Raw genomic sequence first — 57,671 nt, 5'->3', positions numbered from 1 at the left:
GGGAGTCCACTTCCTGGCGGTGGCTATGTAACAACCTATAACGATATTAGCGAATATATTCATATTCAACGCCAATTAGAAGAAGCCAAAGTAGACCTAGAATCAAGGGTTGAAGAACGAACTGCCGAATTAAACACAGCAAAATTAGAAGCGGAGATGGCAAATACTAGTAAGACTAAATTCTTAGCCGCCGCTGGCCATGATTTAATGCAGCCATTTAATGCAGCCTCACTCTTTGCATCAATGTTGCACCAAAGGTTAAAAAATGTTGAAGACAGAGAACTTACTCAGGGCTTAGTGAATGCTCTGGAAAATGCTGACCAGTTACTCTCCATGCTGCTCGATATGACAAAATTAGAATCAGGCTTATTTAAGCCCAACCTTCACGCTTTTAGTTTGAATCCCTTACTCAAAAATCTAGTTAACGAATACGCCGTGGTTGCCAAGCAAAAAGAGCTGAGCATTGACTATGTCGAGACTTCTGTTTGGGTTCACAGCGATCGCCGTTTATTGAATCGAATCGTGCAAAACTTAATTAGTAACGCAGTCAGATACACAGAGTCTGGACGCATTTTAGTCGGTGTTCGTAGAAGAAAAAATGAAAGAGTTGAAATTTGTGTATTGGATACAGGGAGAGGTATCAATGATGAACAGAAAGCGCTGATATTTGATGAATTTAAGCAGCTCGACAATAAAGGCAACAATGAAGGTATTGGGCTTGGTTTAACTATTGTCGAGAAAATGAGTCAACTTTTGAATCATGATGTTAGAGTTCAGTCGATTGTTAACCTAGGCACGCAATTTTCTATTAGCCTTCAGCGCAGCCAGCCTGGGACTGCACCAAAAGTTGAGAAAGACGAGAGTGCTAATAATCAAACATTCATGCAAGACAAAACAATTCTCTTAATTGAGAATGAAGCCTTAATTGCTAGCGCAATGACAACTTTATTGGCAAATTGGGGGGCAGAAGTGCATTTAGCCCAGGACGCCATCTCTGCGCAAAAGTACCAAGCACTTACAACGGTTGACTACATTATCGCAGATTACCATTTAAATAATGGTGACAATGGTATCGATGTTTGTAAAAGCATTATTGAATACCGAAAAAACCATGCATTGAATAAGCCTATTTTATTACTCAGTACGGCAGACCGAAGTCAGTCAATTCGAGAGCAAGCTGATGTTTGTGACATGATTTATTTACCAAAACCATTAAAACCCGTTGCATTAAAACGACTGTTACAAAAAACTAAAACTTAAGATTACTTACCAGTGTTAAATTTTAGGGTATGATCGAGTCGTCAAAAGTACAGAATCGAGTCGTATTGTGTGTCCCTCACCGCAAAAATTTGAGCACGAAAAAAGTGCGAGCCCATTAGATACTGGGTTCGCACTTTTGGAAAATGAACAAGAAAATAGCCACCTTTATAATTCACTTAAACGTGTTTGTTTTTTAGGTGCCGTGATTCATATCCTTTTTATCTTCTTTTTCCTCAGCATTGGCTCAATTTATTTGTCGGTTTTGAACGTTCTAAGTGTACTAACTTGGTTAGTTGCTATGTACGAAAATCAAAGAGGTCGCTACGTTTTAGCGACGTTAATAGGTAGTGTCGAAGTTATTGTTCACGCCATTGTAGTAACGCTATTCCTTGGTTTAGATATGGGCTTTCAATATTTTCTTTGGCCAGTAGCCGCGTTGATTATTGTAAGTAATTTGTTTCCACCGCTTAAATCGAGAATCATTGGTTTCACGATCATATTGAAGTTTGCCGCCTTAAATATATTAGCAGCTGATATCACATATCAATACGCCTTTCCGACGCTGACGCCATTTGTCCTATTTGCTAATATTAGTTGGGCAGCACTTGCGTTCGTCATTGTTCTAATGAGCGCTCAGACAAACAGCAGTCAAAGTGAAAGGAAACTTTACGAACTCACAAACCAAGACCCTCTAACCGGAGCGGTAAATCGTCAGTTTGTTTATGAATGGATGAAACAAACCTATAGCGAACGTCGTAATTTGAAGTCTTTAGATTACACTCTAGTACTTACCGACATCGATAACTTTAAAAACATAAATGAATTAATTGGTCATCAAGCTGCGGATAGTGTCATTACATCGGTCGCCGATTACTTGCATTCAGCCGTTAGAGAATCGGATATTGTCGCACGCTGGGGCGGAGAGCAATTTTTAATTATATTAATGAATATTGAACCGGACGATGCACAAATTCTAATTGAGAAAATACGCAAAAACGTCCGTTATCAAATTAAGGCTGACGGTTTAAATGATTATATAACCACACTGAGCTTTGGCGTGGCTAAAGCTAAAGAAAGTGAGCAATTCGAAGAAACTATAAAACGTGCTGATATCAGTATGTATAAAGCTAAAAAACTGGGCAAAGACCGCACTATCATAGCTGATTAATACAACTTACACGCCAAGTACATCTGAACTGAAGGCTAAAACCGCAGTTTCATAGAATCTTTTACTGGCTCGCGACTTCTTGCATGCTCGCAGAGCCGCCTAGTTAAACGGGTACTACAAACTACCGCCTTTATCCTTTTCAATTGCCGCGTCTAATTTATTCAGCAATTCGGCTCTCACTTTCATTTTTGTATTGTAGTGAGCTTTCATATCGAGTTTCGTTAATGTTTGAGCAATAAAATTAACTGTTGCTGAAAAGTCATCTTGCTCAACCACCTTATCTAAAAAGCCCATTGCAACTGCATCTTGTGGTGACACCATTTCAGCTAACACAACGCTGCGGTTCAGAAATACCGGCGCAAGACGCCCCCTAGCTAATTCAACACCTGCATCGTGCATACTCATGCCAATGGCAACTTCATTTAGGCCTATTTTAAAATCACCCTCTACGCCAATTCTATAATCAGCACTTAGAAGTAAGAAAGCGCCTTTTGCAACAGCATGGCCTGTACACGCAACAACAACTGGATACGGAAAAGAGAGCAAGCGCCGAGATAAGCGAGAACCGCGCTCTACAAGCTGCATTGCCGCACTCATACTTTCCTTCATTATTTTTAAGTCATAGCCTGCCGATAGCATGCCGGGCGTACCCGTTATTACAACGACAGCCTGCTCTTGCTCGGCTTGGTCTAATGCTTCGTTCATTTCGTCAATGACTTGATGTGAAACTGCATTCACTTTGCCATTTTGAATCGTAATGGTAGCAACCTTATTTTCAACTTGAATAGTCACAAGTTCAGTCACATTTATCTCCCAATGGTTAATTCCAACTTGATTATGTATATATCTATGCGTTGCCGAGCCTGCCGAATGCATTGCTAAGCTTTCCGGCACTATTGTAAACACAAAGTATTGAAATGTCTGTAAACGCCTTAATCCAAGGACATAAGTTGTTTAAATATAACGCCGGCTTGTGTTCGGTTGTTAACGTTTAACTTCCGTAAACAAGCTGAAGCGTGCTGTTTGACTGTACTTTCCGAAATGTCTAACTCGTAGGCAATTTGCTTATTTAGCAAGCCGTCAGCCATCATCTTAAGCACTTTTAACTGATGTGGTGTTAATTGTTCAATACGTTGCAGTGCGTCATTAGCATCGGAAGAAGCATGTTCGCTAAGATGAGTAAGATTTTCAGGAAGCCACTCATTACCATTTAACACTTGTGAAACCGCATCATTAATCGATTCAAGGGATGTTGATTTTGGGATGAATGCACTAGCACCTAACTGCAAAGCTTTTACGATGAGAGAAGGATTTTCTTCTGCTGAAACTACCACAATGAGAATGTTTGGAAATTCCGCGCGAATTTGACTCAAACCTGTCAATCCAGAGTTGCCCGGCATTTTTAAATCGAGAAAAACTAAGTCAATATCGTTATGTAAATTAAGCTGCTCAATGGTTGAATGAAAATCGGCAGATTCTAGTAGGCCATCTCCTAGTGCGTCACTTAAGGCTTGTTTTAGCGCATTCCGAAATAAAGGATGATCATCCGCAATTAAGGCTTTGATTTTGTCCATATTGAGATTGATGCCTTGTACATTATGTCGTGATGAATATTAGTGTTTTGTGCAAGAATTACTAGTTATTTGTGATTATATTGTTGAGTTAATAATGTGACTAAAGTGTTGGCCTTTAAACGAAAAAAGGGGCCGAAGCCCCTAAGAGACACATGAAACTTAGAATCTATAACCAACTGTTAGGTGAACAGTTCTTGGGTCACCGTAGTAACCAATCAAGGTTAAATCACCACCTAAACCTGGTAAATAAGAACCATCATCTGCGATACCGACGAAGTCATAACCGCCGACTAGATATTCTTCATCCGTAAGGTTCTTGCCATGCAAGCTTGCATACCAATCGCCATCTTGGCTTTCCCAGTTAACGCTCACATTAACTAAACCATATGCATCTTGTTCAAGTAAATTACTTGTTTCAAACAACAAATAGTCTGATCTGTGATAATAACCCGCATTCAACACAAACGTTCCCATGTCTGAGTCAATCACATAATTTGCTGACATATTCATGGTTGATTTCGGTGTATTTGCCAAGCCGATTAACGGTGGAATTGAATTGTTTTTGTTAATTTTCTCGTCAATGTAACCATATGCTAGGTTAAATGTAAGATCATCAGTCGCTACGAAAGTGACTTCAGCCTCAACACCTTTCGCTGAAGTGGCTGCAACGTTTCTTAAGACTTGTTGTAAGTCAGTCGCGCTATTACCTTCACCAAAACCAACATACTGGCGGTCTTTGTGATCAAGCGAGAACAAAGTAACATTTGTTCTTAAGTTGTCTGTTAAATCAGCTTTCACACCTACTTCATAACTATCAACGATTTCAGGATTTACGCCCTCTTCGTTAATAGTTGCTCGCGGGTTAAATGTACCTGACTTGAAGCCTTGTGAGAAACTTGCAAACAACATCGTATTTTCATTCGCTTGATATTCAATACCTAAACGAGGAGTAAAACGACTCCAGTCTTGGCTTTTCGGAGCATCTAAAACGCCATCACCACTCAAATCGCTACCTAATACCGTTGGTACCAATTGACCGTCTGGTCTTGTATAACCTGGGATCCAACCAGAAGATGGGTAAACGTTTGCAAATACTAAACCATTATTTACGATGGCTGTTTTTTCTTCATCCGTATATCTACCACCGGCGGTCATTGACAACTCGTCAGTCATTTGGAAAGTTGCTTGTGCATAAACCGCCGTACTTTCAGAATTATTACAGCCTGTTACTTCACGAGTTAAACCAGGTGTACCGAAAGCCGCACGGCCAAGGAAGCCAAGAATCGCGTCAAAGTTTCCGCAAGACTCGCCATCATAGATATACAGACCACTGACAACATTAACGCTTTCACCAACATAGTTCATTTGAAGTTCGTGAGTGCTGTTTTCGTCTGAATATTCAGCAGGAACGTCGAATATATCCAAAGCAGTGTTATCAAAGTCAATATTCGTAGGTGAGTAACCTTCGCGATGAGACGCTATATATTTAAACTGGAACGCATCATTATAGTCATAGCGAACCATGAAGCTATAGCCTTCCAACTCAACTAAGTTACTAGTAGGTAAGCTAGTATATGAATCATATACGCTATCTGGCACTGGCGCGTTTGTTAGCAAGCTAGGTAATAAACGATAGCCGCCTTTCGCATTTGAGGTATCTTTGGTTTTGTCATAATTGAATTTAACAAACAAGTCGTCAGATGCTCTGAATTCTACATCGAATCTTGCTGCCCAAAGGTCTTTGTTATAGTTCTCACGATCTTGATTTGGCAATGCAGATTGTAAATACTCTCCAAAACCATCTCGGTTAAGATCAGCAAATCCAAAGCCAACATAAAGTTTGTCATCAATCACTGGCAGTTGACCTGTCAGCTTGATATCTCGCTGCGCATAGCTACCAACAGTTGCTTCAGCATTAAATTCAGTGCCGCCAGTCATTTCTTTGGTCACGTATTTAATAGCGCCACCAATCGTGTTCTTTCCATATAGCGTGCCTTGTGGACCACGCAATACTTCTATGCGCTCTACATCAATAAGATCTAGCACAGCACCTTGAGGACGAGCCATATAGACATCATCAATATAAATACCAACACCTGGCTCATAACCCCACAAAGGATCTTGTTGACCAACACCACGAATGAAAGCGGTTAGAGTTGAGTTTGTACCACGGCTAGTTTGTAGCGTCGTGTTAGGGGAAAACTGCTGAATTTCAGTAATAACCGAAATACCTTTTTCTCTTAATTCCGCAGCACCGATAGAAGTGACAGCGATTGGAACTTCTTGCAAGTTCTCAGTTGTCTTACGTGCCGTTACCTGAATTCTCTCAAGTTTACCTTCTTTAGCTTCTTGTGTTTCTTGTGCTTGGACTTGCGCCCCTACAGATAGAGCTGCGCCTACAGCAAGCGCACAAAGCGCGAGTTGAGGCTTTTTATTCATTATAGTTTTCATTGTGTCCCCTTAAGAATACTTGTCTTTGTTGATAGCATTTTTTATTGTAAAAATGGTTGCTAGCAAATGCGGTCTGTTATTAATTTATTATAAAAATGTTAAAAGGTAACTAGTACCATCGTACTATGGGCATTGCGCGACTAATGCAGCACACTTGCCAACAAGCCAAGCAATCTGCGGTCACAGATTATTCTCTCGGCAATTAGGAAAAAAATAATGATAAGTTTAATTGGCTTAGTAGGTGGTTTAGCTTTGCTTATATGGTTAACCATTCGTGGTATGAACCTATTCATCGCAGCGCCCGCGTGCGCTTTAGTTGTAGGGTTAACTAGTGGTTTGCCTGTATTTATAGGTGACAATAATTTTGTTTCCACATATATGTCTGGATTCACCAGTTTTATAGCTTCCTGGTTTTTTATGTTTTTGCTGGGCGCACTATTCGGCAAATTCATGGAAGATACCGGCGCAGCAGATGCGCTTTCAAAGTGGATTATTACTAAGTTAGGTTACAAGCAAGCTGTTTTCGCAGTGGTCGCGGCATGTGCCACCTTAACTTACGGTGGTGTCAGCGTATTCGTCGTAGCATTCTCAGTTTACCCTATGGCGTTAAGCTTATTTAAAGATGCTAATTTACCTCGACGCTTCATACCCGCTACGATGGCGTTTGGTTCCGTTACCTTCACAATGACTTCAGCGGGTTCGCCAGAAATCCAAAATTGGATCCCAATCAAATATTTGGGCACCTCTCCATTCGCAGCTTGGGAAGTGAGTTTAGTCGTTGCGATATTCATGGCTTCGTTTGGCTATTGGTGGCTAAAACGTATGGTTGGCAAGGCGGTTTCTGAAGGTGAAGTATTTGAGGCAAAACCTGAAGATCCAGAAATTAAACAGCGCGACTACCCTCACCCAATCACTGGATTCATTCCACTTTTGGTTGTGTTATTAACATCATTTTTCTTACATGAATCGCTAGCTCAGTTAGCGCTCATTGTTGCGCTAGGTGCTGGTGTGCTAACCCTAATGCTTATCAATTTTAAGTACTTTCAAAACCTATCAAAAGCAGTTAATCTTGGAACTGCAGGTGCCTTAATGGCCATTGGTAACACTGCTGCAGTGGTTGGTTTTGGGGCCATCGCAAAAACAACAACCGCATTTCAAGACACGGTTGAAATAATGACTCAAATACCAGGTAATGAGCTAATTGGTGCTGCTATCGCTGTGAGTGTAATTGCAGGCCTGACCGGCTCAGCATCTGGTGGGCAAGTTATCGCGTTGCCACTCGTTGGGCCTCACTATCTCGACCAGGGCGTAGATCCAGAAGAACTTCATAGAATTGTCGCAATCTCGTCAGGTGCTCTAGATTCATTACCGCACAATGGTTACGTTGTAACTACAATCCGTGCTATATGCCACGAAACACATCAACGAGCTTATGCACCAATGGCTGCTCTAACGGTTGTCGTCCCGCTAATAGGATTAGCAATGGCTATAGCCTTGTTCATGATTTTCTAGGATCCCAAAAATATGCAGATTGACATCCAAAGAACCATGCCTCTTGAAAGAGAGGCTAAAAAAACAGCACTAAAACTAACTCTTCTTTTGTTATTAACAATTGGATTATCGGCTTTTAATCCGCTAGTAAATGCGAGTGAAACTGAAATTGTCCAAGCTCCTTTGCTCACGAAGAAGAATGTCCATCAGATAAAAGATTTTAAAACATTCAATGGTAAGACAATTGAGGAAGTTAATTTGGGCTGGGAAAGTTACGGTCAATTAAATGCAGACAAATCGAATGCAATTTTAATAACTCACTACTTTACGGGCTCATCTCACGCTGCTGGAAAATATGCACCGTCAGATACAACAAGCGGTTACTGGGATAGCATCATTGGCCCAGGTAAAGCGATAGATACTAATAAGTATTTTGTTCTCAGCATGGATAGTCTAGCCAATCTGAGCGTGAAAGATCCTAAGGTCATTACAACAGGCCCTGCGAGTATCAATCCAGCGACTGGCAAAGCCTATGGTCTTACCTTCCCTGTTATAACGATGCGCGACATGGTAAATACCCAAAAGTCGCTCCTTGACGAGCTTGGTATTAAAAAACTGCATGCAGTCGCAGGGCCCTCGATGGGTTCAATGCAGGCAATTGAATGGGCTTCAGCTTACCCAGATAAAGTCGAGCGTTTGATATCAGTCATTGGAGCTTCATTCAGTGATGCATGGACAACTGCTGCACTTGAACAGTGGGTAATCCCAATCAAACTAGATAAAAATTGGAACAATGGCGAATATTACGGTAGCACACCGCCAACAGAAGGCTTAACGGCTGCTTTAATGTTTATTACGCAAATCGCGTTAACGCCAGAGTATTTCAATCAAGTAGGTAAAGGCTTAAACCACAGTCCTCTTGAATCAGCGCCCTTAATCGATATAAATGCACGGCACGCTATTAACGATTGGCTCTATCAACGCGCTAAAGGGCGAGCAGAAAATATGGATGCGAACAGCCTTTTATATTTGGTCAGAGCTTGCCAATTGTTTCTTGCTGGACAAAAAGAAAACTTGAGCTCAGGCTTAAAAAATATAACAGCAAAAACGCTATTTTTACCTGCCTCTGAAGATTTATTGCTGATGCCTTACCACGCTCGCAATACCCACAAGGCACTAAAGAATATGGATAAAAACACTGCAATAGCTGAAATTGATGGGCCTTTAGGACATTTAGAAGGTGTGCTCAGCATTGACAAATACAGCGACACTATTGCGGCATTTTTAGCGGAATAATTATAGGGCTAATATGAAATATTTAAGACACAAACAAGCTAGTATTCTATCCTTAACGGCACTTTTTATTGCATCTTGCAGTGGACCTAGCAGTCAAGCAGATACGAAAGCTAGTTTAAAAAGTGAACACGCAAACATCACTGTCTCGGGACTCTCCTCGGGTGCTTATATGGCGATGCAGTTTCACTTATCTCATTCGGACAAAGTGACTGGCTCTGGTCTAATTGCTGGAGGTCCATATTATTGTGCACAAGGTAGCATTGGAGCAGCGTTAGAAAACTGCGTAGCCAACCCAGATGCAAATATTGACTTAAAGACCATTGATGCGACGATTGCTCAATATCAACAAGAAAATAATCTTGCGTCTCCCGAGCATAATGAAAATGACAAAGTGTGGATGCTGCATGGCACTCTAGACACCAGAATTAATCGTGTAGTCGCAGACAAGTTAGCTGAGCAAGTCAAAACCATTTTTAAACCCAGTAACACTAAGTATGTTACTGACCAAGCTTTCTCGCATGTAATGCCTACCTTGAGCAGTGGCGCAGAATGCAGTGAATCCAATGCCCCTTTCATCGGCAATTGTCAATATGATGCGGCGGGTGAGCTACTAAACTTCATTAAACCATTGGAAAGTGCTAAATCAACAAAAAGCAATGAGACCTTAAGCCTTGACTTAGTCACATTCAATCAAGCTAATTATGCGGGCGAGCACGCTGAAACACTCGGTGAAGATGCCTTCCTGTTTGTTCCTGAAAGCTGTAAAACAGATGGCAATTGCGATGTTCATGTAAGCTTTCACGGTTGCAATCAAAATGCGGAAGCAATTGGCAATGAATACGCAAAAAATGCTGGGTTCAATGCTTGGGCTGACACAAATAACCTTGTAGTGTTATATCCTCAAACTAAGAAGTCAGCCTTTATGCCACTCAACCCACAAGCATGTTGGGATTGGTGGGGTTACACAGGAGCAGACTACGCAAATAAAAACGGCAAACAAATACAAGCAGTGATGAGCTTAGTAAACAATATTCCACATATTATTAAAAACGAAAGCTAGTACGGCCGGATTGGCAGTATGTAAATACACTAAGAAGAGCCGAATTAAGAAGAAGGAACAAGCATGAATAGTGAAGCCAAATCTTTAAATATATTCGTTACTGGCGGTGCAAGTGGTATTGGCTTTGGTATTGCTGAGTATTTAGCGAAGAAGGGCCACCATATAATCGTTGCTGACATCAATATAGAAGCTGCTAACCTTGCAGCTCAGTCACTCAATAACGCAGGGTTTTCAGCTCAGGCTGTTCAGGTTAATGTATGTGATGCTAAGCAAGTAGCAGCCTTGCCCGCAAAACTGAGCGCCACACCTGTTGACATATTAGTAAACAACGCAGGAATACAGCACGTTAGTAGGCTTGAAGATTTTCCAGCTGAAAAATGGCAGATGCTCATTAATGTGATGCTAGTCGGCCCAGCTCTGCTCACACAAGCTTTCCTACCCCATATGCGTGAGCAAAATTTTGGTCGTATTATTAACGTCGGCTCAATTCACTCCGTTATAGCTTCACCGTTTAAATCCGCTTATGTCGCAGCAAAACATGGCCTATTAGGTTTCGCTAAAACCATGGCTTTAGAGACCGGTGACGTTGATGTGACAATTAATACTCTCTGCCCTGCCTACGTTAAAACTCCTTTAGTTGAGCAGCAAATTGCAGCACAGGCGAAAGAGAACAACATGTCTGAAGAGGACGTAGTCAACAAAATAATGCTAGAACCGATGCCTAAAAAAGCCTTTATCGAAATTGAAGAGTTAGCACAAACGGCAGAGTTTTTGATTGGCAGTGTAGCGAAAAATATTACCGGACAAACATTAATTTTAGATGGTGGATGGACCGCTAGATAATCTAGTTTTCAAATTTGGCTTGCAACTCAGTCTCAATTGGGTAAAAGTTAAGTCACATTTGAATACTAAATTATCAGAGAACAATTAATGGGTTATTCAACCGTTGGCCTTATTGGTAAAACTGACCATGAAGGCAGCCGGGTAAGTCTCAACGCACTTGTTTCCGAATTAAAGCAGCGCAACTGTACTATTTTGGTAGAAGCACGCATAGGGGAAGAACTCGATGACCGTTCTCTCGAGGTATGCGATCTCGACACCATTGGCGAACGAGCTGAACTTGCCATTGTTGTTGGCGGTGATGGCTACATGCTAGGTGCTGCACGTATTCTAGCGAAATATGATACCGATGTTGTTGGTGTAAATAGGGGCAATCTTGGCTTTCTAACTGACATTAACCCTGAAGATATAAGTCGTCAATTAGCGCACATATTTAAGGGGAACGTGCAACGAGAAGGACGATTCCTATTAGAAGCAAGCGTATTTAGAAATGACGAACATCAACATACCAATGCAGCCGTAAATGAGATAGTTCTGCATCACGGTAAAGTTGCTCATATGATGGAATTTGAGCTATATATCGATAACCAATTTGTGTTCAGTCAGCGCTCTGATGGCTTAATTATAGCCACACCAACTGGATCGACAGCATACTCCTTATCTGGTGGCGGTCCGATCCTTATGCCGCAGTTAAATGCCCTAACCCTCGTTCCAATGTTTCCACATACGCTAACCAGCAGACCAATTGTGGTAGACGCTAATAGTGAAATCACACTAAAAGTATCTGGCGTTAATACAGACAACCTCCAAGTAAGCTGCGATAGCCACATCGTAATTTCTCTGAAACCTGGGGACGAAGTGCGTATTCGTAAGAATCCAGACAAACTCAATTTGGTTCATCCACCAGACTATAATTATTTCAATGTGCTTCGTACAAAGCTTAATTGGGGTAGCAAACTTTACTAATGCTAGCCCACATTGAAAAGCTACATACTTTAGCGAAAGCGGATGAGCGTCTCATAGTTGGTTTAATGAGCGGGACATCGCTTGATGGGCTTGATATTGCCTTATGCAAAGTGTCAGGCCATGGCAAAGAGACGAAGTTGGTATGTAAACAGTTCGCCACTAAGCAATACAGCAATGCTTTTAAAAAATCAGTTCAGCAAGTATTTGCTAAGCAAAATGTATCATTAGATGCGCTTTGTTTATTGAATGCGGAAATTGGCATCTTGCACGGCGAACTTGTTAATCAAGCCTTGAATGAATGGAATGTGCCTAAGCAAAACGTTGATTTGATCGCCAGTCATGGACAAACCATTTATCATCGGCCTTCATCGTTGCACAGAAATCAAAATCAGCTCAATAGTACTCTACAAATAGGTGACGGCGATCATATTGCTGCTATTACGGGCATACTCACCGTGAGCGATTTTCGACAAAAACATATCGCACATGGTGGTGAAGGTGCGCCTCTTGCAATGTATGGTGATTACTTGTTGCTTAGTAGTGCAGAGGAAGACCGCAGCTTAGTCAATATTGGAGGTATCGCAAATATTACCTACATACCTTCGAACTCTGTATTTCAAGATGTAATCTGCTCTGATATCGGGCCGGGCAACACTATTATGGATGCTCTGGCTAGCAGGCATACGTCTTTAAACTATGATAAGAACGCGAGCATAGCCAAACAAGGCAATGTGAATGAGAACCTCTTGTCGCGTTTATTAAGTCACGCTTTTTTAGACTTACCTTTACCAAAAACAACAGGGCCAGAAACTTTTCATATCGAGTGGTTTGAAAGTCAATTAAAAGACGCAAAATTACTATCAATGAGCGTCGCTGACCAGATGGCAACATTGAATGCATTCACAGCGAATGCAATTGCGAAAACAATCAATGCTTTACCATGTGAAACAAGCGTTTATATCAGTGGTGGCGGTGCTCACAACCCGCTTCTTGTGGATAATTTATATCAGCTTCTTTCACGTCCTATCCATTCTACTGATCAACTAGGTATGAACTTAGACGCTAAAGAAGCGATATTGTTTGCTGTCCTTGCAAACGAATGTGTCGCTGGCAATCAGATCGCATTTCAAAGTAATAAGCAAAACCAGCCGAATGTTAGTATGGGCAAAATCTCCTTTCCGAAATAAAATTAGTATTATCGTAAAAACTGATCTTTACACTGTTTGAAACACTGTATATATTACCAGTGTTAAAATAATTTGGTAATTCTACAATGCTTGCTCATATTTCAGTTAAAAATTTCGCTGTTGTTAAACAAATTGGCGTTGATGTTGCACACGGTCTAACTGTCATCACCGGTGAAACCGGCGCAGGAAAATCAATCGCTATAGATGCTTTGAGCCTATGTCTTGGTGATAGAGCCGATGCCGCATCTGTGCGCAAAGGAGCTGAAAAAGCGGAAGTTGTTGTCCACTTCGATATTTCTAAAGTCCCACTTGCGAAAGCATGGCTTGAAGACAACGAGCTACTTCAAGAAGATGCCCCTCATGAATGCTTCATCAGACGATTAGTAAGCAAGGAAGGACGTTCAAAAGCATTTATCAATGGCGTCGCAGTATCATTGAATCAACTTAAATCTCTTGGTCAATATTTAGTTAGCATCCACGGACAAAATGCTCACTACCAATTACTTAAGCCTGATAATCAGCGAAAGTTACTGGATAGCTTTGCGGGGCATAAAGAACAACTCACAAATGTGACTGTTGCTTATGAAAGTTTGCGTAAGAAACAACAATTATTAAAACAATTACTCTCTGCTCAGCAGCAGCGCAACGACCGTAAAAACTTGCTTGAATACCAAGTTGAAGAATTAGATAACTACAGCATTGGCGAGGATGAGTTCGCACAACTTGAACTAGAGCATAAACGACTAAGCAACAGTCAAACTCTATTAGAACAGGCGCAAATAAGTTTTTATCAATTATACGAGGGCGAAGATTTTAACGCATTGTCAGCAATACAGACCAGCGTAGATAACTTAAGTGAATTGCAAGAACATGACCCGACACTGAGTCCTATTGTTGATATGCTCAACGAAGCGGCTATTCAAGTTGAGGAAGCAGCTCAAGAAATTCGTCACTATTGTGATCAGTTAGAAATTGATCCCATGAAATTGCAGCAAGTAGAACAAAGGTATGCGGAAGCCATGGAGCTTGCAAGAAAGCATCATGTCAAACCTGAAGATCTATACACAACACATATGCAACTTGCCGATGAGTATGCTGAATTGCTGAAAGATGAAAATAGCCTCGATGAACTAACGAAAGAATGTGAAAAGGTTCGCAAAGAGTATGAAGTCTCTGCAGCTAAACTGCATGAATCAAGAAAACAAAGTGCCCAGGTGCTTGCTAAAAAGATCGAATCACATGTAAAAGACATGAATATGGCTCACGCAAAGATATTCATTGATGTTGACTACGATGAATCAGCATCACCTACTCCGCATGGTAACGATAATATATTAATAAAAGTGACAACCAACCCCGGTCAACCAGCCGACGCATTAGACAAAGTCGTTTCTGGTGGTGAACTCTCTCGAATAGGTCTTGCTATTCAAGTTATCACCTCAAGTGGTAATCAGATACCTACTATGATTTTTGATGAAGTCGATACTGGTATTAGTGGCCCTACAGCTTCAATTGTTGGCCGTTTATTAAGAAAACTCGGAGAAGCTTCTCAAGTTGTATGTGTAACACATTTACCACAAGTTGCTGCACACGGGCATAATCAAGTGTTTGTAACCAAGTTAACTGATGGCGATTCAACCGAAACGAAAATGCTGAAGTTAACTGATAATGAACGTGTCAATGAGATTGCAAGGCTGCTTGCTGGTGATAAATTAACCGATACTGCTATCGCAAATGCAAAAGACCTACTAAAACTGTAAATTAGAACTAATTATGAGTTGAATGGTCTGATATTAGTGGGTAGCATCTGTGCCCACAAATGTTGGCATTTGCCATACAAAATAAAAGCATTATTAATTCGGACTATTAAATGAAGTTAACATACGTACTGATCATTGCTGCAATGATATTAACAACCTCCGCTTGTAAAAACTGGATATATAGAATAGATGTCCCTCAGGGGAATTATCTTGACGATAGAGACGTGAAAAAGCTAAGGATCAGTATGACTAAAGAACAAGTCATTTTTGTCTTAGGCAACCCAGTGATTGAAGATTCATTTAATAGAGACACATGGTACTACGTGTACGAAATGAAGCGCGGTATGAGCAAGCGTGGAGAAGACTTCAAAAAGGACCTTATTCTCAATTTTAAAGATGGAAAGTTAATTAAAGTCACCGGTGACTTTGAGCTATCTGAAGATTTCAACGTTCCACTTGATGCCTAAACTAGATTAAATTAAATCAGGGGCCGAGTAATAGGTATTTCGGCCACTGTCTTTTGCCTTGTAAAGGGCTTTGTCAGCCTCCTCAAACAACTTATCTTTGAGAAGCGAATCAGACGTAAGCTCATCAACTTTCGTTGACACAGTGCCGATTGAAACGGCCATATCATAAAGCTGTATATCTGTGAGTAAGTCTTGGCAGACCTTACTAACATCTGCTTGCTCTGCATCATACATAACAATAGCGAATTCATCTCCGGACAAACGGCATGGGAAGTCATGTTCTCGAATACAAACAGACCTCAGAATTTCACCTAAGTTCGTCAAGCGGTCATCACCATAAGAATGCCCGTGTTTGTCATTCATTTCTTTAAAATTATCGATATCAATGACCAGTAAAGATATTTTCTTCTTCTCAGCCTTGGCCTTTTCAATTAAATCGATCGTTTGTTGCACAAAGTAGCGACGATTCTTTAATCCCGTTAGTCGGTCGGTAATTGAGTCGCCATAAAGCTGTTGTATAATTTTATGATTGGCAATAAGTAATCTATGTAGGCTTATGTTAACGATAAGACACAAACACATTAACAATGAATAAATCGTCATCCGAAACACTAGTTCCATCATGTTCTGGTCACTAAGAGCATTCACGACGAACATGGTAAACAATAGTACCGCACTCACAATTAAAGTTGGAGCAACTGGCAACATCATCATCAGGCATCCGAATAGGATTAGAAGTACGAAACCTAATTCAGAGAAATGTGAATCTAACAGTGTCTTTGCAAAAGCAAATATCATGATGTGCAACAGACCAACATTGAAGTAAATAAATAAATGCAACTTCATGTGAGCACGAATGGATTTTACATCACGAAACCAATGGAGATACATAGATACGATAAGAGGCAGAATCACGAAAAGAATTTTAAGTGGAATGGTAATTTTATAAGTTTCAGGCGGAAAGCGAAAATAATCTATGACCGTGAACATTACATAAATAAGCAAACAACCAAACAAGCTCCATTTCTTAAAAACAAGAGTCGACTGACTTAGAAAGTTATCTAATTCTTGGTTGTAACTGGAGTTTGTATCCACTTTGTTATTGTCGGAACTCAACTACATCATCCTTTTAACTGCTCTAACAATGCTTTTGCTTCTTCTTTCTGATCATCGGTACCTTTTTCCATTACGTCTTCTAAGGCTTCAATGGCAGCATCATTGTCTTCCATGTCTATATATACTCTGGCTAAGTCCAGATTACTTGCTTGATCAGCATCTAAATCAACATCTATTTCGGCGTCATCATTTAAGAAACTATCTAAAGACATATCCAAATCAAGAGCAAGTTCATCGTCCGTTGCTGGCGTTAAATTTTCACTTTCTTTTAAGAGGCTATCAACATCAATGTACCCTTTCGATTTATCGTCAGCCGATTCATCAAATAAAGCAGTTAAATCCAGGTCGGGATTGTCTAAGGAATCAGAGTCTAATTCACTAAGATCGCTGTCGAGTTCAATTTCATCGCGCTCTTCAAGTGAAAGTTTGTCAATTTCAGCGGCTGTTTTCTCATCTGATATTGCGCCCATTTCTTCCAATAATGAGTCAAAATCAGCTTCTTCAATTTCGCGTAAAACATCATCTTCAGAGTCATTTCTATCAAACTCATCCAAGGCTTTGGCGAGTTCAAGATCACTCTCATTTTCAATGTCACTTTCAATTGCGCTACCTGAGCTGGGTTCATCGTCATCTAACCAATCATCAAGGTCGGGCAAGTCCAATAAATCATCATCAGCTTCATGCGCTTCAATATCACTATCTGCTTTAACGGATGACCTTGAATCTTGCTCACTCGATTCAATCTCATTGGAATCATCTTGAATAGTCGATTCTTCTGACTCTAACGGTTCCGACTCTAGCGGCTCTGTTTCTAGTGATTCTACATCTGAGGACTCTAAGTCTATTGAATCTGATGTGAGGCTGGGAATATCCTCTAGTTCTAAATCATTACGACCCTGTGTTTCTGTTTCTGTTTCTGTTTCTGTTTCTAAGTCACTAGAATCCGTATCTAGCGATGGCTTATCTTGAATGTCTAAATCTTTTAGAGCACTCAAATCAATATCGTCTAGTTCAATCTCATCCAGAGGCTCTGTTGAATCGAGCTCATCTAGCATTTCCTTAGATATATCATCTAACTCAGCGCTTTGATCATCCTTACTCTCAATATCATCAATTAAGCCATCAATCGAATCATCTGGCTCTGGCTTTGGCTCTTGCTCTTGCTCTTGCTCCGCACTAGTATCATCTGTTGGATCAAGTGGGTCTTCGTCGAGTTGATTGTTTATTAAATCATCTAAACTGTCATCAAGGACTGAATCTATATCAATATCTTCAGGCTCATCATTTTCTGCTTCGTCGGCATCGATATCTATGTCGGCATCTGCAGCATCATCAACACCGTCGTCACCATCGGCATCATCAACACCGTCGGCATCTTCAGCATCATCAACACCGTCGTCATCATCAGCATCATCAGCATCAGCATCAGCATCAGCATCAAAAGTCTCATCATCTATTAAACTGTCGCCTAACTCTGATTCATCTAATACATCAGCAAGCTCTTCGTTCTTTTCAAAGCTGATTGTGCCGGTTTGAAGCTCGTTGAAACTATCTTCTATTTCAGAATCTCGGTCTGATTTAGTTTGCTTCTCGCTGTCCTCTAAAGGCTCAGATAATAACTCTTCTACATCTAGGTCTTTCTCGTCCGGTTGTTCGGCACCCAACTCTGAAAGTAGCTCATCACTGAGGGGATCATCAAGCTCATCGTTTTCAAGGGATTCAAGAGATTTCTCTTCTTCCGCGTTGGCAATAGCATCTGCAATATCATCTTCAAGCCCGATAGTCAGATCATCCAGGGGCTTTATTGATTTTTGTTTGTCTAAACTTTCACTGCCATCACTGCTGTCAGAATCCAATTCATCTTCTTGAGTCTCAACGTCAAGTTCGTCATCTTCAAAGTTGTTGTTTGCAAGGTCTTCATCAAAACTGTTAGTTAGGGTGTTTATCTCAATGTTCTTTTCAGATATTTCTGCACCAATCTGTTCAATGATATCTTCATCAATTTCATCCGCAGGGGTCATTGCAACGCCTGCTGGTACATCACTATCAAGTGAGTTTTGTTCTAATAAATCATCAATACTTATTTCAGTTTGTTCATCATCATCTGCGTTATTAATTTGAGCGTCAGAATCACCCTCACTGGCAGAATCACTTTCATTCAGTTCTTTGCTAGCATCAGCTTCTACTTGATCGATATCTAGTTTCTGCTCATCTAAAATACTATCGATATCGACTTCTTGCGGTTCATCATCCAAATCCGCTTTTGATTCCATATCGCTGTCAGAGTCTAGATCTATTGAATCACTGTCACCATCGAGGTCTATGTCATCATCATCGAGGTCAATGCCCTCCAAGTCCGAATCAAGTTCATCCCCATCTAGGCTGATATCGTCATTATCAAGCTCAGAAAGTGCATCACTTAAATCATCATTGGCTTTAGCGTCAGTTTGATCGGGTACCAACATTTCATCATCAATATCGCCAAAGTCGTCTGTATCAACAGCAATTTCGTCAATCGACTCTTCTAATTCATCTGATAATATATCGTCTAGCAACTCATCGTCAGTTACGTCCTCTGTTTCTAACATTGCAAGTAATTCATCAGCGTCATTAGATGATGGATCGTCTAACTCAATATGATCTGAATCCTCACCTTCGACCTCAATGCTATCTTCAGCACTAGCCGGCTTGCGTAACAAAACCAATGCAATAAGAATAAACACCAATAAAAAACCAACCGTTGTTGCACTGATAATGAAGACTGGATCTTTAATGATGTTGATTAATGAGCTAGCTTCCCGTTCCTGCTCTTTCATTTTTGCTAGGGCGACAAATTCGCGTAACTCTTGAATTTGAATATCTTGCAGATCTAGCTTAGCCTGGAAGTCTTCGCTAAGTTCTGCTCTGAGGGCAATGAACTCTTGATCCTTTTTAGCTAATTCTTCGAGCACTAACTTATTGTCATCAACAATAGCTTGAGTTGCTTGAATTGATTCAGTTAACTGCTGTTTAAAATCATTGACCAGGCTCGACTGCTGACGTTTGAGAGAATTTATTTGTTGTTGAAATTGCTGTTGAGCCTCATCTAACTCTTTTTTGTTTACTAGAGGTGTCTCGGACTTTAAATTTTCCGTTTCAGATTCAGCGGGAGAACTCTCATTGTTGCTCGCTCCACTTCGCCCTGTTAACTTTGAAAATGCAAGGTCGTCTCTTTCAGCTTTCGCTCGAGCTCGTTGAGGGTCTACTCTAGCAATGTAACGGTCGGTAGGTAATTGCAACATTGAGCCGTTAACCATGGTATTAAAATTACGGTTAACAAAGGCTCTTGGGTTAAGCTCGTAAATCGCCATCATCACTTGATACACAGTGAATTGCTGATTTTTACGATATTGGTTTGAAATAGCCCACAATGTGTCTGACTGATCTATCGGGCCATAAACTACCCCTGAATAAACATCAGCGGCATCTCGAGGACCTTGAATTTGCGTTCCTTGCGCATTTGCAGCGACAACCACTGAAAAACTTAATACAGCGAAAAGCATTGCACGAATGAGTATTAAAGACCACTTCATAGTAATTGTTTCGACTCTCCATTTTAGGGTTGTTTAAGCCTGTTGCGCCAAGCTAAAAATACTACTCAGTACCTGACAAAGACACTTTTTTACCGAAAAGCTATTGAATTTTGTTAGCACAACAATAGCTTATCGGCATTTTAACATTTTAATTTACAGATAATCTCTAATCAAAGTCTCGGCGATCTGCACACTATTGGTTGCAGCACCTTTTCTAATGTTATCAGAGACAACCCAAAGGTTAATTCCGTGAGAGTGCGAAATGTCATTTCTAACTCGTCCTACGTGAACAGAATCATTCCCGCTTGCACTCGACACTTGAGTTGGAAAATCCTCAGGTTTGTCATACAAAGTAACACCCGGTGCATTCCGCAATAACTCTTTAACAGCTTCCGCATCAATTTGTTGGCGAGTTTCAATATGAATCGCTTCACCGTGACCATAAAATACTGGTACTCGCACAGCAGTCGCGTTTACCAGTATGCTGTCATCGCCCATAATTTTCTTTGTTTCCCACACCATTTTCATTTCTTCTTTGGTGTAATCATTTTCAAGAAATACATCAATTTGCGGAATCACATTAAACGCGATTTGACGAGAAAACTCATCTCCGGTAATTGACTTAGCATTTAATAACTCTGCCGTTTGTCTTGCCAATGCTTCCATCGCACTCTTACCAGCGCCGGAGACAGACTGATAAGTACAAACGTTAATTCGTTCAATTCCAACTGCATCATGTATGGGTTTTAAGGCGACCATCATTTGAATAGTCGAGCAGTTTGGGTTTGCAATGATATTGCGGTTTCTAAAATCTGCTAATGCATGAGGATTAACCTCAGGCACGACCAATGGAATATCTGCTTCGTAGCGAAAATGCGACGTGTTATCAATTACTACGCAACCCGCTTCAGCTGCAATTGGCGCAAATTTTTCAGAAACACTACCACCTGCAGAAAAGAATCCAAATTGGACTTTAGACCAATCGAACTCATCAGCATTGAGAACCGTTATTTTCTCGCCCTTAAAATTGATAGTGCCACCTGCTGAACGCTCACTTGCGAGTGGGTAAAGTTTGTTTATTGGAAAATCACGCTCTTCCAATAAATCCATCATTGTTTGACCAACTAAGCCAGTGGCGCCTAATACGGCGACGTCGAACGCTTGCGACATGGGTAAATATCTCCAAAAATATGTAATTAAGAAAAGGGTGAAACGACTATCGTTAGTTGGCTATTTTAAACCCTATCGACGCGGCTATTTTTGCCACATTCTTATTGTAATTTTCACTGTCTTCCTTAGCCGAAAATTTGAGCGTTACAGCACTAGATTCTCGACGCACTGGGTAGTGTTTTCGAATTTCAGCAAACGCCTCTGATTTTGCCATGCGAGAGCGAAAAATACCATCATCCTTTTTGATGTCATAAATAGACGTAACTATATGAAATAATTGATTAAAAGATGGTGATGACGAATTCACTAGTAGCTTATTTTTAAAATCAGGTAAGAATTGTTCTAGTTTCGATACGATTTGTTTATTCAAATGGCGGCAAAACGCGTCATAAACCATTGAAGTCCCTCTGGCTTTACCTTCCAAAGTATGACCTGCGATATGGGCAGTTGCTAGCCGAGTGTAGGGAATTAACTGATGATTAATGAGGGGTTCGTTCTCCCAAACATCTAACACTACATTAAGTTTTTTACCCTGAATGAAGCTAGCTAAAAGTGCTGAATTATCAACAACTTCGCCGCGACACGCGTTTATTAGATATTGTGTTTGCTTAAGCGACTCAAATTCATTTTTACTAAACATGTGATAGCTTGGGAATTCACCATCTTTAACAAGTGGCGTATGCAGGCAAATTATATCTGCTTGCATTGCCTCATCAAAATGCCCAAAAGTTCGCTCGTCTCCTTTCGCTTCCAATGGAGGGTCACACAATATGAAGTCTATCGAAAATGCTTCGAGGATTTTCGATAAAGCACTACCTACATTGCCCGCACCAATAATAGCGACTTTTTTCTCAATTGGGTCGAATCCATCTTCAAGCGCGAGTTGAAAGATAGCACTGAGCACATATTCAGCTACAGCAACAGCATTGCAGCCGCCTGCTGCATACCATTTTATATTTTGTGAATCCAAATAAGCGGTATCAAGATGATTAAAACCAGCCGTAGCAGTGGCGACAAATTGTAAGCGATTTGCTTGCTTTAATAATTCTGCGTCTACTTTGGTTGTTGAGCGCACGAAAAGCGCATCAATATCAATTAATGTGTTTGGTGTTAATCCACCTACTTCGAATGCTTTAGCATTTCCGAACTCTGAAAAAAACGCCTCCGCATATGGCATTGCGGCGTCATACAAAATATTCAAAAATGTTCTCCAAATTCAATTATCGTTATTATGTTGTCAAAATAAAAAGCCATTCAACAAAGAATGGCTTTTAGTATATTTAAAACAACTGAGTACCGGCAACACCGGAGTAACAACTCGTTTAGGCTTGGTATTTTTTGAATACTAAAGTCGCATTTGTACCACCAAAACCAAAGCTATTTGACATTATTAAATCTAGTTTCGCTTCTCTGGTTTCCGTCACAATATCCAGACCTATGGCTGCTTCATCTAAGTTTTCTACATTGATTGAGGGAGCTATAAAATCATTTTCCATCATTAAGATACTATAAATTGCTTCATTGACGCCCGCAGCACCCAGCGCATGGCCAGTGAGAGATTTGGTCGCACTCATCGGTGGGCTATTTTCACCAAATAAAGTTTGAATCGCTTCTAACTCTTTTACATCACCTACCGGCGTAGACGTACCGTGTGTATTTAAATAATCAACAGGCTGTTCAATTCCTTGAAGAGCTTGCTTCATGCATCGGACAGCGCCCTCACCTGACGGTGCCACCATATCGTAACCGTCAGATGTAGCTCCGTAACCTACAACTTCAGCATAAATTTTTGCGCCACGAGCAAGTGCATGCTCAAGCTCTTCAACCACGACCATACCGCCGCCACCAGAGCTTACGAAACCATCGCGATCAGCGTCATAAGTTCTCGATGCCTTGGTTGGATCATCATTGTACTTAGTTGACAAGGCACCCATTGCATCAAATTGACTCGATAAAGCCCAATGCAACTCTTCGCCACCGCCTGCAAACACCATGTCTTGTTTGCCTAATTGAATCATTTCCAAAGCATTACCAATACAATGCGCACTCGTCGCGCAAGCGGAAGAAATACTATAGTTCACGCCTTTAATCTTAAACGGTGTCGCTAAGCAAGCTGAAACTGTGCTGCCCATGCAGCGAGTTACCATATATGGACCGATACGCTTTACACTTTTCTCACGTAATGTATCCGCTGAAATCACTTGGTTTTCAGAAGATGCACCACCGGAACCAGCAATAATACCGACTCTTTCATTTGAGTATTGCTCTTCCGTTAAACCTGCATCTTCTATCGCTTGTTTCATTGCGATATATGCGTAACTTGCAGCATCGCCCATAAAGCGGAGTGCTTTGCGATCAATATGCTCAGCCAAATCAATTTTGAGGTCACCCCAAACTTGGCTTCTTAGCCCCATGTCAGCGAATTGTTGGGAAAAAGTAATGCCTGAACGGCCAGCTCTCAACGACTCACTTACTTCCTGCTTATTGTTGCCTATGCTTGATACGATGCCAAGGCCAGTAATCACTGCTCTTCTCATTTTTCACCTAATATATTATTGCGAATTCATCTTTGTTTTTATAGTTAGAAAGGCGTCTAAATACAAGCTAACGCTAACAATTAACCACCATTCCATTTTATTTATTGCATTACGCATTCGTCTTTGTGAACGCTATAGTAACGGTTTTAATTATCAAAGTGGTCTGATATTTAAAAAATTTAAGTGTTTGTTCGACCAACTTCACTTTAAAAAGTTTGATACACCTAACAAAGCGGGTTTAATTCAGATCAAAATTACTATTTCAATTGGCAGTTATTATTGCTGGAAGCCCTAATTTCATAACTTTCATATTGCCGACGTTTTTATAGCCTGAAGCTCCAATTGTTGTTTAATATGTTGACTGTCTCAGGCCTATTTAGCATGTTATACTTCAACACACAAACCACGCTAGTTTATTGAATCACAGGTGTTTTTTGAAAATCTCCAATGCCAACATTAGTTTTAACGAAAACGGAACACCTGTAGCGAGTACCTTTGACGACGTATACTTCTCTAACGACAGCGGCATAAAAGAAACGCAATACGTATTTATCGACAGCAACAAACTTAACGAACGTTGGCTTGCATCGACTGAGTCCAGTTTCCACATTGGCGAAACAGGATTTGGTACGGGGCTCAATTTACTCGTTGCAGCTCAGCAGTTTCAAGCATTTAGAGAGAAACACCCCACATCACCGTTAACAAAACTTTACTTTCTTAGTACTGAAAAATTTCCGTTAAGTAAAGCAGACTTAATTAAAGCGCTCAGCCTATGGCCAGAACTTAGCGATTTTAGTCAAGATTTGATTAGCGTATATCCCATTCCATTGCCGGGTATGCACCGGATACACTTATTCAACGGGCTTGTTGTTTTAGATTTATGGCTTGGTGATGCGACTGATGGTTTTACACAGACTCATTCACACCTCAATGGCCGCATTGATGCTTGGTTTCTGGATGGGTTTGCGCCTAGCAAAAATGATTCTATGTGGCAAATCGCTCTATTTACTCAACTCAAACGCTTAAGTCGTGAAGATGCAAGCTTCGCGACTTTTACTGCCGCTGGCGTCGTGAAACGTGGATTACGAGATGCCGGCTTTGCTGTCCATAAACAAAAGGGCTTTGGTCGAAAGCGTGAAATGCTAGTTGGAAACTTATCGATTGAAAACGCCTCCCGTTTAATAAGCAGGCAAGCACCTATTTATCACCGTCATACTCCTACTCTTTCACTGGCAGATAAGAAGAAGGAACATGTCTCCATTGTAGGCGGGGGAATAGCTGCCGCAATTTGTGCTTACAAACTGATTCAAGCAGGGAAGAAAGTCAGTTTATATTGTGCTGATACTCACCTTGCCCAAGGAGCTTCTGGCAATGAACAAGGAGGGTTTTACCCTCAACTAAATGCTGAAGCCGGTATCGCTAGTCAAATTCATGCTCATAGTTTTTTGTACGCTCGTCGCTTCTACGACCAACTGATAAGTGAAGGCAACAGTTTCAAACATCAATGGTGTGGGGTCCTGCAGCTTTGTTTCAATGAGAATGTCACGAGTCGTTATCAGGCAATGATCCGTAACCAAACATGGCCTCAATCACTCGTCACTTGGCTCGAACCTAAACAAGCTTCAACTATCGCGAATGTTGATATTCCATATTCCAGCTTATATTTGCCGTTGGGCGGATGGTTGTCGCCACCCGACTTGGTTCGAGCCTGCGTGCAAGCTGCAAGCGATGGTGACTTTGAGCTGCACCTTGATCATAGGCTAATTGAAATATTCTCTAGAGAGGACGGCCAGTCATCAAAACTTGTGTTTAATCAAAGCGAAACGAACTCAAATAAGGTAATTGACGCAGACATAGTGATTCTCGCCTGTGGAGCAGAATCACACTTGCTCAAAGAGCTTAATTTACCATTCAGAATGACACGAGGTCAGGTGGAGCGTATTCCCACAAATGCTCAGCTTTCAAAGCTTGATACTGTGTTGTGTCACAAAGGATATATGACCCCGGCAAATGATGCTCATCACGCAATGGGTTCTACTTATGTGAAAAATGATTTAGATACTGCCTACAGAGACAGTGAAGGCATACTGAATTTGAACATGCACAAATTGGCGCTGAGTAAGGCTACTTGGTCGAGCGAACTAGAACTGAATAAAGATTATGATAATGCAGCTGAAAATGACATTTTAAAGAGTGAGTACAGCGACGAGAACTTAAAAGGCAGAGCCGCAATTAGGTGCAGTCTTCCAGATCACTTACCTGCGGTGGGCTGCTTTCCTGAAGTAGAAGTTCAAAAACGCGAATTGCACGAATTATATAAAGCGAAAGCAGAGAGCTATTATCCAATCCCTTCAGTGAAGCCCGATATATATCTTCTGACGGGTTTAGGCTCTCGGGGCTTGACAACTGCCCCACTGATGGCGGAAATATTAGTGAGCCAAATCTGCGGGCAGCCTCTTCCACTTGATAATAATTTGTTAAATGCGCTCAACCCTAATCGCTTTTTAGTCCGCGATTTAATCAGACGACGATAAACGAGTGACGTAATTAGGACGCAAGCCATCAGCAATAAAGTGTGGAATTAGCACTGATGCGCTAGCGACGACTCTACGATCGTCAATTGAGATAATACGAGCATTAATTTGCACGCCTTTTGGTTTATCAATCATAGTGCCGGATAACATATGATCCATTTCCATGTTTTGCGCCAATTCAATTGAATCTCTAGAAAAAATAAAATCGCCTCTTTGAGTTACTTTTAGCGCACTGCTAACTTTAAAATCAACAACGGAGAGACCAAACTGCTGAACTTCCGAAATAAAATATTCAGCTAATTGATTCCCTAAAATATTAGTGTTTTGCAAACTTCTATCTAAGCGCACAAATGAGGCTACTCCAATGCGGTCGTCCTTCTTCATACCAGCACTGTTTTTTAATAATTGCATAGACAACTGAGCAGCATAATCTTCTAGCGATTTATGCGAAAAACTAGGACGAAACAGAGTAGAAGGCGTCTGCCAAGGCTGCATTATTGCTGCTTCTTCATTGTTTTGAGGCATCCCTGAATCAGCAGACAAGTCACCTTTGTAATCACCCAACGAAATGCCAGAACGTCCCTTCGGGATAATATCCTCGTTCAGCGCTTGGCCTCCTTCTTGTCCTCGCAAAATATCAGCGATGGTTTCAGGTGGTTCATAGCCCGCCATCAACATTTTACTCACTGCACAGCCATTGAGATATGCAACGCTGGCGGCTAACACGACAAACTTGATTTTTGCATTCATGTTACTCACCTTTAATCAATCTGACGCCATCAACAATCTCTGCCGTTTTGCTAGACTCGCTCGGTATTAGCGCATCGACAACATAAAAAGGTACGAACATCTGTGAACTCGCTACAATGACATTCGATTCCATGCCCAACATTCTTGCATTTACAAGATATCCGCCTTGATGCTTAGTCATAGTGCCAGTTAACACATATTGAATGGGCGTAGTACTGGTCAAATCGAGAAAATCGCGAGACATGACAAAGTCGCCTGTTTCAGTTACACGAATGAATTGTGTCGCTTTGAATTCAACGACTGGCATTCTGAATTTGTGAAACTCATGAGCAAAGGATTCAGCAATCTGATATCCCAATAAATTAGTTTCTTTAAGATCACTATCGATTAATGAGAAATGAGTAACGGCTACTGGTGTTCTTTCCGTGACATATTCCATATTTGAGACTAAGTCTTGCGCCATATTGCGCACGTAATCTCCGATATGTTTTGCTAAAGGGCGACTCTTATATGCGCCGTTAACACTTGAGTAAACCGCTGGTTTAACGATGGCACCAAACTCGTCGATCCCCTCTTCCTGATCTTCATTTTCTTGAGTGAGCAGTGTGTTTTCAACACCTTCAATATTAATAATATCACTCGTCTCTTCTTGCATAGAGTCTGCGTTTTCTTGAGTGTCTCCAAATAAACCCATATCTGGCATCATGGAGCAGCCCGATAAAGTCAAAAGTGCTAGTGTCGTAAATAAAAGCTTCATAGTGCTGCTCCGTTAGTTTGATTTTCAATTCTGTATAAGCGTCCACCGCGGGTTGTCACTTGTTCCGTTTCCCAAAACAAGTCACCAGGGAAGAATTTCGTCGCAGCCGCAACTACGTCTTTGCTTCTCGCATTAATTATTCTGGCATTCACTACTGCACCTTGTTGCTGCTGCGTAATCGTACCGGTGATAAAAAAGTCCACACGCTGCACGGCGTTGAGTTGTTCGACATCTCGTGACAGGATGCGGTCAGATTTTTCCGTAATGGTGATACTATTTGCCGCTTTGTAATCTTGCGCCACAAAACCTCGTTTAACGGCCTCTGTCATGAGCCCTTGTTCAAGCTGTTGCCCAAGTAGCATGAGTGGATCTTGATGATCATGGTTCTGCTTGAATGTGTCTACTGGCACAAAGCCTGTAACAGCGAAACGGTAATTTCTATCTGGTCGAAGTGTGGCAAACAGCTCGTTTGCTAGTTGATTAGTGTGGTACTCGGCATTGCCTAGCGCTTTAGACACGTGGCTTTTATTCTGTGCTGTTGCGGGATCTAACATCGAGCAGCCCGACAAACTTAACAATAGAATTAAGCTTAGAATGCTGAAGATAAATACGGCATATGGTGTAAATGAATTTTTCAAAATGATTTCTCACAAAGTGGCAATCTCTTCTATATGCGGAGGGATTTGCAAGAAGAGTTCCACTTTTGCAGAAATATGTTTTTTTAAAATAAAAACTTTTAAAATTTTATTTAAAGTTTGAAGAGCTCAGCAAATAGTTGCGTCACTTGTTCAGCATCTTGTTGATTAAGCTCATTGTTCTGAAAGGCTTTTTCTAATTGCCACTCTAGTGTTTCTTTTAAACTTAAAAGTGGGTTTTTATTACCATCTTCAATCAACTTTTCGACGGCGGCGACTGCAATATCGAAATGGCCATGCAAATAACTGGCAATAAACAGTTCATGATCACTGCCATCAACAATAAATGAATCCAAGTGTGCCTGCATTTTGTCGGTTTTCTCTAGGAAAATCGAATGTTCATTCAAAACGTACTCCTTCTAAAATATGATAAGAAATTAGATATATCTTGCTCGTTTGTTTATTTAGACAGACCCGACTGGGTACAAAACTAAATCGTGAAAACCTGTAATGACGGGAATGGGACCTGCTAGCAACTCATCCAATTCATGGCTGCCAGAATCAGAAACCAATGGCTTGCCTTCTAGATTTTGTAATTTAGTCTTTGTTGCCACCACGAGTAGATTTTGTTTACCAACAGTCTTGATGAATTCTGGGGAAAGTTGCTGATTTCCGCGACCTAGAATGTGACCTTGCCCACCAATCAGCGTAAGGACTACTTTTACCGTTTGATTTTTACAATACTCTAGCAAAGCCGCTGCCGTAAGATCGTTCGCAATGACTTCTTTATTCTTTATGAGGTCCACACCTAAAAGTGTATTTTGCAGCCCCATCTCATCCATTATACTCTCGACTGTGGAGCCGGACCCCATCACAAATAATGTTTCAGGCTGGTCATCCATTAGTTCGATCACATGCGCAGCAATATCGGATAAAACGAGTTCGTCTGATTCTTTGCCGCCCATTTTTACGGCTTGTATATAGGCTAGCTCTTCAGGTACTAGCATTTCACCGTAATGTTTCGCTAAAACGCGACCCGCTCGAAATTCAGACTCATCGATATCTTTGACTTCGCCAACCATCAAACTCACTAGTTCGCCTTTTACGACTTGGGCAACTACTTTGCCAGCAGCTTTGGGCGTAATAGCATATACGCCGCTGTGAATTTTACATCCGGCAGGAACTCCCACCACTGGGCATTTAGAATCAACTACTTCACATATGTTGCGCGCTGTTCCGTCACCGCCTGCAAACAGAATTAAATCGACATTTTTATCGATTAAGCGCTTAGCAGCTTCATTGGTATCGCTCGATTCTGTTTGTTGCTCTTTGTGTTGATACACAATTTCAAACTGGAAACCCATGTCGGACAGGACATCAGCCCCCATTTCACCTGACGCAGTAAAAATCTCTAGTTCATCCTTCAATGGCAATAAAGTTTGCAGGGCTATTGCCATTTTTTTTCCCGAAAGCTTTTCAGCACCGCTACTCAATGCCAAATCACGTATTTCAGCGCCATCACTGCCCTTTAACGCTAAAGCGCCACCAATACCTGAATAAGGGTTAATTACCAAACCTAACTTAAATCGACGATTCAAAGCGCGACTCCGTGTGTGTTGTTTTCCAAGCGGCCATCTCCCGAGAAACTACCTTCCAATTTGCGGCTATCGGTCTCGCTAAGGCATTGCGTCCTACTTAGGTTTATATTCGATAGCGCTTTTGTGTCATAAAAATGGTGAAGTGCGCACAAGAACTGTTCGGTTCTCGCATTGAAACCGGTGTCAATCAACTGCAGTAATTGACTTTCAACCGCTAACTCAAAGTTCTTACTGCAAGTTTCTTCGCCCTGCAAATTATCAATACTGACACGAAACTTAATATTTGCAGCAAGTGAAAAAGCGTATTCTAAGGCTTGAGGTTTTACTTCTACCGCCTCAAAATTTGCTTGCTGTTTTGCATCACGGCCATCCGGTAAATACCAGTATCCATAATCAACTTGTTTCCTTCGCTCTACTCCGGCGATACACCAGTGAGCGATTTCATGTAGTGCACTCGAAAAGTAATCGCGAGTAAATACGACTTGGTTGAATGAGCAAGAATCATCAGCGGGCAAGTAAATGGGCTCTTCAGAGTTCCCTACGAGTATCGTATTCTCCGTTTTTGCAAAACACTGATTGAACAGTTTGTTCAAGTCATCTGCTTTTTTAGTTGCGTTTTGCATATGTGCGTTTTGCATATGTCCGTTTTGCACATACACGTCTTGCACATGTGCGTCTTTCATGCGAGCACCTTGTATTTGTGCTTGTTGCAGTTCTATATGTCTTAGCTGATTCAAAAATACAAACTCATTGAATTGGTAGAATGTTCAAAAATGGATTCACATTATACTGTAAATCAAGGTAATCTGGGCATCGGTTTGAAAATATTTGTCGGCGAGGCAGGAAGCAATTTTGAACAAACAGATTAGACAAATACAGAATGACGGTCACGAGAACTTATCCTCACTGCCTTGGCAACGTGATTTACCCTTTGTCTCCACTTGGCAAATTACGCCTGAACATATTGATCACTATGAACATGTTAACAATGTTGCATACGTATCACAGTTAGAAACTCTTGCTTGGCAGCATTCCAATTATTTAGGGCTGACTATGCAAGAATACAAGCACCTCGATCGCGGAATGGTGATTCAACAACACGTGCTTAATTATCAAATGGCCTCGCACCTCGGTGATGAATTGGCTTGTGCTACATGGATTGTCGCCTGTGACAAAAAATTTAGACTTAGTCGTGAGTTTCAATTTATTTCAATGCGCAAACAGAAAACGGTGTTTACCGCACAAACCCATTTTGTGTGTGTTTCGCTTTCAACAGGCGCTCCGAAAAAAATGCCTGTTGAATTTGCCAGCATTTATGGCAATGCTGTAGTACAGCATCAAGCATAGATAAAGTGCGAACTTAAGGATTCAAAGGAATATGAACATGCACAAATTTTTTGCACTGATTTTGGTCCTATCATTGGGCTTAAACAGCTATTTACTGTTTGAATTGAAGGCGCTAAATTCCTTGCTTGAAGAGGCGAAATCGCAGCGCTTGTTAGATAATGGTGGCGAACTCGATATTACTCAAGATGAAAGTGGCGCATTTAATGAAAATATCAGTTCAGATAATCAAGAAAAGGACAATACAAACAACAACGCCGAGAATAAAGCCTTGCAACAACAGATAGTCCAAGCAAATGAAGCTCCTGAAAACATGTCAGGCGATGAATTATTCAATTTGCTGCAAGACTTACAAAAGCAACAAAACTACAACGACTTAGTCCTTCCACTTCGCGCTTACTTAAAGCTCTACCCCAGTGATTACAGGGCTTGGCTAATAGAAGCAGATCTTATTTTACATACTGAACCGCTTAGCACTGCCATCGCTTTTTATTATGAGCTGTTAGATAAAAACTTACCTGAAGGTGAAGAAGAGAAAGTTAAGAGTATTATTCAAGTCAATACATCTAAAGTCATTCAACAACTCTCCGGCGATACTGCGTGGGATTTACTCGCTACCTTCATTGAACCTCTTTTACAAATAGATCCCTTAAACAGCCGCTACATCATTGGCTTGGCAAAGGCATACGGCAAACAAGGGCAAGTCAACTTGATGGAAAACGCACTTGCCGCTTTACCCTATGATGACTCACGAGCTCAAAAACTGCGCTCATCTATATATAATCCAAAGACGCAAGACGAACAAACACTAGCGGATGAGCCGGAAGCTAGGATGGAAACTGCGAGTGTGTCCAAACGAAAAATACCTGTTTTCGGAAATGGGCAACAATTTTTTGTACAAGCTAAAATCGACCGCTACCGTCGAACATTCTTAATAGACACGGGCGCATCTACCACTGCAATAAGCCATGCTCTTTTCATTAAACTTCCGACAAGAGACAAAGAGTTTGTTGGGCGCTTTAACGTGCAAACGGCTGGAGGAAGTATTGAAGCCCCTCTATATAGATTATCGGCAGTTACAATTGGTGAAATTAAAATGAATAACGTGAGCGTGATAGTGCTACCTGAAGAGAGTTTTAGATCTAACTTTAAGGGCTTACTGGGAATGAATGTGTTACGAAACTTTGATTTTAGATTTGACCCTGAAAATCAAAAGATGAGCTTGTTTGAACGTTAAGCGATTTATGCTCTATCGCGATAGAAAGTCGGCATGAGTGCCGACTTTCTATTCGATATTTACAGACTTGCAGCCAATCGAGTGCCTTGGTCAATAGCACGTTTCGCATCCAATTCCGAAGCGAAGTCAGCACCACCAATAAAGTGATGAGGGGCTGTTAAACCTTCTGCCAGGGCTTTTTGCGGCTCTTGCCCCGCACACACAATGACGTTGTCCACCGCTAATACTTGCACTTCATCATTGATCCTAATGTGTAGACCAGCATCATCTATTTTCAAATATTCAACGCCGGCTAACATTTTAACGTTTTTCTTCATCAATCCTACACGATGCGCCCAGCCCGTTGTTTTACCCAAGCCAGCGCCTACTTTGCTTGATTTACGCTGCAACAAATAGATCTCTCTCGGCGATGGTTCAGGATCAGCTTGCATACCTTCAACACCACCTCGAGCTTGAAAGGTCATATCAACCCCCCACTCTTTCATGAATGCAGGGATATTGGTGCTTGTTGATTGCTTGCCGTGAGATAAAAACTCAGAAGTATCGAAGCCAATACCGCCAGCGCCCATAACTGCTACACACTTACCTACAGCCTTTTTATGCTTCAACACGTCAATATAGCTAAGCACTTTCGGATGGTTTATACCTTCAACATCTGGCGTTCTTGGTATTATTCCGGTTGCCAGCACTACCTCGTCAAAATCCAGTTTATTTAGTTCTGCTGCAGTAATACGTGTATTTAACTTCACCTCTACCCCGTGCAATGCAAGCATTACACCGAAATAACGAAGTGTTTCGTAAAACTCTTCCTTGCCAGGAATTTGTTTTGCTATGTTGAATTGACCACCAATTTCAGTATCGGCATCAAACAATGTCACTGTGTGACCACGCTGAGCCGCGGTGGTTGCCGCAGCTAAACCAGCAGGTCCTGCACCAATTACAGCTATATTTTTTACTTTTGTTGTCGGTTCAATCGCAAATTCGGTTTCATGACAAGCTCTAGGGTTAACTAAACAACTTGTCATTTTTCCTTCAAATACATGATCGAGGCAGGCTTGGTTGCAACCAATACAAGTATTAATGTGGCTTGTCTTGTTTTGCTGCGCTTTAATAACAAAATTTGGATCAGCCAAGAAAGGACGTGCCATAGACACCATATCAGCGTCACCGCGTGCAAGCACTTCTTCAGCCACTTCTGGCGTATTAATTCGGTTTGATGTAATAACTGGAATGTTTAAGGCTTGTCTAAACTTCGCTGTCACCCAAGTAAACGCGGCCCTAGGAACTTTAGTTGCTATCGTCGGTATACGTGCTTCATGCCAACCTATACCGGTGTTAATTATGGTTGCGCCCGCTTTCTCAATTTTCAGCCCTAGCTCGACTACTTCATCATAAGTTGAACCACCCTCAACTAAATCGAGCATAGACAAGCGATAAATAATAATAAAATGCTCACCCACTGCTTCACGCACTTTACGCACAACTTCGATGGGTAGTTTGATTCTATTTTGATATTCACCACCCCATTGGTCTGAGCGATGATTGGTGCGTTGAGCTATAAATTGATTTAAGAAATAACCTTCAGAACCCATAATTTCAACGCCATCATATCCCGCGCGTTGCGCTTGCAAAGCGGTAAAAACAAAGTCATCAATTTGCTTTTGAATACCGGCTTCATCTAGTTCTTTTGGCGTAAATGGGTTGATTGGTGCTTGCACAGCTGATGGTGCTACAAGGTTTTTATTGTAAGCATAGCGCCCCGTATGCAAAATTTGCATGCAAATTTTGGCACCCTCTGCATGCACCGCTGCGGTGACTTCTTTATGGTGCTCTACAGCCTCATCTGAGTCTAAACGTTTGGTGACCGCGTGAGTTGCACCTTCGTCGTTTGGTCCAATACCACCGGTAACAATAAGACCAACACCACCTCTGGCCCGCTCAGCAAAAAACGCAGCCATTCGCTTATGTCCATTTGGAAGTTCTTCTAAGCCTGTGTGCATAGAGCCCATAAGGACGCGGTTTTTAAGGGTAGTAAACCCCAAGTCGAGAGGACGAAATAAATGAGGGAAAGGAGTATTAACTGCTGATGTCATGCTGTGCCCTTTTAACTTATCTGTTTTTTATGAAGCCAGTACGGTGTTTTTCAGTTCGTAAGGAAGAGTCCGTGAACTATTTTGTTGAGTTAAATGGCAAAGATTGCCACTTAACTTAATGATTTTAAATCGCATAAAAGAATGAATGCTCAATGAATTAACACTAATCGACGATATTATTTGGGAGATCTTTTCTCACTTGTTGCCAAATTTTGCCACTCTCAATTCCGTAGGTTCTTACTACTGTAATAACACGTTCTGCATCATCTTGAGATAACACTTCAAGAAGTTGCTGATAGTATTGAGTCGCAACGTCACGTGCCGGTTGATGTGAAAAGAAATATCCTCCGATGCGTGCATAAATACTTCTAAAACCGTTCATCATCAACACATACACCGGGTTATTCGAAGCAAAAGCTAGATCATGATGCATCTGATAATCGAACTGAGCAAAAGACTTGCCGTCTTGCTCTACATCAGAATAACTAGCAATAATTTCTTTGCACTTTTCAGCATTTTGTTTGAATGCTGCACGCATAAATACCGCACTCAAGTTAGTTCTGGCAGACAAAAGGTTATCAACTAACTGAGGTCGACCATCTTGATCTAAACGAGCTAAGGTTTCCAAGATATTTAAACCGCAGGTTTCCCAAAAGTTATTCACTTTAGTAGGCTTGCCGTGCTGAATAGTTAACCAACCATCTCTAGCGAGACGCTGCAATACTTCACGCAGTGTTGTTCGCGTTACACCAATCAGCTCAGACAGCTCTCGCTCCGCTGGAAGGATAGTCCCCGGTGGAAATCGACCACTCCAGATAGACTCAACAATGTACTCTTCAGCAAAACCAGCTGGACTTTGGGATTTGTAAATCATACGTATTACAAACAACGTGTTATTAAAAAGTTAACTGATTGTACCAGATGGATGAAACAAGGGAAGTATTAATCTGTATTTGTAAGTTCTACATAGCACTTCGCAGCAAATTAAGGCTTTATATGGGCATTTAATAAGCAGATATATGCAAAATACCGACTTAAATTGGAGAGAACTAAATTTTATCGAACATTCACTTATAAACTTACAAAAAATCACCTAACACTATGTATTAATACACAAATAACAAGCTCAACAATAATTAAATAGTAAAATAAAACAAAAAAATAATAAGAAAACCAACAAGTTGCTAGGTACTTAGTTTTATTCATTGTACAATGGTGAAAACACATCGTGAATAGCGCTGATGAATTGTAATTAGCCATGCGATGTTGTGTACATATTTTAAAGAGCCTGATAATTTGTTTAAACCCTATTCAAGTATTCCTGATTTAATTGAAAATTTAGAATCAGAAATGCAATCCATACAAGATACCATCGCGATTTTGAAGCGAGCCCCAAAAAACTTCAATGAAGAAATTATCTTAAAATATATTGATACCTGCAGTACCGGAAAAACGAAAGATTTCGTCCGTTCAATGGATGTTAAATCAGAGCGAGGCTCTTTGTTTTCCTCGGGTGATGTAAGTAAGTTAATAAAAGACGGTGCTGACGATATTTCGCCTGATTTACTGGCGATTGCGCGAAAAGTCGTGAATATTAAAAAGAAAAACAGTAAACATCGTTAATTCGTAATATACTCCATATATCCTTTGAGGCCTTTTTAGGCTGAATAAGATTAAAAGTCTGGTTTTGTGATGGTGATAACAAATCAGATATTATATTTTTCACCAAAAGAAAAGAGAGCAATATGAGTAAAGGTACAGTTAAGTGGTTCAATGCAGATAAAGGTTTCGGTTTTATTACTCCAGAAGACGGTAGTAAAGATTTGTTCGTACATCATTCAGAAATTCAATCTGGCGGTGAATACGCTACATTGAATGACGGCCAAGCGGTTGAGTTTGAAGTTGGACAAGGTCAAAAAGGCCCATGTGCAAATAAAGTTGTTGCGGTTTAATTACTAGCTAACAATCCAGCATTTGGAGGCATTAGCCTCCAAATGCTAATTTTTCAAACTTCCTAGTAACTTACCGGTATTACTTTTACATCAGTCATAGCCCCAACGCGTTACACTTACGTTTTTTATTTCCCAGTTGTTCTAGTCTTTAAATAAAAACTTCGTAACCACAGTTCCTACAAAGATTGTTTTTAATATGCCTCAAACATCGAACAATAATCTAGCAAAAAAACATATTTTAAAGCGCGAATCCCGTTGTCATAACCATATACAACACACCGAAAGCCCTAAAGTTTTTACTGTTTTCATCCGAAAACTTAATGAAATGAAAACATCTCCCTACTTAACATTCAATAATATTGCACAGTGGCGCTTAAAGTTGTCATCTCCGCATAACAAGGTAATGAAATGAAAACGTCTATCATCGAAGCCGTCTATAAAAACTTTCTAGGTCCAGCACCTGATTGGTATAAGAAGACAATTATCGCTTTCTTAATAATGAACCCTGTAATCTTCATGATTGACCCTTACATCGCGGGTTGGACCCTAATAGTACAATTCATCTTCACGCTTGCGATGGCGCTTAAATGCTATCCATTGCAACCTGGTGGTCTCCTCTTAATACAAGCCATGTTTATAGGGATGACGACTCCCGAACATATGATGCACGAGATAACCATGAATATTGAAGTAGTGCTGCTGCTAGTATTCATGGTCGCGGGTATCTACTTTATGAAAGACTTGTTGATGTTTTTATTTACAAAACTCGTCATCAACGTTAAAAATAAAACAACCCTTTCCTTAGCTTTTATTGCCGCATCAGCCTTTTTATCTGCCTTCTTAGACGCGTTAACCGTTGTTGCCGTTATTATTAGTGTTGGCTTAGGCTTCTATACAATTTATCATCGCGTTGCCTCTGGTAAAGACTTTCATCATGACCATGACCACACTGCCGATGATGCTGTTGACCAACCAAGTAAAAATGACTTAGATGATTTTCGTGCATTTTTAAGAAACCTGATGATGCATTCAGCCATAGGTACGGCACTTGGTGGTGTTATGACAATGGTCGGGGAACCTCAAAATCTAATTATCGCCGATAAAGCATCTTGGGGTTTTGCTGAATTCTTTATTCGAATGTCCCCTATCACTATTCCAGTATTCTTTATGGGTTTAGCGACAACTTACTTTTTAGAAAAAACCAAAACCTTCAGTTATGGCGCTCAAATTCCAAAAGTTGTTCGAGGGATACTTGTCGATTATGACGCCCATATGGATAAAGAGCGCACAACTCGAGACAAAGCCAGACTCGCTGTGCAAGCACTTATAGGTTTGTGGTTAGTTGTAGGTTTAGCAGGACATTTCGCTTCTGTCGGTCTAATTGGCTTATCTGTCATTATCTTAGCAACATCGATGAGTGGCATCATTGAAGAGCATGCGCTTGGCAAAGCGTTTGAAGAAGCTCTGCCTTTCACGGCGCTTTTGTGTGTTTTCTTTGGTATTGTCGCAGTGATCATAGACCAAGGACTATTCCAGCCTGTTATAGAGTGGGTACTCAGCTATGAGGGTAAGACACAGCTTGTCTTATTCTATTTGGCTAATGGCGTGCTCTCAATGGTCAGCGATAATGTCTTTGTTGGCTCAGTCTATATAACAGAAGTGGCTGCAGCACTAAAAGAAGGTGCTATCACCAGAGACCAATTTGATATGTTAGCCGTAGCAATAAACACAGGGACTAACTTACCGAGTGTTGCCACACCTAATGGTCAAGCCGCTTTCCTATTCCTATTAACGTCCGCAATTGCGCCATTACTGCGCTTATCATACGGTCGCATGGTTTATATGGCATTGCCGTATACTATAGTGCTTACCATCGTTGGTTTAGCGGCTGTCTATTTCGGTTTGTTAGAAAGCACTGAATGGTTGTATCAACAACACTTGATCGAACATCACAGTGCTACGGAAGTTTTAGATAAAGGAAGTAGTGGAAATCATTGATTTTATCAATCGAAATAAACTATTGTATGCCAATAAGATTGAAATAATGGGAAGCGTTTAATGTTGTATTCTCTTCAACAATGGTCACACACTCGAGCTTCGTGGCAGACTTTGCTGTTATCCGCAGCAATTCTAGTTGGCCTTGCTCTGTATTTTCAGCATATTGAAGGGCTGAAGCCCTGCATTATGTGCATATATCAGCGCACTGCTGTGATTGGCATATTTATCGCGGGATTCATTCCACTGGTGAATAATACGTTTTTCACGAGGCTAATTGGGTTTGCAGTATGGGGCACAGCCTCTGTGAAAGGCTATTTACTTGCTTCAGAGCACAAAGAGATTTTATTTGGTGAAAACTCTTTCTTAGTTCCGTGTGCAATCGAGCCTAACTTCCCAAGCTTCATGCCTCTGCACAAATGGTTCCCTGATCTATTTGGTGCACCTGGTGATTGTTATGAAAATAGTTGGCAATTTCTTAGCATGGGGATGGCAGAGTGGATGCAGATAATTTTTGCAATGTACACTGCCGCATTTATCTTTATGTTTGTTCTACAATTTATTTCATTTCCAAACAACAAATCGATTAGACAAAAGAAAATCTAATCAAGATCAGTTAACGGCCATGTAACGATGTAGTCCTCAAAGGATTGCAGATCAGCATCATTTTCGTTAACTGTTCGCCCTCTGGTAGAAATACCCAATTCATGCATCTTGGTTTTTTTGCCTTTATTCAACAAAGGATGCCAAGATGCGAGTCCACGACCTTCATGCATTCGTCTATAACTGCAGGAACTCGGCATATAAAAGATATCTTTCAAATTGTCTTTTGTTAACGTGACGCAATGCGGGACTAACTCACTTCGTTTTTCGTACTGCGTGCATTCACATTTTTTTGTATGTAATAGTTGGCATACAATATTGGTAAAAAAGACTTCTTCACCTTCCTTTCCAATAGCGGTTGGTAAAGCTTCAAATTCGCTAATTTCACCTGCCTCATCATCGTCGATGAACTTATGCAAACAGCACTTCGCACAACCGTCACAAATAGCCTCCCACTGTTCTTTATTCATATCTTCAAGCTTTGTGTCTAACCAAAACTTAGAGTCCATCAGTGCTTTTGTGTGTGGCGTTTTTCTCATTATTTATTACCTGATTCACTGCAACTTACTTGAGTTGAAATTGAAAAGTGATCTGTCAATATAGCTTCAATTGAGTCACCAGCGTGCAATGGCCCAACGCCTTTTGGTGTGCCTGTTAAAACAACATCTCCTGGTAGCAGAGTGAAACACTTCGAAATTTCACATACTAATTTTAACATTGGCGTTAGCATTAGGTTTGTGTCGCCATTCTGGACTAATTGCCCATTAATCATCAATTGAAATGTAAAGCATGTTTTGTGCTTAAGAGAGTCTACAACAAGAAACGGTGACAAAGGGCAACTACCGTCAAACGATTTAGCACGCTCCCATGGCTGCCCCGACGCTTTTAGTCTCGACTGTTCATCTCGTAACGTAAGATCTAAGCCTAGACCAATTCCTGAAATAGCTTGAGATGCTTCGTCTTCAGTCGATTTCGATAAGCGACGGCCGATCAGTAATGCGATTTCAAGTTCATTATGACACTCTCCTTGATCGCAGGGAATATCCAAGGTTTTTTGCATGTCTACAATTGCCGTAGAAGGCTTCATGAACAATAAGGGGACATCACTCACCTCATTGCTCATTTCTTGAATGTGGTCCATATAATTGCGACCTACACAGACAACTTTACCCACGGGTAAATCAATCGCATGCCCACTTTGACTAGTATGCAGGTAAGTAGATGAGTGAGTTTCATTAAGCACTAACATGCTAGCTCCCCTTGCGGATCCTATCAGCTAAGTAACCTACTGAAACACCGAAATAAAGTGAACGATTCCAACGCATTAAGGTATGAAAATTGTTATAAGCTAGGTAAATACGTCCATCGATACCATCAGGTAAAATCAATGAGGCCTTAATATTAACAGTGGGCAATGGTGATTCATCAAACTTTGTGACGCCTAAAATATCCCAAGCAGGCATCCTTAGCATTCTATCTTTTGCCAGACCCGAGTACTTGTTTAGGCTCGTGATATCAAATTTATCACTTAGTTTCACTTGACGACCCCAAGTTTGCTGACCATTCCACCCTTCTTTTGATAGGAAATTTGCGATTGAAGCAAATACATCCTCTGGTGTAGACCATATATCCTTTTTGCCATCACCATTACCGTCTACTGCGTAACTTAGGAATGATGTTGGCATAAACTGACTTTGCCCCATAGCACCTGCCCATGAGCCTCTAAAATCTTCAATCGGTACATGCCCTTCTGATAATATTGTCAGCGCGGCAAAAAACTGTTTTTTAAATAAAGATTCTCGACGGCCATCGAAAGCAAGAGATACCAACGAAGATAGAACAGGGTGACTCCCTTGAATACGTCCAAAGTTGCTCTCATTCCCCCACAAAGCGACTATAAATCGTTTCTGCACACCATACTGCTTTGCCACTTTATCAAGCAGTTCTGCGTGTTGCTCCATCTTCTCTACTGCTTGTTTCACTTTCCAATCTGGCACTCTGGTGCTTAGATACTTATCAAGTGTCATCTTCGTTTCTGGTTGGTTTTTATCCGCCTTGACCACTTTCTCACGCAGTTTGATAGACGCGAAAGCCTTGTCTAATAGCTCATTTGAAAATCCTTTTAACTCGGCTTCAGCACGCAACTGCGTTAAATAGTTTTCGAACTTAAGCTCTGCTTCATTTTGTACAGAAGAGCTGAGCTGTTTGTCAGTAGCCTCTGTAGCGATATTTTCTTGCGCGAAGGACTGGCTAGCAAATGCCAGAGAAAACAAACATGCGATTGAAGTAATGAATAATTGAGTTCGGCCTTGACTCTTCAAAGTACAATTAAGATTTCGAATAAATAACAACATAGTAAGCCCTTTTAGAATTTTTTATCCGGTTGCGCGCTTAAGCCTTGTGAGCGGCGGTGCTGGCTTAACAGACTTTCTTCGCTTGGAGGCAGTTGTAAATAAAAGCCTTTTTCTTTTAGGCTCTCATTCAGCTTTGCAATGCCAATATTCCCAATATTGCGTGGTTTATTTAACGGTACGAGCATAACAAATTGAGGAGGACCGAAGGTGTCGAGAAGTGCCTTAGGCACACGTGAAAAGTCGTCCCTTTTGTTGACGTACAAATACGTATCAGCCTTTTTCCGTGACTTATAAACTGCGCAAAGCATTGAATTCTCCACCTTCTGGCTTAAACATCACCGCAAGTTCATCTGCAAAGATCGCTCGTCTCCAGCCACTAGCAATATCAGGTTGGAGTTGCATTGAGTCTAATTCATCAATTTCAAACCAACACCATTTCAACCATTGGTTTAACTGCTTTTTAGAGGCTAAGACTTCTACTCTAGTTTGGTGTTTTGAAGCAAGTTTTTCGCATAACGCTTTCAATGCGGTTAAGGCTTTTTTGTAGTCATTGAAATCAGTTAATCGTTGTATCCTAGGAGGACATTTTTCAGGAGGAGTATTAAGTGCATTGTTAACAAGATCTAACAATATATCTGTATGTATTCGCGCTTCTTTTGGCGTAATGGTTTCTAACTGAAAGAGTTTGGCTTTGTTTTCAGGTAGTTTGGTAGCTACTTCAACCATTCCTTGTTCGCGTAAAACGAAGTTTATTGCCATATCTCGCTGTTGCGCCTGCTGTAATCGCCAGCTTGCAATTTCTTTTAGTGCTTGACGGGACTGAGCGCCTAATTTCCAATTATTCTTTATTGACAAGTAAGCCAATTCACTTGGCAATTCAGCTCTTTTCTTTTCTGACAAAAAGCTTGAGTCAGCGAACACCCAGTCGGTTTGGCCAATATCCTCCACCTGCTTTGCGAGTTCGCGATAAACAGGTAGCAGATAGTATACATCAGCGGCGGCATATTTAAGCTGTTCTGCAGATAATGGGCGAGAAATCCAATCTGTTCTCGATTCCCCTTTATCCACATGAATATCCAGCATTTTTTCTACCAGATTCGCATAACCTAGTGTTTGCCCCATATCGAGTAAATTTGCAGCGAATTGTGAATCATACAAAGGCGTTGGTATTACCTTCAGATTGAACCACAAGGCGTCTAAATCTTCTGAACAAGAATGCAGAACCTTGACAATGTTGGGGTCGATTAAAATGTCGTTAAAAGGACTTAAATCACTTAGGACGACAGGATCAATTAGCCCAAGATGTTCACCATCGTATACTTGAATCAAGCCAAGCTGCGGCACTAAGGTGCGAGTACGAACAAACTCCGTATCGATCGCCAAAGCGTCAGCCCCAGCTATGCGTTCGCAATAATCAGCTAAGGCTTCAGGCGTATCTATATATTCAAAATTCATTTAATCTCGCAATTCTCGGCGCAATATTTTACCGACGTTGGTTTTTGGCAAGTCATCCTTAAATTCGATAACCTTTGGAACCTTATAACCCGTCAAGAGTGACTTACAATGGTCAATAATTTCCTGCTCTGTCACGTTTTCGTCTTTTTTAACAACAAATAGCTTTACAACTTCGCCAGATACTTCATGTGGAATACCAATGGCTGCCGCCTCTAAAACACCATCATGCATTGCCGCGACTTCTTCAATTTCGTTCGGGAAAACGTTAAAGCCGGAGACTAAAATCATATCTTTCTTTCGATCGACAATGTAGAAGAAACCTTCTTCATCCATTTTTGCAATATCACCAGTGGCTAACCAACCATCGTTGATAACTTCGTCAGTGGCCTCTGGACGATTTAGGTAACCCACCATCACCTGCGGCCCCTTCACAAGCATCTCACCAGCGTCGCCTTGCGCAACCTCATTACCATCGTCATCGACTAGCTTTATATCTGTTGAGGGCACTGGTAGACCGATAGAGCCCTTGTACGCTTTAATATTAGTTGGATTTACCGTTACCACTGGTGAGCATTCAGTTAGTCCATAACCCTCGAGTAAAACCGTACCCGTTACCTTCTCCCATTTTTCAGCGACAGGTCGTTGAACTGCCATACCGCCGCCCAAACCAAATTTAAAATTAGAGTAATCTAGCTCAGCAAAACCAGGAGTGTTGAGTAAACCGTTGAATAATGTGTTGACGCCCGTGATGACAGCAAATGGGTATTTGTTGAGCTCATTAACAAATCCTTTCATATCTCGAGGATTTGTAATTAATAAATTAGGGCAACCGTACTTTAAAAACGTTAAACAATTACTGGTTAAAGCGAAGATGTGATAAAGAGGCAAAGCTGTCACGACAAGGTCTTTTCCAATTGTCACTGAGGCTTCAAGTGTGCCCGATACTTGCTCTAGGTTAGCAACCATATTTTGATGGCTGAGCATTGCCCCTTTCGAAACACCTGTTGTCCCGCCAGTGTATTGTAAAAAGGCGATGTCTGATGGTTGCACTTTTGGACGTGCATAGGTTTGATTCTCACCAATGGCCATAGCTTGTGTAAACCGCTTGGCTTGTGGTAATGAGAATTCAGGCACCATTTTTTTAATGTACTTAACAGCAAAGTTGACCACCCATCTTTTTGGGGCGGGTAACATGTCAGCAATACTAGTTAACAGAACTTCCTTCACTGAAGTCTTGTCTATCACTTCTGCAAGTGTATGTGCAAAATTCTCAACTATTACGATAGTTTTTACATTTGCATCAACTAGCTGATGTTGTAACTCTCGGGCTGTGTATAGTGGATTAACATTCACCACGGTCATGCCTGCGCGCAGGATACCAAACAAGGCAACGGGATATTGCAGCAAATTAGGCATCATAATCGCAACAGAATCTCCTTTTTGCAGACCTTGGCTTTGTAAGTAGGCAGCAAACTGCATGGATAACACATCTAAATCTTCAAAAGTGATTTCATGCCCCATATTAATGAAGGCAGTTTGATTTGCATATTCTGCAACTGATGATTCAAATATTTCCAAGATTGTGGGTAGATTATCAATGTCAATCTCGGGTTGCATGGTTTTGTCGTAATGCTTTAACCAAACTTTTTCCACGTTTTTGTCCTTTAAAATAGTAATTATGATGCTTCGTTTTTGAGCATTCTTATTTTATTTCTATCGCACATCCCCGCATAAGCTCAAACTATATCTAGGTAGAGTGCTAACAGTTCATGATACCAAGTCTTACAATACTAAAGGATGATTGACTAAAGATAAACTTGAACAGTCATTCATCTGCTGAATAGGAGCTATTTGAACCATATTGTACAATTTATAGACATGATATCGTCACCTTACTGACAATGCTGCATTATTATTTTTGCAATTTGCTGCTCAGCTTCCATATGAACATGATGCCCCCCTTCGACTGTAGACATTTCTGCATTCTTGAAAAATGCTTCTCTGCGAAGCATGAGGTCTTTCACTTTGCTAAACCCTTTGTCTCCCAATATGAAATGAGTAGGACATTGAATACCTTTTACAAAAACCTCTGCTTGCTTTTGCGTAAGGCGAAGCGAGGAAACCGTGCGTAAACGTTTATCGGTGGTCCATTCGATGTCATCGCCGCTACTAGAAATTTTAGTGTTTCGTTGCAGGAGCAACGAAGCATTTTCATAGCTTAAATCACTTACTTTTTGTCTAGCTTCAACGATAGCTTCTAAGTTTTTTGGATGCTTTATAGTTTTCTCGTTAGCATTAATTCGACTTTCAATCGCTTTCCTTAATTGTTCGACACTTGATGCTTCAGGCTCTGTAAGCGGCCCTGCTGACTCAATACAGACAAAATTTCGGACTAATTCGGGGAAGGTAGCACAATAAATGCTTGAAATAATTCCTCCCAATGAATGACCGACAATTGAAAAGTCTCGCCAGCCTTGCGACTTAACTAAACAATGCAAGTCATGCACATAATCCAACAAATGGTAGTGTGCATCTGGACTGCGGTGAGAGGACTTTCCATGCCCAGGTAAGTCAATAGCGATTACATTGAAGTTGTTTAAAAGCGGTATTAGCTTTGCGAAACTCGCAGCATTATCAAGCCAACCATGGACCATCAACAGCAATGGTTTGTCATTTTTAGCGTTACTCAAAGCCGCAATATTGAGGTTTGGCATAGTAAAATTTGTTTCGATAATACTCATCTAAACGTCGTTCCTGTTTGTATTTATTATATATTACAAGTAAAAGAAAAGCGGCTGAAGCCGCTTTGAAATAACGTTTATCCTTCGTTTGAACGATAAACCAAATATCTAACTATTTAGATTGCTCTGATGTTTTACCTTTAGAGCGGTCGGTGCTACCAGAACTCACACTACCTTTCGAAGCATTCTTGCTAGATTTGCTTTTTTTTCTATCCACTCTAATCGTCGTTCTGTTGTGGAAAAAACCATAAGGTCGATAGTAATGATGTCTAATGCCCATGCCCCAAAACGGCGATAACTCTGAGTAATAAAAACCTGAAACTTGGTATTCTTCAGTGTCTTTCCACATGTAATAACCATTCGCCAATACAACTGGGTATATGTAAGTTTGTTCGCCAATAATACCTTCAGTAGGCTCACCCAATTCCCCTAAAAAGGTGATTAAGCGACCTGTCTCAAAGACAAGAGGATCAATAAAGCCTGTCACTCTTACTTTAAAACGTCCTGCACTATCCATATTGGCTCTAGGTTTACCGTAATGGTTGTTTGGATAGTGTAATATTTCAAACTCTGAATATTCTTTTTTATTTTCAACTGAGACTATTTCGCCGCCCCAACGCACTTCGGCCCCCTGAGCGCTAGAGTCTCCATTAATGACACTTTCAAAAGAAAGTAAGTCGTCGGTGTCTGATACTTTTATGGGCTCAGGCACTATGACACAGCCACTAATTAATAGCGCAACTGCCACCACAGATGATTTAAATAATGAATGCATAATGTTACTCCAAGTTTATCGTGCACATACGATTGAGCGGGTACTATTTAATATCGGGCACTGTTGATTATTTGACAACTACGATTGGTACGGTTTTTTATAATTAGTAGATTATATCATTTTTATATTGTGACAATAGACTTCTTAACAAATTCAAAATGCTTGGCTTGATTTAGCGGTTTGTTAGCATGTTCGGTTTGTATAAATGGTGGTTTATTAGCAATTGCGATTCCAGCATATCAAGCATAAATATCCACACCTAATAACTGCGTTATGTCTTCTCTTTTTTCTTGAGTATCTATAGATTGATATAACTCTAATTCTTTGCGAATGCGTAAGTTTGGATTGTCATCATAACTGGTTGACTGTTTAAACGATTCAGCACGTTGAAAAACTTCTTCATTCCCAGCGACTAACTTCTGTTGTACGGTATTTTGTTTCTCTTTTTGCTCGCTATTACTAGCTTGCTCTAATTGAGCCCGCTTGATAATTGGAGATTGTGGTGCATTGTCAACAGAGTCTTTCGCAATAAAAATTGCGTTACTGCTCTTGATGTTTGCTGTATCCATTTACTCTCCAATAATACAAAAATAATTTAGAACTATATTGCTATCGACCTGGCAATTTTTTCCAGGTTACCTTGTCACGCAAATAAACCGGCGCAATGTCGTCGACTGAAATCGTCTTTCCCGCTTTCAAAGCTTGCACTGCTATTGGCAGCATAAACTCTGCTGAAGGATATAGAACTTTAACTGCACTTGCGTTCTGACTTGCTTGCAGCACCTCTTCATAGGCTTCCCATCCAGTTCCGGCAATCCCACAAAGCGGATCGTCATGACTAAGTTCAGCGAACCTTGCAAGCGCGTCCTCAGGACTTAGAACGGCTTCACCTTGTTTTTCTTCCACAACTAACTCAACTGCCGATGTATCAACAGCAAAGTGACCAAAGTAAACTTCTTGCATCCTAGCATCAATCAATACTTTTGAGCTGGTATAACCATGTTGCATAAAGTTTTGCTGTGCCATAGCAGCAAGAGTCGACACCTCAATAACTGGTAAGTCAGCTCCTAACGCTAAGCCCTGCACTATGCCTGTCGCAATTCTTACGCCGGTAAAACTACCTGGACCTCTGCCATAAGCAATTGCATCTAACTCAGCAAATTTTATGCCATGTTTAGTCAATAATTCATCGATCATCGGCAAAATACGTTGACTATGTTGTTGAGGACAAACATCAAAAATGACATCAAAATTCTCTTGATTTGCGTTTTCTTGGTTGGCATTTTTGTCGTATAACAATGCAACCGAACATGCTTCAGTCGCTGTATCAATGGCTAGTATTTTCATTATTCTATCTTTTGTAAAAATGCGGCAACCGCATCTAAGCTTCTAGTTCGTTTCATATTCGGCAAACTTGCTATAAATGTTTGCCCATATTGTTTTGTTACTAATCTATTGTCGCAAATGACGAGAACACCTTTGTCGGTCTCGTCTCGTATTAATCGGCCAGCGCCCTGCTTTAAAGTGATGACTGCCTGAGGAATTTGAATTTGTGAAAAGGCATTTCCCCCTTGTTTTTTACAATCTTCTATTCTCGCTTGCAATAAGGGATCGTCGGGTGATGCAAATGGCAGTTTATCGATCATAACACAGAGTAGATCGTCTCCCTTAACATCAACTCCCTCCCAAAATGCGCCAGTGCCAAACAATACTGCATCTTGATTGCTGAGATACTCATCCAATAATGCTTGTTTCGTTGTACTGCCTTGTACCAAAATCGGGTTATCGATTTTTTCTTCTACCATGCTTGCAACTTCTCGCATCATAGCGTGGCTAGTAAAAAGTATGAATGCCCTACCTTTACTGGCATCTATGAGGCGAATCGCAATATCAACCAAATTGAACTTTATTGCTCTATCATTCGGTTCGGGCAGAAAACGTGGAATACACAGCATCGCTTGATTCTGATAATCGAATGGACTATCCAAAGATAGCGTTTTTGCATTATACAAGCCCATGTGATTGCGATAATGATCAAAATTATCATCTACCATTAAGGTCGCAGAGGTAAAAATCCAAGCCGCATTTTGAGCATCCATGATGCTTGAAAACTTATCCGCAATACTTAGAGGAGTTAAGTGTAGGATGATCTGCCTGGGCGTAGTTTCAAACCATAAGCTAACGCCGTTACGTTTTACATCTGTCACGTGTTCGAGTGACTGGCTGAACTCAAAAATACGCTCTATCATTAAGTCGAGATCTTTATCGCGCCCTTGATGGATATTAGCAGCTTCAAACAATTGGTCTAGGCTCTGTCTGATGGTTGCGACTTGATTTGATATATCGTTTTGTTCAAGTTTATCCGCCCAATTTCCTCTGCAAGGATTATGTGGAAACAGTAAGCGGAGGTCGGCCATATGCATTTGACACTTTTCGGCAATTTTAGCTAATTGCTCTGCATCCTTTAATACTGAACGGGTAATAGCAATGATGTCTTTACATAAGTCTTGTACCTGTCGACTTGATAAATTTTCACCAAAGTACTCACTCGCAATATCAGGTACTTGATGCGCCTCATCAAAAATAACGACATCAACGTCTGGTATTAATTCTCCAAAACCAGTGTCTTTCAAAGCCAAATCAGCAAAAAACAGATGATGGTTCACCACAATCACATCGGCTTCCATAGCCGTGCGCCTCGCTTTAACAAGATAACAGTCTTCGTAACTAGGACAATCCTTGCCCAAGCAATTATCGACGGTAGATGTCACAATGGGTAAGACCTTTGCATCCTCTTTTATCGCTTTTAACTCACCAATATCACCTGTTGAAGTTGTTCCAGCCCACTTTCGTACTAGACTAAATTCGTTTAATACTTCTTTTTCAAGCAGTACGTTGCCACCACCGTGCTGTGAAAGCCTATGTAAACAAAGATAATTAGCTCGGCCTTTCAGTAACGCCGTCTTTTTCGTTTTATCTATCGCTTTTTTAACTGTCGGCAAATCACGATGGAACAGTTGTTCTTGTAAGTTTTTAGTACCCGTTGAGACGATAAACTTCTTCTTTGATAAAAAGGCAGGTGCTAAATAAGCAAATGTTTTACCCGTTCCAGTGCCAGCTTCGACAACAAGCGAGCCTCGATCTTTAATAGTCTCAGCAACGGCTTCAGCCATAGTTGTTTGGGCTTCTCTTGGTGTGAAGCCAGATATTACATCGGCCAATGGTCCAGGATTGGAGAAAAACGACTCAATTTCAGACATTAATTTTTATTTTATCCGGTATAGAAGTGATTTGCGTTCAATGGGCGACATTATGCCAAATTAGCCAATAAAGTTTTTAATTATTTCTATCTAAATTATTACTGTAATAATTATCCGCAACAACACGAAGTCAGCACTGATGAAGTACCTAAATAATAAAGTAAATTGTGAGGTGTTTTTACTGCACAATAGTTTAGATTACGCACTATAAAATGAGGAATTTAGATTGCGAGCCTTAGAATGAACGTTTTGAGTTGCGAGCTAAATAATGACGGTTTTCGAGTGCCCTCTGTAAAAATAGTGTTTTAGATTACGTTAGATTGAGCATCAGTTATTCAAAGGTAAAAACAGTGAACGCTTATGCTTTGATTGTCGTGTATGCAATAAAAAACCTCGCAGTATTGAATACAACGAGGCTTTTCAAATTACACAGGTTCTTTCAAAAACCTTTTATGGCATGCTTTTATCTAAACAACACCTTCTCTTGTTTAAACCAGTAGATACAGAACGCTAATAGTCCACCGGCAATAACCGCAGTAGAACCGAATATTGCGAACAACTGCACATAGTCCATAGTCCCTTTTATCAGTTCTTTTATGGCTAAGGCGACGTTTGTTAATGGCACCCAAGCCCAAACCCCCTTCAACTCAACCCCAGGCAACATTGCGAAGATGACCGGAATGATAACCACGAAGACCAAAGGCGTCATATAACCTTGAGCTTCTTTAAAGGAACGGGCGTAAATGGATAAGGTCAGCAATACAGCAGCGAAAATAGCAACGACTGGAATCAGCATCAAAAATACGAGTAAGAAGTCGATGGCGTCAATAGAAGACATAAACTTAACTAGGACTTCACCTGCTTCGCCTCTACTCAACACCGCCGTCCAAAGCGCAATACTCAGCACGGTGACTAAAGCGGAAGTTACCCCCGCAAACGCGATTGTAAAGAATTTACCGAGTACAATCTTGGTTCTATCGATTGGTGTAATCAGTAAGGTCTCAAGAGTGCCACGCTCTTTTTCTCCTGCACCTAAATCACTCGCTGGCAACATAGCGCCTTGCAAACAAAGCATGAAAATTAAGTATGGAATAAATCCGCCAATTGATTCGCCCTGAGTTTCGCGCTCATCAGCCACGTTGATTTCCTCAACTTCGATGGGCGTTATCACGCTCACTTGCTGCGACTCACTTAATCCTAAACTCGAAAAAGCAGCTGTTTGATATAAGTCGGTTAACTCAGATACAATTTTATTCAGCTTGTTTTCAACAACTTTTAATCCCGCTTGATTACGGTAAAGTTTTAAGGTTATTTGTCCAGAATCTAAAACTGCAGCGCTGTAATTGTCTGGAACTTCAATAACAAAATCGATATTTCCTTCTTTTACATAAGCAATAATTTGCTCTTTTGTTTGCACTTCATTTGGCAAAGTTTGTAGAGAAAACTGTTCAACTTCTTTTAGTTTACCGACAAATTCATCACTATATTGCTGACCGACAATCGCATAAGTACGCGTTTTTTCAACCGCACCTTTAACCACGTTTGTACCTACGTAAAGTGTTCCTCCGATTAACAGAGGAAATAGCAATATAGGTAATGCGATCATAAAAAATAGGGTTTTTCTATCGCGTAATAATTCTTTTACTTCTTTTTGAAATACCAACCACATAGTAATGTTCCCTATTCTTCTGTCAGTTCGTGTTTAGGTTTACCAATGGAGCGCAAAAACGCTTCATGCAGGGAAACTTCGTCCAACGCTTTGAAAGCTTCGTAGGTATCGTTGAACATTGTTTGCCCTTGGTCAATAACTGTCACTCTATCGCAAAGTTCCGACACTTCATCTAGGTGATGAGTAGAAAAAATAACAGGTACGTTGTCGCTTTTAAGATCACGAATGAATTTAAGCACGGTTTGAGTAGCCATAATATCTAAGCCAGTCGTTGGCTCATCTAAAATAACAACTTTTGGAGAGTGAATGACAGAGCGTGCTATTGAGGCTTTCTGCTTCATTCCGGTTGAATAGGTTTCACTGCGACGATCGAGGAATGAATCCATATCGAGACGTGCGGATAATTCTGCTATACGTTTAGTGATTTCATTATTGCTCATTCCATTCAACTGACCGAAATATGCAATATTTTCTCGCCCACTTAAGCGACCATATAGCCCTGTACCGCCGGATAAAAAGCCAATTTGTTTTCTAGCTTCAACGGGATTTTTAAGTATATCTGCACCGCCAATATTGATTGTGCCACTATCTGGCTTCAACGCAGTTGATAACATTCTTAAGGTTGTTGTCTTACCGGCACCATTCGGTCCTAATAAGCCCAGCACTTCACCATCATTGCATGTAAAGCTAACTTCCCTAACAGAATGGAAAAAGCGCCCTTGCAAGCGAGGATCTTTTTTGTCTTGATCACTCAATTTCTTAGGGTTTTCGACTTTAAACTTCTTAGCTAGTTTATTTATTTCAATCACACTAACATCCCTATTTTTTTAGTTCTTGGTGTTTTTGTAATACTAATAGACTAAGACAAAACGCATCAAATTACTAAGGCATTCTGGCAACAAAGTATTTTTAAATGTTTCAAATTAATTCAATCGAGCTTTTTTGCTTGTTTTAGCACTAAATAAACTGAATACTTTAGTAATGTTTGAATAATTATAATAAACGCTAACCACATAGGAAGTCATATGAGCGAAAATCAACATGAAGTGACAAACCCATTGCAAGCCTGTAATGATGTTTTTATCCGGCCTTCAGAGGTTTTTAAAGCATTATCTCTTAAGGACAACTGGTCGTGGATACCTTTTATTCTTGTCGTTGTCGTTAGTTCACTACCCGCATATCTTTATTTTGGTGTGGTTGATTTTGAATGGTACATCAACTCACAATTAAGCCTAAGCATGCCAGATGCAAGCCCTGCAGAGCTCGAGAACATGCGAGCCATGTCGGGAAGCGCTGAAACGGCAAAATTATCAGCACTAATCGGATCTCCTATTTTTCTAGCCGTTATAGCTGCAGTAATGGGCTTGTACTACACTGTCATCACTCGAAATGATGAGAAAAGCATTCACAGCTTTTTTGATTGGTATGGCGCACAGTGGTGGTTCATGATGCCAACACTTATCGCTTCGGTTATTTCTATGGGTCTAATATTAATGGTTGAGCCTGGTGCTCAAGTGGGACAATCAATATTGTCTCCCACTTCACTAGCCTATATTTTTTCTGTTGACCCCAGCAGTAAGTGGACTGGCTTATTGAGCGGTTTAAGACTTGAGACGATCTGGACCATATACTTAGGCGCTGTTTGTCTTCAACAGTGGACTAATTTTTCCACTAAGAAATCATACATTGTTGCCGCAAGTCCAACGGTTGTAATTCTAGCGATCGTATTTCTTTGGGCTTTGTTTTAGGAAACTAACTGCACAAGTAATCATGAAAAAACGTCGGTAAATTACCGGCGTTTTGGCATGAAATACTGCGTGTTACTATAGAAGTCGCTGTCCTGTTGTTCATAATGCCAACGCGGAACACCCAGAACGGGTAAAGGGTAAAAAGGTTTCGTTTTATACATCGTTTTGTTTTGTCTTAAGTGCGCTACCAAGCTCGTATCCGCAAACTCTGACTCTAACATCCTCCCATTGCTTGGCAATTCGTCAATCTGAATTAGAAGGACTTTTCCAGTTAAACCTATGAATGGTTTTAAAAGCATTTCTAAGTTTGCATGCCCAAATATAACTGGATGGATGGAGTTGTGCCATTCAGCATGTAGGCCACAAAATAGCTCTGTCCACAATTGATTTTCTAGCAAGTCTTCGCAGTGAGAAAATAAATCAGCCCCGTGTATGTAGAGCACAATTCCACATTCATCAAAATGCGTAATATGATTCCTAACTTTTGTGCGTGGATTCAAGCCATGGGCATTTATTTCGCTGATATGCATCTGATTCAAATAAGCTTTTGTTTGCGGGAAACGTAACCAAATAATACCATTAAAGAAGTCGTGCCAACTCTCTGCTCGCGTGGGAATAATGTCGTCTTCGAATATGATTTGCTCATAGTAGCGAGTGTCACTATTAGGCAAAGAACTCTGGCAAATAAAGCTTTTTTTCGGTGTCAGAGAACTTAACTTCCCTTCCCTTTCTTGCTGAGTTGTTGCTTGTTCGACTGCATGATCGTCTAATGTTTTGTCTGCAATAATTTTTTGTGCGGTATCCTGCATTGTCACAAGCAACTGTGCATTTAACGATTTTTCATTCAAGTCGCTAAAGTTGAGATTAGGAAAAAGTACTTTTAGCGCGGATAAAGGCGGTCGTGAAAATGGAGAAGATTCTATGGCTTTCAATTCAATGTTCTTATGTCTGAGAGTTTTCGTGTGTTAAATTGACAGTCTAGGATGACGGCTTAAGTGCCGATATTATGCCACAAACTTAAATAATAATGTGCTTCTAATCTTGATTATCTGGCACCACAATATTATGTTTAGGGGCTTAACACAGCGCAAATAGATAAAAACTAATAATAACAAGGAACAAAAATGAAACTTCAGAAACGGGCAGTTACCTTGGCATTGTCTGCCAGTATTTTCGCCTTGGCCTCAGCGGGCTGTTCAGAAACGAAAAACGAAGCAGCAAAAGTTGAAAACAATTTTGAGGCAGTTTATCAATCAATTAGTACTGATGTGCTAAAGCAGCATACTAAAACCTTATCGTCAGATGAGTTTGAAGGTCGCCTACCAACTACTCCAGGCGAAAAGAAAACATTGGACTATCTTACTCAAGAGCTAACTAAAGTCGGCTTTAAACCTGGTAATGGTGACAGTTTCTTTCAAGAAGTTGACCTCATGCAAATTACGGCGTCACCTGACATGAGTTTGACGATGGGTGAAAATACCTTCACATACAAAGAGAATATGGTTGTTGGTTCAAAACGCGAAGTTTCAGAAGTTAACTTAGCTGACTCTGACATTCTCTTCCTTGGTTACGGTGTTAACGCACCAGAATATGACTGGAATGATTATGCAGACGTTGATGTTAAAGGCAAAACAGTTATCGTTCTAGTTAATGACCCAGGTTTTGCCAACCCTGAAAAAGAACTATTTCAAGGCTCTACTATGACCTATTATGGTCGTTGGAGTTACAAGTATGAAGAGGCTAGCCGCCAAGGCGCTGAAGCGGTCTTTATCGTGCATGAAACGGCTCCAGCATCATATGGTTGGTCGGTAGTTGCAAACAGCTGGAGCGGTCCTCAATACGGCTTGGTAACGTCAGATGGCGGTGCTAGCAGAGTTGCAGTTGAAGGTTGGTTGTCTTACGACGCCGCTGTAAAAGTGTTCGCCGATGCGGGTTTAAACTTCGAAGAACAAAAAGACTATGCCGCTCAAGGCGCCTATTCTGTACCTTTGAATATGAAGGCCGCAGTGACAGTTAAAAATGAGTTTGAAAAATCTAAAAGCTACAACGTACTAGCTACTTTGCCTGGTTCTGAGCGTCCCGATGAACATGTTATTTATACCGCTCACTGGGATCATTTAGGTAAAGATGAAAGTAAAGAAGGCGACCAGATATATAATGGTGCACATGATAACGCTACAGGTACGGCTGCCAGTTTAGCAATGGCAAAAGCTTTTTCTGAATTAAACACCAAACCAAAGCGTTCAATTACTATGTTAATTGTAACTGCGGAAGAACAAGGTCTACTTGGTTCAAAATACTATGCTGAAAACCCTATCATTCCATTGGATAAAACGGTGGCTAACATCAACATGGACGCGATGAACGTATTGGGTCGTACTAAAGATGTTTCCGTAATTGGAATGGGTAAGTCTGACTTAGAAACTCACCTTGAAAAAGCGGCATCGCGCCAAGGTAGAGCGCTGACTCAAGAAGCAACACCTCAAGCGGGTTTGTACTATCGCTCTGATCACTTTAGCTTTGCAAAATTGGGTGTTCCTGCCTTGTATGCAAAAGGTGGAAGTGAGCCAATTGATGAGGCAACAGCTGAATATCGTAAGCGCACTAACTTAGTTGTTCGCGGCTGTTACCATCAGGTTTGCGACCAATTCCGTGAAAGTTGGGATTTTGGTGGCATAAAAGAAGATACGCAAATGTTATTTGAAGTTGGTTATGACATTGCAAATTCTGACGAATGGCCTAAATGGGCGCCAACGAGTGAATTCCAGCGTTAATAACTCGCGTTGACTGTATTACATACGATTGAAATAGCCTCCTAGTGAGGCTATTTTTTTGCGCTTTGTTTGTTAAAACTAATCTATGAGGCGCTTGTCATTCGACAGGACGTCGAATGCCAAGCGCCTCATGGATGAGCTCGCAGCGACTTTTTATCATCGGGAGTCTACTTGTGCTTAATAGCTTACCTCCAATCTCGAAACGCGAAACTTGAAATACGACACTCGACGAATAGAACATTAAGGAGCATTGGCTTGAAGAATTGTGATGTCGTTGTTCTATATAAGAAGCAATTAATTACGCTCTTAGCCCAGAAAACACTTGCTTTTTTTACTCAAAATGGCACATTCAGGTAAGAGGTAAATTGAATAATAATAAACGCGAACTTAAGTTCCACATACCTACCTTAATTATCGACAGAAAACGATAACCCTATCTAATAACTAGCAAGAAAAGGCGAACCAACCTATGTGTGGTATTTTCGGTATCCTTGATATCAAAACTGATGTGTCAGAGTTGCGCACACAAGCACTCGAATTATCAAAATTATTACGTCATCGTGGCCCTGATTGGTCAGGCATTTGGCATAATGATAATACCATTTTATGCCATGAAAGACTGGCAATTGTCGATGTCGATACGGGCGCTCAGCCTTTAATTAGTGACAATGGAAATCAGGTATTGGCCGTTAATGGCGAAATATATAATCATAAAGATTTAGAATCAAAACTTGAACGCACTTATGAGTTTGCGACCAAATCAGATTGCGAAATCATACTTCCTCTTTACCAGCAAGAAGGTGTCAACTTCATAGACAAATTAGAGGGCATGTTCGCATTTGTTCTTTATGACCAAGAAAGTAATACTTACCTTATTGCTCGTGATCACATTGGTATTATTCCTCTGTATACCGGTTTTGATGAGTTTGGAAACTTTTATGTTGCTTCAGAAATGAAAGCATTGGTGCCTGTTTGTAAAACAGTTCAGGAGTTCCCACCTGGGCATTACTTAAGTAGTACAGACGGCAAATTGGTCAAGTATTACCAGCGCGACTGGATGTCCTACGACAACGTCAAAGATAATGAAACCAACCTAGACGACTTGAAGAAAGCTTTTGAAAAAGCGGTTAAGTCTCACTTAATGTCTGATGTGCCTTACGCTGTGTTGCTTTCTGGCGGACTAGATTCGTCCTTGGTTTCTGCCGTCGCCGCTCAATATGTTGCTAAACGCGTCGAGGATGGCGATCAGAGTGATGCTTGGTGGCCTCGACTCCACTCATTCGCAGTTGGCCTAGAAGGCGCTCCTGATTTAATCGCAGCTAAGAAAGTAGCGGATATGATTGGCACAGTTCATCACGAAATACACTTTACTATCCAAGAAGGTTTAGATGCTATTCGTGATGTGATTTATCACCTCGAAACGTTTGACACTACAACCATACGCGCGGCAACTCCTATGTATTTGATGACGAGAAAAATCAA

The 57,671-nt window shown here is 40.8% G+C and carries 50 protein-coding genes (2 of these 50 only partly in view); 20 read left to right on the top strand and 30 right to left on the bottom strand.

Annotated elements, in window-relative coordinates; all coding sequences use genetic code 11:
• On the top strand, window positions 1-1,260 hold the end of the coding sequence (locus ACKLNX_RS14485; RefSeq protein ID WP_412972878.1) for a PAS-domain containing protein. 2,148 nt of this gene lie to the left of the window's left edge; the window shows 1,260 of its 3,408 coding nt (coding positions 2,149-3,408); its start codon lies off the left edge, out of view; the stop codon is at window positions 1,258-1,260.
• A 67-nt stretch (window positions 1,261-1,327) separates the two neighbouring features.
• Entirely contained in the window at window positions 1,328-2,428 is a 1,101-nt protein-coding gene (locus ACKLNX_RS14480) for a GGDEF domain-containing protein (RefSeq protein ID WP_412972877.1), read from the top strand.
• Between the two features lie 114 nt (window positions 2,429-2,542).
• Here ACKLNX_RS14480 and ACKLNX_RS14475 read toward each other — a convergent pair whose 3' ends face one another.
• The 3 genes from ACKLNX_RS14475 to ACKLNX_RS14465 form a co-directional block, all read right to left on the bottom strand.
• The gene (locus tag ACKLNX_RS14475) at window positions 2,543-3,232 is read right to left on the bottom strand and encodes a crotonase/enoyl-CoA hydratase family protein (protein ID WP_412972876.1); all 690 of its coding nucleotides are present in this window, start codon (window positions 3,230-3,232) and stop codon (window positions 2,543-2,545) included.
• Window positions 3,233-3,360: 128 nt separating this feature from the next.
• Complete coding sequence (locus ACKLNX_RS14470; RefSeq protein ID WP_411694016.1) at window positions 3,361-4,002, bottom strand: response regulator; 642 nt, start codon at window positions 4,000-4,002, stop codon at window positions 3,361-3,363.
• A 159-nt stretch (window positions 4,003-4,161) separates the two neighbouring features.
• A complete protein-coding gene (locus tag ACKLNX_RS14465) occupies window positions 4,162-6,453 on the bottom strand; it encodes a TonB-dependent receptor (RefSeq protein WP_411694017.1) in 2,292 nt (763 codons plus the stop codon).
• Between the two features lie 216 nt (window positions 6,454-6,669).
• On the opposite strand from ACKLNX_RS14465, the gene ACKLNX_RS14460 reads away from it, so the two are divergent.
• The 8 genes from ACKLNX_RS14460 to ACKLNX_RS14425 all read left to right on the top strand — a co-directional run bounded on the left by ACKLNX_RS14460 (window position 6,670) and on the right by ACKLNX_RS14425 (window position 15,520).
• Window positions 6,670-7,965 carry a GntP family permease gene (locus tag ACKLNX_RS14460; RefSeq protein ID WP_411694018.1) on the top strand — a complete coding sequence of 432 codons (1,296 nt, stop codon included), beginning with the start codon at window positions 6,670-6,672 and terminating at the stop codon, window positions 7,963-7,965.
• A 12-nt stretch (window positions 7,966-7,977) separates the two neighbouring features.
• The gene (locus ACKLNX_RS14455; RefSeq protein WP_412972875.1) at window positions 7,978-9,240 is read left to right on the top strand and encodes an E22 family MetX-like putative esterase; all 1,263 of its coding nucleotides are present in this window, start codon (window positions 7,978-7,980) and stop codon (window positions 9,238-9,240) included.
• A gap of 13 nt (window positions 9,241-9,253) precedes the next feature.
• The gene (locus ACKLNX_RS14450; RefSeq protein WP_412972874.1) at window positions 9,254-10,300 is read left to right on the top strand and encodes a PHB depolymerase family esterase; all 1,047 of its coding nucleotides are present in this window, start codon (window positions 9,254-9,256) and stop codon (window positions 10,298-10,300) included.
• Between the two features lie 63 nt (window positions 10,301-10,363).
• A complete protein-coding gene (locus ACKLNX_RS14445) occupies window positions 10,364-11,143 on the top strand; it encodes a 3-hydroxybutyrate dehydrogenase (protein WP_412972873.1) in 780 nt (259 codons plus the stop codon).
• A gap of 87 nt (window positions 11,144-11,230) precedes the next feature.
• A complete protein-coding gene (gene nadK, locus ACKLNX_RS14440; RefSeq protein ID WP_411694021.1) occupies window positions 11,231-12,106 on the top strand; it encodes an NAD(+) kinase in 876 nt (291 codons plus the stop codon).
• Complete coding sequence (locus ACKLNX_RS14435) at window positions 12,106-13,293, top strand: anhydro-N-acetylmuramic acid kinase (protein WP_412972872.1); 1,188 nt, start codon at window positions 12,106-12,108, stop codon at window positions 13,291-13,293. The genes nadK and ACKLNX_RS14435 overlap by 1 nt, the downstream gene beginning before the upstream one ends.
• 86 nt (window positions 13,294-13,379) lie before the next feature.
• A complete protein-coding gene (gene recN / locus ACKLNX_RS14430; protein ID WP_411694023.1) occupies window positions 13,380-15,053 on the top strand; it encodes a DNA repair protein RecN in 1,674 nt (557 codons plus the stop codon).
• 110 nt (window positions 15,054-15,163) lie between these two features.
• On the top strand, window positions 15,164-15,520 hold the full coding sequence (locus ACKLNX_RS14425) for an outer membrane protein assembly factor BamE (RefSeq protein WP_411694024.1): 357 nt from the start codon (window positions 15,164-15,166) through the stop codon (window positions 15,518-15,520).
• Between the two features lie 6 nt (window positions 15,521-15,526).
• On the opposite strand, the gene ACKLNX_RS14420 is transcribed toward ACKLNX_RS14425, so the two are convergent.
• The 5 genes from ACKLNX_RS14420 to fabB all read right to left on the bottom strand — a co-directional run bounded on the left by ACKLNX_RS14420 (window position 15,527) and on the right by fabB (window position 23,915).
• Entirely contained in the window at window positions 15,527-16,636 is a 1,110-nt protein-coding gene (locus tag ACKLNX_RS14420; protein WP_411694025.1) for a GGDEF domain-containing protein, read from the bottom strand.
• 5 nt (window positions 16,637-16,641) lie between these two features.
• Complete coding sequence (locus ACKLNX_RS14415; protein ID WP_412972871.1) at window positions 16,642-20,208, bottom strand: FimV/HubP family polar landmark protein; 3,567 nt, start codon at window positions 20,206-20,208, stop codon at window positions 16,642-16,644.
• A 153-nt stretch (window positions 20,209-20,361) separates the two neighbouring features.
• The gene (locus ACKLNX_RS14410) at window positions 20,362-21,378 is read right to left on the bottom strand and encodes an aspartate-semialdehyde dehydrogenase (protein WP_411694027.1); all 1,017 of its coding nucleotides are present in this window, start codon (window positions 21,376-21,378) and stop codon (window positions 20,362-20,364) included.
• Between the two features lie 52 nt (window positions 21,379-21,430).
• A complete protein-coding gene (locus ACKLNX_RS14405) occupies window positions 21,431-22,579 on the bottom strand; it encodes a 4-phosphoerythronate dehydrogenase (RefSeq protein WP_412972870.1) in 1,149 nt (382 codons plus the stop codon).
• 121 nt (window positions 22,580-22,700) lie between these two features.
• On the bottom strand, window positions 22,701-23,915 hold the full coding sequence (gene fabB, locus ACKLNX_RS14400) for a beta-ketoacyl-ACP synthase I (RefSeq protein ID WP_412972869.1): 1,215 nt from the start codon (window positions 23,913-23,915) through the stop codon (window positions 22,701-22,703).
• Window positions 23,916-24,349: 434 nt separating this feature from the next.
• Between fabB and mnmC the strand changes: the two genes are divergently transcribed.
• On the top strand, window positions 24,350-26,449 hold the full coding sequence (gene mnmC / locus ACKLNX_RS14395) for a bifunctional tRNA (5-methylaminomethyl-2-thiouridine)(34)-methyltransferase MnmD/FAD-dependent 5-carboxymethylaminomethyl-2-thiouridine(34) oxidoreductase MnmC (RefSeq protein WP_412972868.1): 2,100 nt from the start codon (window positions 24,350-24,352) through the stop codon (window positions 26,447-26,449).
• On the opposite strand, the gene ACKLNX_RS14390 is transcribed toward mnmC, so the two are convergent.
• From ACKLNX_RS14390 to ACKLNX_RS14365, 6 genes are all read right to left on the bottom strand, one after another.
• Window positions 26,432-27,199: a FlgO family outer membrane protein gene (locus ACKLNX_RS14390; RefSeq protein WP_412972867.1), complete on the bottom strand. Its 768-nt coding sequence runs from the start codon at window positions 27,197-27,199 to the stop codon at window positions 26,432-26,434. The two genes, mnmC and ACKLNX_RS14390, sit on opposite strands and share 18 nt — an antisense overlap.
• Window position 27,200: 1 nt before the next feature.
• Entirely contained in the window at window positions 27,201-27,956 is a 756-nt protein-coding gene (locus ACKLNX_RS14385) for a FlgO family outer membrane protein (protein ID WP_411694032.1), read from the bottom strand.
• The gene (locus ACKLNX_RS14380; RefSeq protein WP_412972866.1) at window positions 27,953-28,594 is read right to left on the bottom strand and encodes a FlgO family outer membrane protein; all 642 of its coding nucleotides are present in this window, start codon (window positions 28,592-28,594) and stop codon (window positions 27,953-27,955) included. Before ACKLNX_RS14380 ends, ACKLNX_RS14385 begins: the two co-directional genes overlap by 4 nt.
• A 110-nt stretch (window positions 28,595-28,704) precedes the next feature.
• Window positions 28,705-28,998, bottom strand: coding sequence for a YfcL family protein (locus ACKLNX_RS14375; RefSeq protein WP_412972865.1), 294 nt, complete (start codon window positions 28,996-28,998; stop codon window positions 28,705-28,707).
• Window positions 28,999-29,055: 57 nt separating this feature from the next.
• Window positions 29,056-30,189 (bottom strand): ATP-NAD kinase family protein, encoded by a 1,134-nt coding sequence (locus tag ACKLNX_RS14370; RefSeq protein ID WP_412972864.1) that lies wholly within the window; start codon window positions 30,187-30,189, stop codon window positions 29,056-29,058.
• Complete coding sequence (locus ACKLNX_RS14365; RefSeq protein ID WP_412972863.1) at window positions 30,186-30,872, bottom strand: elongation factor P hydroxylase; 687 nt, start codon at window positions 30,870-30,872, stop codon at window positions 30,186-30,188. The genes ACKLNX_RS14370 and ACKLNX_RS14365 overlap by 4 nt, the downstream gene beginning before the upstream one ends.
• A gap of 169 nt (window positions 30,873-31,041) precedes the next feature.
• On the opposite strand from ACKLNX_RS14365, the gene ACKLNX_RS14360 reads away from it, so the two are divergent.
• On the top strand, window positions 31,042-31,536 hold the full coding sequence (locus ACKLNX_RS14360; RefSeq protein ID WP_412972862.1) for an acyl-CoA thioesterase: 495 nt from the start codon (window positions 31,042-31,044) through the stop codon (window positions 31,534-31,536).
• 37 nt (window positions 31,537-31,573) lie between these two features.
• Window positions 31,574-32,770 (top strand): TIGR02281 family clan AA aspartic protease, encoded by a 1,197-nt coding sequence (locus ACKLNX_RS14355; protein WP_412972861.1) that lies wholly within the window; start codon window positions 31,574-31,576, stop codon window positions 32,768-32,770.
• Window positions 32,771-32,829: 59 nt separating this feature from the next.
• Here ACKLNX_RS14355 and ACKLNX_RS14350 read toward each other — a convergent pair whose 3' ends face one another.
• Together ACKLNX_RS14350 and fadR are read right to left on the bottom strand one after the other, a co-directional pair.
• A complete protein-coding gene (locus tag ACKLNX_RS14350; RefSeq protein WP_412972860.1) occupies window positions 32,830-34,863 on the bottom strand; it encodes an FAD-dependent oxidoreductase in 2,034 nt (677 codons plus the stop codon).
• Window positions 34,864-35,026: 163 nt separating this feature from the next.
• Complete coding sequence (gene fadR, locus ACKLNX_RS14345) at window positions 35,027-35,737, bottom strand: fatty acid metabolism transcriptional regulator FadR (protein ID WP_412972859.1); 711 nt, start codon at window positions 35,735-35,737, stop codon at window positions 35,027-35,029.
• Between the two features lie 476 nt (window positions 35,738-36,213).
• On the opposite strand from fadR, the gene ACKLNX_RS14340 reads away from it, so the two are divergent.
• The 4 genes from ACKLNX_RS14340 to dsbB all read left to right on the top strand — a co-directional run bounded on the left by ACKLNX_RS14340 (window position 36,214) and on the right by dsbB (window position 39,416).
• Window positions 36,214-36,486 carry a hypothetical protein gene (locus tag ACKLNX_RS14340; protein ID WP_411694255.1) on the top strand — a complete coding sequence of 91 codons (273 nt, stop codon included), beginning with the start codon at window positions 36,214-36,216 and terminating at the stop codon, window positions 36,484-36,486.
• A 122-nt stretch (window positions 36,487-36,608) separates the two neighbouring features.
• On the top strand, window positions 36,609-36,815 hold the full coding sequence (locus tag ACKLNX_RS14335) for a cold-shock protein (protein WP_411694041.1): 207 nt from the start codon (window positions 36,609-36,611) through the stop codon (window positions 36,813-36,815).
• A 408-nt stretch (window positions 36,816-37,223) separates the two neighbouring features.
• Window positions 37,224-38,813: a sodium/proton antiporter NhaB gene (gene nhaB, locus ACKLNX_RS14330; RefSeq protein ID WP_412972858.1), complete on the top strand. Its 1,590-nt coding sequence runs from the start codon at window positions 37,224-37,226 to the stop codon at window positions 38,811-38,813.
• Window positions 38,814-38,873: 60 nt separating this feature from the next.
• Window positions 38,874-39,416, top strand: coding sequence for a disulfide bond formation protein DsbB (gene dsbB / locus ACKLNX_RS14325; RefSeq protein ID WP_411694043.1), 543 nt, complete (start codon window positions 38,874-38,876; stop codon window positions 39,414-39,416).
• Here dsbB and ACKLNX_RS14320 read toward each other — a convergent pair.
• The 13 genes from ACKLNX_RS14320 to ACKLNX_RS14260 all read right to left on the bottom strand — a co-directional run bounded on the left by ACKLNX_RS14320 (window position 39,413) and on the right by ACKLNX_RS14260 (window position 52,476).
• The gene (locus tag ACKLNX_RS14320; RefSeq protein WP_411694044.1) at window positions 39,413-39,952 is read right to left on the bottom strand and encodes a YcgN family cysteine cluster protein; all 540 of its coding nucleotides are present in this window, start codon (window positions 39,950-39,952) and stop codon (window positions 39,413-39,415) included. The two genes, dsbB and ACKLNX_RS14320, sit on opposite strands and share 4 nt — an antisense overlap.
• Complete coding sequence (locus ACKLNX_RS14315) at window positions 39,952-40,662, bottom strand: fumarylacetoacetate hydrolase family protein (RefSeq protein WP_411694045.1); 711 nt, start codon at window positions 40,660-40,662, stop codon at window positions 39,952-39,954. Before ACKLNX_RS14315 ends, ACKLNX_RS14320 begins: the two co-directional genes overlap by 1 nt.
• Window position 40,663: 1 nt before the next feature.
• Window positions 40,664-41,767: a lytic transglycosylase domain-containing protein gene (locus ACKLNX_RS14310; protein ID WP_411694046.1), complete on the bottom strand. Its 1,104-nt coding sequence runs from the start codon at window positions 41,765-41,767 to the stop codon at window positions 40,664-40,666.
• Window positions 41,768-41,778: 11 nt separating this feature from the next.
• A complete protein-coding gene (locus tag ACKLNX_RS14305) occupies window positions 41,779-42,075 on the bottom strand; it encodes a YcgL domain-containing protein (protein ID WP_411694047.1) in 297 nt (98 codons plus the stop codon).
• Window positions 42,056-43,222 carry a ribonuclease D gene (gene rnd / locus ACKLNX_RS14300; protein WP_411694048.1) on the bottom strand — a complete coding sequence of 389 codons (1,167 nt, stop codon included), beginning with the start codon at window positions 43,220-43,222 and terminating at the stop codon, window positions 42,056-42,058. The genes ACKLNX_RS14305 and rnd overlap by 20 nt, the downstream gene beginning before the upstream one ends.
• Window positions 43,223-44,875 carry a long-chain-fatty-acid--CoA ligase FadD gene (gene fadD / locus ACKLNX_RS14295; RefSeq protein WP_411694049.1) on the bottom strand — a complete coding sequence of 551 codons (1,653 nt, stop codon included), beginning with the start codon at window positions 44,873-44,875 and terminating at the stop codon, window positions 43,223-43,225.
• 239 nt (window positions 44,876-45,114) lie between these two features.
• Window positions 45,115-45,963, bottom strand: coding sequence for an alpha/beta fold hydrolase (locus tag ACKLNX_RS14290; protein WP_412972857.1), 849 nt, complete (start codon window positions 45,961-45,963; stop codon window positions 45,115-45,117).
• A 112-nt stretch (window positions 45,964-46,075) separates the two neighbouring features.
• Complete coding sequence (locus ACKLNX_RS14285) at window positions 46,076-46,738, bottom strand: Slp family lipoprotein (RefSeq protein ID WP_412972856.1); 663 nt, start codon at window positions 46,736-46,738, stop codon at window positions 46,076-46,078.
• A gap of 239 nt (window positions 46,739-46,977) precedes the next feature.
• On the bottom strand, window positions 46,978-47,307 hold the full coding sequence (locus tag ACKLNX_RS14280) for a hypothetical protein (protein WP_411694052.1): 330 nt from the start codon (window positions 47,305-47,307) through the stop codon (window positions 46,978-46,980).
• A gap of 40 nt (window positions 47,308-47,347) precedes the next feature.
• On the bottom strand, window positions 47,348-48,085 hold the full coding sequence (gene tsaB, locus ACKLNX_RS14275) for a tRNA (adenosine(37)-N6)-threonylcarbamoyltransferase complex dimerization subunit type 1 TsaB (RefSeq protein ID WP_412972855.1): 738 nt from the start codon (window positions 48,083-48,085) through the stop codon (window positions 47,348-47,350).
• Entirely contained in the window at window positions 48,085-49,998 is a 1,914-nt protein-coding gene (locus ACKLNX_RS14270; protein WP_412972854.1) for an ATP-dependent DNA helicase, read from the bottom strand. The genes tsaB and ACKLNX_RS14270 overlap by 1 nt, the downstream gene beginning before the upstream one ends.
• Before the next feature lie 463 nt (window positions 49,999-50,461).
• Window positions 50,462-51,667 carry an ABC transporter permease gene (locus ACKLNX_RS14265; protein WP_412972853.1) on the bottom strand — a complete coding sequence of 402 codons (1,206 nt, stop codon included), beginning with the start codon at window positions 51,665-51,667 and terminating at the stop codon, window positions 50,462-50,464.
• Between the two features lie 11 nt (window positions 51,668-51,678).
• Complete coding sequence (locus tag ACKLNX_RS14260) at window positions 51,679-52,476, bottom strand: ATP-binding cassette domain-containing protein (protein WP_412972852.1); 798 nt, start codon at window positions 52,474-52,476, stop codon at window positions 51,679-51,681.
• Window positions 52,477-52,692: 216 nt separating this feature from the next.
• Between ACKLNX_RS14260 and ACKLNX_RS14255 the strand changes: the two genes are divergently transcribed.
• Window positions 52,693-53,415: a Yip1 family protein gene (locus ACKLNX_RS14255; protein WP_412972851.1), complete on the top strand. Its 723-nt coding sequence runs from the start codon at window positions 52,693-52,695 to the stop codon at window positions 53,413-53,415.
• Window positions 53,416-53,456: 41 nt separating this feature from the next.
• On the opposite strand, the gene ACKLNX_RS14250 is transcribed toward ACKLNX_RS14255, so the two are convergent.
• Window positions 53,457-54,347: a DUF3025 domain-containing protein gene (locus ACKLNX_RS14250; protein WP_412972850.1), complete on the bottom strand. Its 891-nt coding sequence runs from the start codon at window positions 54,345-54,347 to the stop codon at window positions 53,457-53,459.
• A gap of 192 nt (window positions 54,348-54,539) precedes the next feature.
• On the opposite strand from ACKLNX_RS14250, the gene ACKLNX_RS14245 reads away from it, so the two are divergent.
• Complete coding sequence (locus ACKLNX_RS14245; RefSeq protein WP_412972849.1) at window positions 54,540-56,189, top strand: M28 family metallopeptidase; 1,650 nt, start codon at window positions 54,540-54,542, stop codon at window positions 56,187-56,189.
• A gap of 469 nt (window positions 56,190-56,658) precedes the next feature.
• On the top strand, window positions 56,659-57,671 hold the 5' portion of the coding sequence (gene asnB, locus ACKLNX_RS14240; protein WP_412972848.1) for an asparagine synthase B. Its footprint extends 664 nt past the window's final position; the window shows 1,013 of its 1,677 coding nt (coding positions 1-1,013); its start codon is at window positions 56,659-56,661; its stop codon lies beyond the right edge, outside the window.

Origin of the sequence: Glaciecola sp. MF2-115 (assembly GCF_047250385.1) — a bacterium.
Taxonomy (GTDB): domain Bacteria; phylum Pseudomonadota; class Gammaproteobacteria; order Enterobacterales; family Alteromonadaceae; genus Glaciecola.
The sequence above is the reverse complement of the archived record's forward strand: the minus strand, read 5'-3'. Positions and strand labels throughout refer to the sequence as shown.

What these genes read in the sequence shown, in the direction of transcription:
- ACKLNX_RS14465 (WP_411694017.1), bottom strand. Translation starts at nt 6,453, where the DNA reads ATGAAAACTATAATGAATAAAAAGCCTCAACTCGCGCTTTGTGCGCTT.
- ACKLNX_RS14310 (WP_411694046.1), bottom strand. Translation starts at nt 41,767, where the DNA reads ATGTTGTTATTTATTCGAAATCTTAATTGTACTTTGAAGAGTCAAGGC.
- ACKLNX_RS14265 (WP_412972853.1), bottom strand. Translation starts at nt 51,667, where the DNA reads ATGTGGTTGGTATTTCAAAAAGAAGTAAAAGAATTATTACGCGATAGA.
- ACKLNX_RS14320 (WP_411694044.1), bottom strand. Translation starts at nt 39,952, where the DNA reads ATGAGAAAAACGCCACACACAAAAGCACTGATGGACTCTAAGTTTTGG.
- ACKLNX_RS14305 (WP_411694047.1), bottom strand. Translation starts at nt 42,075, where the DNA reads ATGCTTTGCGCAGTTTATAAGTCACGGAAAAAGGCTGATACGTATTTG.
- ACKLNX_RS14335 (WP_411694041.1), top strand. Translation starts at nt 36,609, where the DNA reads ATGAGTAAAGGTACAGTTAAGTGGTTCAATGCAGATAAAGGTTTCGGT.
- ACKLNX_RS14340 (WP_411694255.1), top strand. Translation starts at nt 36,214, where the DNA reads ATGCAATCCATACAAGATACCATCGCGATTTTGAAGCGAGCCCCAAAA.
- fabB (WP_412972869.1), bottom strand. Translation starts at nt 23,915, where the DNA reads ATGAGAAGAGCAGTGATTACTGGCCTTGGCATCGTATCAAGCATAGGC.
- dsbB (WP_411694043.1), top strand. Translation starts at nt 38,874, where the DNA reads ATGTTGTATTCTCTTCAACAATGGTCACACACTCGAGCTTCGTGGCAG.
- ACKLNX_RS14255 (WP_412972851.1), top strand. Translation starts at nt 52,693, where the DNA reads ATGAGCGAAAATCAACATGAAGTGACAAACCCATTGCAAGCCTGTAAT.
- ACKLNX_RS14410 (WP_411694027.1), bottom strand. Translation starts at nt 21,378, where the DNA reads ATGTCGCAAGCGTTCGACGTCGCCGTATTAGGCGCCACTGGCTTAGTT.
- ACKLNX_RS14385 (WP_411694032.1), bottom strand. Translation starts at nt 27,956, where the DNA reads ATGAAGCTTTTATTTACGACACTAGCACTTTTGACTTTATCGGGCTGC.
- ACKLNX_RS14435 (WP_412972872.1), top strand. Translation starts at nt 12,106, where the DNA reads ATGCTAGCCCACATTGAAAAGCTACATACTTTAGCGAAAGCGGATGAG.
- ACKLNX_RS14350 (WP_412972860.1), bottom strand. Translation starts at nt 34,863, where the DNA reads ATGACATCAGCAGTTAATACTCCTTTCCCTCATTTATTTCGTCCTCTC.
- rnd (WP_411694048.1), bottom strand. Translation starts at nt 43,222, where the DNA reads ATGAATTTTGAATATATAGATACGCCTGAAGCCTTAGCTGATTATTGC.
- ACKLNX_RS14290 (WP_412972857.1), bottom strand. Translation starts at nt 45,963, where the DNA reads ATGAGTATTATCGAAACAAATTTTACTATGCCAAACCTCAATATTGCG.
- nhaB (WP_412972858.1), top strand. Translation starts at nt 37,224, where the DNA reads ATGAAAACGTCTATCATCGAAGCCGTCTATAAAAACTTTCTAGGTCCA.
- fadR (WP_412972859.1), bottom strand. Translation starts at nt 35,737, where the DNA reads ATGATTTACAAATCCCAAAGTCCAGCTGGTTTTGCTGAAGAGTACATT.
- ACKLNX_RS14355 (WP_412972861.1), top strand. Translation starts at nt 31,574, where the DNA reads ATGCACAAATTTTTTGCACTGATTTTGGTCCTATCATTGGGCTTAAAC.
- nadK (WP_411694021.1), top strand. Translation starts at nt 11,231, where the DNA reads ATGGGTTATTCAACCGTTGGCCTTATTGGTAAAACTGACCATGAAGGC.
- ACKLNX_RS14460 (WP_411694018.1), top strand. Translation starts at nt 6,670, where the DNA reads ATGATAAGTTTAATTGGCTTAGTAGGTGGTTTAGCTTTGCTTATATGG.
- ACKLNX_RS14315 (WP_411694045.1), bottom strand. Translation starts at nt 40,662, where the DNA reads ATGTTAGTGCTTAATGAAACTCACTCATCTACTTACCTGCATACTAGT.
- ACKLNX_RS14270 (WP_412972854.1), bottom strand. Translation starts at nt 49,998, where the DNA reads ATGTCTGAAATTGAGTCGTTTTTCTCCAATCCTGGACCATTGGCCGAT.
- ACKLNX_RS14245 (WP_412972849.1), top strand. Translation starts at nt 54,540, where the DNA reads ATGAAACTTCAGAAACGGGCAGTTACCTTGGCATTGTCTGCCAGTATT.
- ACKLNX_RS14450 (WP_412972874.1), top strand. Translation starts at nt 9,254, where the DNA reads ATGAAATATTTAAGACACAAACAAGCTAGTATTCTATCCTTAACGGCA.
- ACKLNX_RS14390 (WP_412972867.1), bottom strand. Translation starts at nt 27,199, where the DNA reads ATGAATGCAAAAATCAAGTTTGTCGTGTTAGCCGCCAGCGTTGCATAT.
- tsaB (WP_412972855.1), bottom strand. Translation starts at nt 48,085, where the DNA reads ATGAAAATACTAGCCATTGATACAGCGACTGAAGCATGTTCGGTTGCA.
- ACKLNX_RS14455 (WP_412972875.1), top strand. Translation starts at nt 7,978, where the DNA reads ATGCAGATTGACATCCAAAGAACCATGCCTCTTGAAAGAGAGGCTAAA.
- ACKLNX_RS14470 (WP_411694016.1), bottom strand. Translation starts at nt 4,002, where the DNA reads ATGGACAAAATCAAAGCCTTAATTGCGGATGATCATCCTTTATTTCGG.
- ACKLNX_RS14365 (WP_412972863.1), bottom strand. Translation starts at nt 30,872, where the DNA reads ATGAAAGACGCACATGTGCAAGACGTGTATGTGCAAAACGGACATATG.
- ACKLNX_RS14425 (WP_411694024.1), top strand. Translation starts at nt 15,164, where the DNA reads ATGAAGTTAACATACGTACTGATCATTGCTGCAATGATATTAACAACC.
- ACKLNX_RS14285 (WP_412972856.1), bottom strand. Translation starts at nt 46,738, where the DNA reads ATGCATTCATTATTTAAATCATCTGTGGTGGCAGTTGCGCTATTAATT.
- recN (WP_411694023.1), top strand. Translation starts at nt 13,380, where the DNA reads ATGCTTGCTCATATTTCAGTTAAAAATTTCGCTGTTGTTAAACAAATT.
- ACKLNX_RS14415 (WP_412972871.1), bottom strand. Translation starts at nt 20,208, where the DNA reads ATGAAGTGGTCTTTAATACTCATTCGTGCAATGCTTTTCGCTGTATTA.
- ACKLNX_RS14280 (WP_411694052.1), bottom strand. Translation starts at nt 47,307, where the DNA reads ATGGATACAGCAAACATCAAGAGCAGTAACGCAATTTTTATTGCGAAA.
- ACKLNX_RS14445 (WP_412972873.1), top strand. Translation starts at nt 10,364, where the DNA reads ATGAATAGTGAAGCCAAATCTTTAAATATATTCGTTACTGGCGGTGCA.